Raw genomic sequence first — 56,284 nt, 5'->3', positions numbered from 1 at the left:
GAATAGTTTTTAGGCCCATTTGCAAAAATCAGTCTGTATAATGTTGCCTTTGGGCATGATATGGCTATTCTATAGCCATGAGCGAAGAACTTTCGATATTTGATATCAAGATCCTTGAGCAACTCCAGAAGGATTGCTCGGTCTCCACCGTGGAACTGGCCGATATTGTCGGCCTCTCCCAGTCCCCCTGCTGGCGCCGCCTGCAGCGGCTGAAGGATGAGGGCTATATCCGCCAGCAGGTGGCCATTCTCGACCGGGAGAAGCTCGGCTATGGCCTCCACATCTTCGCTTATGTGAAGGTCGCGCGCCTTTCGGAGAAGGACCGCGAAGTCTTCCTGCGCAAGGTGCAGAACACGCCGGAGATTCTCGAATGCTATTCCATCTTCGGCGAGATGGACCTGATGATGAAGATCCTCGCCAAGTCGATGAAATGGTATCAGGAATTCCTGATGGATTTCCTGCTGAACCTGCCGGGCGTGGAAAATGTCAATTCCACCGCCACGCTGGGCGAGCTCAAATCCACCACCGCCATCCCCGTGCGCGGCAACATCGCGCTTTAGGAGCGGGCCTCTCTCCGGTTACGGATTAACCGCGTAGGCCATGCACTCCACCTCAACAGACGCGCCCAGCGCCAGCCCGTCTGCGCCGAACGCGCTGCGCGCCGGCATCCGGCCCTTGGTGAAATAGGTCGCATAGACTTCGTTGAAAGCCGGCCAGTTGCTCATATCGCCGAGCATCACGGTGCATTTGAAAATCTGGTCCATGCCCGCGCCCGCAGACGCCGCCACCCGGCGCACCGCTTCCATTACCTCAACGGCGTGATCGCGGAAATCATCGGAAGGCCCGCCGGCCTGCCCGCCGATCTGGCCGGAAAGGTAGATGATATTCCCTACCCGGACGGCGCCGGAAAAGGGAAGGTCTTCTGCCCGGACAGACAGCCCATCGGTAATCATCGGATAGTGCTGCACGAAGCTTGCCTCCGGGGGCGCCGCTTCTGCCGCCACAGGCTGGGGCTGCGGGGAAGCCACCGCAGCCGCCTTTGCCTCCCCGCGCAGCAGCGCCGGGGGCGGGGCAAACGGTTTCACGCTCAGCGCTTCATAGATCTCTGCGGGGTAATAGACATCGCCATTGCGCACCACCATCCGCGCAGACCGGATCGCGTTGATATCCTCCAGCGGGTTGCCCGGCAGCAGCATGAAATCCGCCAGCCGCCCCGGCGCGATCACGCCCAGCCTGTCACCATAGCCCATATACTCCATCGGCGTCCACGCTGCGAGCCGCAGGGCATCGGGCACCGGAATACCCGCCAGCACATAAAGCTCGATTTCGCGGTGAACCGTGAAGCCTGTGCCATCATCCGTTCCCGGTAGAAGCGGGATGCCGGCATCATGCAGCATCTTCAGCGTCTCCAGAACGCGGCGGAAACCTTCCTGATACGCCTCATCCTCCGCCGCATTCGCCAGCGACACAAAGCTGCGCCGGCGATAGCGCTGATAGCTGATCGGCATGTGATCGAGATACGCTTTGTCGCCGTCTGCCACTGTGCCGGCGCGGCTCAGCATCAGCCGCTCCAGGATAACCGCCGTCGGATCAAGCGCGGTGTTATTCTCCTGCATCCGGCGCACCGTGGCCTGCACTTTTTCAGAGTCCAGATCGAGGGTTGCCCCGCGCGCCATCCCCGTCAGGCGCAGCGGCGTGCGTGTGTCCTCGGAGATGTCCAGCAGCCAGCCCAGCATCAGTTGGTTAACATGGGTCACCTCGTCAAACCCGGCATCGATCATGGCGTCCGCATTGGTGAAGGCCGGAATATGGCCGATCAGGCGCATGCCATGCGCGTGCGCGCGCTCACCCACCGCCGCCATCCAGGCCGGGTTCATGGAGTTATAGGACTTGATATAGCCAAACCCACGCTCCGCATACCAATCAACGGCCGCCAGCGCCTCTTCCTGAGAGGCCGCAATGATGCCATTGCGCGCCGAATAGGGGCTGCGCCCTTCGACAAACCCTGCCGGCGTGATGCGCGGTCCGGCCAGCCGGCCAGCCTTCATCCGCGCCATCAGATTCTCCAGCGCGCTGTTTTCATTGCCCATATCCCGGGTCGAGGTCACCCCCGCCGCCAGATAATAGAGGCCCGATGCCGCTGAGGAATGGGAGTGCATGTCAACCAGCCCCGGCATCACCGTGCCGCCTTCGCCATCAAACACCGTGGTCACGCCCTCAGGCAGCGCGCCCTCCGCATACGGCGAGATACCGGTAATCGTATCGCCGCTGACCGTGACAACAGATGGCCCGCTCAGCGTCCCGGCCCGCACATCCAGCACACGGACATTCACAATCGCATAGGGCCCCTCAAACCGGTGCAGCAGGCTGTGGGCAAGTTCTTCGGATCGGGCGGAGTTGATGTCGCGCGCCAGTTCCAGCAGCGGCTGAACACTGCTCTCAAACCCCTTCCGGATCACCGCAGATGTCTCGCCAAAGCTGGCGAAGAAGCTGCCATCGCCGTCCAGCGCCAGAAGGCTGGGGCTCATATCGATGCCCGACAGCCGGTAAACGCTCACCGCCACGGCGCTTTCGCCCGCAGGAAGCTGCACGTCCCGAACTTTCTCCAGCAGGATCTCGCCGCCCGGCAGAACCGGCATGCGCCGGTCATCATCCGCCAGCAGCGCGCGGGCATACACATATTCCGCCCACGGGCTTCCGTCATTGACAGCATACAGTGCCGGCGCGGGAAGGTTCACCCGGCCCGTATCCGCCTGGCTCAGCCAGCGGGCAACGCCGTCATTGATCGCGAAGGACTCCTCCACCTGCCCGCCCATAAGCGACGTGCCCTCGATCAGCCAACTGACGGGCACACCCGCCTTATCCACGGTCAACTGTTCCTTATGTTTCGGCCCGCGCCCATTGCTGTCGACATAATAGTCGATCTTCGCATTCCGGCCGGTTTCCTCAACCTTCAGATGACCAACGGATTCGCCGTTCTGGATGATCGCGTATTCAAAGCGTGCCGTCTGCGCAAAAGCGGCCGGCAGCACCGGCAGGAGAAAGGCCGCGGCCAATGCCGGGAAAAGTCGGAGGATCATTCTGCGGTCTCCTGCAGGGGAAGGGGCGCCGCCCGAACGGCCGCCTCAATAAAGGAATATAGCTGATCGGCTATGCCCGCCCTCAGCGCGTCTTCATCATAGGGGGAATGCCCGCCGGGCAACGCCACAAGATCCACCCGGTCCTGCGGCAAGCCGTTATGGGTCAGCGCATAGCGCGTCCCGAGCAGGGTTGTGGCAAGGTCCCGGTAACCGGCAAAAACCAGAAGGCGCACAGCCTCCTTCTGCTGCATGTATCTGCCCAGGGCCGGCGCAGTACTCACATAGAAACGCGGGGATTTTTCCGAAGCCCGCCAGTCCCACAGGAAATTGGCGTCCAGGTTGAGCGAGCGGTATTCGTCTCCCCGCTGAACACCTGCGGCCTGAGCAAGATATCCTGCAATCTCCGCCGAAAGGATCACATTTGACCGGCCAAGGCCGAGGGAGGGATCATTGGCGGCGGCGGGCCGGTGGGAGTTTGCCTCCGGCGGGGGCAGCGGCGAGGTTACCCCGGTATTCAGCCGGCTGACGAGTAATCCCTCATCGGCCAGCAGCGTTTCGAGGAAATACTGGATATCAATGCGCAGGTCTGCCGCCTCAACGGCCTGCGCGGAAAGCCCTGTCATCACGGCGATCTCCGCGGCCACAGCCGCCTTCTCGTCCGCGCCGATATCATCTCCCTTCTGCAGGGCGATCAGATAGTCGCGCTCGGCATAGGCCCGCGCCTTTTCCCAGCTCTCTGCTTCACTCTCTGCTTCAACCGCAGAGCGGCCATAGCGCCAGGCCGTCGCCGCCATGGTGGGCAGCGTGAACACATGGCCAAGATCAGTCTGCCCGGCTGCGCTGTCGAGCGCAGGCGACACCATCACCAGGCCGCGCACATCCAGATCGGTGACCTTTGCCACAAGATTGGCAAGCCGCGTGCCGCCATAGCTCTGGCCCGCCAGGATCAGCGGCGCGTTCTGCCGGCCATTTTCGGCCAGCCAGTTGCGGATGAAGCGGTTCACCGCCTCCACATCGCCCTCAACGCCCAGATAGCGCGCCTGCCCCTCTTGGGAATTGGCGCGGCTGAACCCGGTATCGACCGGATCGATGAAAACCAGATCGGCTGCCCGGAGGATGGTATACGGATTATCCGGAAAAGTGCCGCCCGCGCCCCTCGCCTTCGGCCCCATCGAGAAATGCAGCGGCGAGGAGGAGGCCCCCGGCCCGCCATTGAACAGGAACATTACCGGCCGCGCGCCGGGGTCGCAGGCGCACTCGGCAAGATAGGCCGTGCCGGAAATCGTCGCGCTGCCTGCGCCCTCTTCCGGGTCAAGCTGCAATTCACTCCAGGAAACCGAATAGCGGAGCGGCGCGCCGCCAAACCGGTCTGCCACGCTCTGGGAAGGCCCGCCGGCAAACACCGCCCAGGCCGGGGGCGGGGCCACCGCCTGCCCCTCCGCCGCCAGCGGCGTTGCGCACGCCGCAAGGATCAGAGCGGCCGCGGCCGCAGAAAAAACAAGGCGAAGCTGAGGAACCATGCGCATCTTGCCGACTCTCCACGGGTGCCCGGAAAATTCCTATGCCTATCAGCCATATCTGAACAGAGCGTCCGGCACATTCATGCGCAATCCCTCAAAGGAATGCATGATCCATTCGCCGCGCCGCGTTATAATGGATGAGAGCATCCGGCTGCCCTTCATCGTGGAGATGCATATGTCAGAAATCACCCGCCGCAACTGGCTGGCGCTCAGCGCCGCAACCCTTGCGGGCGCCGCCGCCTGCCGCAGTGTGGCCGCCGCCAGCCCGGCCACCGCCCCCCTGCCGGCGGCGCTGCCAGACAGGACGAATTTTGACCTTGAGGGCGTGTACCTGAACGCAGGCTCGCAGCACCCGATCAGCCGCCCCGCGCGCGCCTCGCTGGAAGCTTACCTGCAGAACCGCGCCCACCATGCGCCGGGCGCGGGCTATGAACTCGGCAGCAGCGCCGCCGTGGAAAAGTTCGCGCGCCTCGTAAACGCCGATCCCGACGAGATCACCTTCGTGCAGAGCACCACCACCGGCGAACAGATGATCGTCCGTTCCCTGATGCTTCCGGCGACGGGCGCGCGCGTCGTCACGGATACGCTCCACTTCTTCGGTTCCATCCCGCTCTATATGGAGCTTGGCAAGGCGGGCTGCGATGTTGCCTGGGTAAACCACAAGGATGGCCGCATCCTGCTGGAAGATATGGACCGCGCGATCACGCCCGGCACGCGCCTCGTCGCGCTCTCGCTCGTCTCTACCGTGAACGGCTTCCAGCATGACCTGAAGGCCATCTGTGATCTTGCCCATGCGCGCGGCGCGCTGGTCTATGCGGACATTATCCACGCCGCCGGCTGCGTGCCGGTGGACCTGCATGCGAGCGGCGTCGATTTTGCCGCCTGCGCCAGCTATAAATGGCTGATGGGGGATTTCGGCCTTGGCTTCCTCTATGTGCGCCGGGGCGCCCGGGAAGCGCTCACGCGCACGCAATATGGCTATTATGGCGTCAGCAGTTTCACCAGCCACGTTTACCCATTTGATCCGCCGGGGGACGAGGTGGCAAGCTACGCCTTCCCCGACACGGCAACCGGCCTCTTCGCGCTCGGCACCTACTCCCACACGGCCGTCGCCCTGCTCAACGCCTCGCTCGATTACATCGCGTCAATCGGTGTAGAGACGATCCAGCGCCATGCCGCAGCGCTCACCACACGCCTCAAACAGGGCCTGCTGTCGCAGGGTTATACCCTGATGACGCCGGAGGAAGCGGCAACGCCGCTGGTGGCCTGCGCCTATGAAAACGCCCGCGCCCGGATCAGCCCGAAACTGAAGGAAGCGGGCATCACCACCACCGTGTCCGCAAACCGGTTCCGCCCGTCCGTCTCGGTCTTCAACACCGCCGAGGATATCGACCTCTTCCTGGCCGCCATCGGCCCGGCCTGAGAGATCACTTCTCCAGAAACGCCCTGAGATCAGCCGAAAAGGCTTCAGACGTTCCGCCCAGATACAGCATATGTCCGGAGGCATAATCAGTAAACGTCACCCGGTCCTGCGGCAGGCCCGCCGCCGCGATTGAGGCGCGCGCATCCGCCGGTGTCGTCACCAGGTCATAATAGCCAGACGCCACCAGAACGCGCAGATCCCGATTGCGCCGCATGGCCCAGGCCAGGTCGGTGGCATAGCTTTGCCCTTCCGCCACGCCGGCGCGCGTCCAGTTCCAGCCAAACAGCAACTCCCGCCAGCGGATCGACGCATAGGGCCGCCCCAGGCTGACTTTCAGATCATCGCGGAGCATCTGATGAAACGCCGCCACAAAGCCGGGCACATAGCGCGTCATCGCCGGATCATCCGCCACCGGATCACCCCCGCTATTAGCCAGCGGCAGCGTATACCGGCTGTCATACATCCCGATTTCCAGCCCGCGCGCCTTCAGGGCGGCTTTGGCATAGCTGCGCTCGTCGATATAGAGATCGTCGCCAATCGCGCTCTCCGGTAGGCCGGTCAGGCGGGCGAGATCGCTCAGGATCTGGGTCCGCGCCTCCGCTGCCAGCGTTCCGGCAAGATGCGCCCGCAGGGCCGGCTCATAAACGTCCCGCGCATACGCCGCCGCCGCATCATAAATTTCCACCACACCGCCAGCGGGCATCTCCACCAGCCCGTGAAAGGCAGAGGTCGCCGCAATCCCCGGCAAAGACCGCGCCTGCTTCCCGGCCAACTGTTCAGCCGCCATCTCGCCGCTCGGCTGCCGCGCCTCCAGCGTCGTTCCCAGAAGGATGATCCCGTCCAGCGTGATCCCCCGCATAAGCCCGGTATAAATCGGCCCGCCCATCAGCGCGCGGGGCAACACCGCCGCCCGCATGGAGCCATAACTTTCTCCGAGTACGTACTTTGGCGCGTTCCAGCGGCCATATTCGCTGAGCCAGAGTTCAATGAACTGCGCCACTGCCTCGGCGTCTTCATCGACGCCCCAGAACATTTTCGGATCAGTGCCGTTCAGCGGCACACTGAAACCTGTTCCCACCGGATCAATAAAGACGAGATCGGCCACATCCAGGATACTGTTCGGATTATCCTCCAGCCCGAAAGGCGGCACATTTGAAGGGTTCACATCCGCGTCCAGAACAACGCGGCGCGGCCCGATGGCGCCCATATGGATCCAGACAGACGCCGATCCGGGCCCGCCATTGAAGACGAAAACCACCGGCCGGCGCGCGTCCTGAACATCCGTCCTCAGATAGGTGAAGGAAAAGATGCTCGCCGTCGGCGCGCCATTCATGTCGCGCAGCCAGGTGTCGCCCGCAATCGCCTGATAGGAAATCGTCTGGCCATTCGCCACCAGCGTATGCTCGGTCACGCTGCGATAGGGCGCGGCCTCGGCGGGCGCTGCTAGCGGGCCTTCCGCCGCCTCTGCAACCGGGGCAGGCACCGGCGCCGCCACCTTCTCGCCCGTCTGCGCGCAGGCATTCAGTGCCAGGATGGCCGCCGCGCAAACGCCTGCCTGAAAGCCAACCCGTGTCATTGCCCACCTTCTTTCCGGATCATCTCGTAAACATGATAGCCTGCCGCGATATCCTGCACGATATGCCCGAGAGATTTATAGATCGTGATCTCCTCCGCCCCCTGCCGGCCCGGCACATTCCCCAGGACGACGTCGCCGATCTCGCCCAGGAGATGCGCTTCGGGTACCGCGCCGCTGGCCATGGCATGGCGCAGCTCCGCGCCCTGCGCCAGCACGGACGCCCGCGAGTCGGCAAAGAAACGCCCGGCCGCCACCAGCGTATCGTCAATCTCGCGCGGCCCATCAAAGCTTGATCCGACCACATTCACATGCGCGCCGGGGCTGACCATGCCCGCAGTCAGGATCGGCTCAGCCGCGCCCGTCACCGTGCAGATCACATCGGCACCGGCCACCGCGCCGGCAACATCGCCGCAGCCGGCGCAGGAAATTCCTGTTCGTTCACTGATCTTCTCTGCCAGCGCGCGGGCGCGGGCCGGGCTGCGCCCCCAGATACGGATCTCGTCAAACCGGCGCACCACGGGCAAGGCGCAGGCATGGTGCCAGGCCTGCTCGCCCGTGCCCAGAATGGCAAGGATGCGCGCATCCTTCCGTGCCAGAGCGTCTGTCGCCATCGCGCTTGCGCTCGCCGTGCGGATCGCCGTGACCATGCCCGCCTCCAGCTGGCAGAGCGGCGCCCCGCTGACCGGATCAAAGATCACCACGGCGCCCTGATGCGAGGGTGCCCCCCCCTCGGCGCGATGGGGCATCACGGAAACCAGTTTCGAGCCGAAGGGCCCGCCGGGGCCCAGCGTGCCACCCATGATGCCGAACATCCGGCCCTGATCCAGCGGCAGAATCTGCCGCAACATCTGCTTCGTCTCGCCCGAAGACAGCCGCGCCATCGCTGCCCGCATCACCGCGATACAGTCTGCATAGCCCAGCGTCTGCGTAATCTGTTCCGCACTGATAAAAATCACGCCCGGCCTCCGGTGTCAGTTGCCCTCATCATTCCAGCCGCGGATCCAGAGCCGGATATCATTGCCGAACGCCTCTGTGGAGCTTTCAACCGAATAGGCCATATGCCCGCCGATATACTTTCTACTCCGTACACGGTCTATCGGCCAGTCGGACTGGTCAATCAGATAGTCGGCCGCGCCCACGGTGGTCATCGTGTCATGATAGCCGGTGCCGACGAACACTCTGAACGCGGGATATTTGTCAAACGCCGCCTGAAGCCTTTCGGCATAGGCAAAATGTGCGAAAGGCGAAGCCCCGCCCCAGCGCCAGGCATCAAAGTTTCCAGCGCTGAAAGAAGTCACATAGTCTTCCTGCGGCAGATCGCCGAAGGTTTCCTTTGCATAGGCCGCAAAGCCCTCGCTATAGGCCTGCTGCAGAATGCCGGAAGGGTCTCCCCCCTCGCTCAGCGGCCCCGTATAGCGCCCGTCAGTCCGGCCAAGGATCAACCCCTTATCCTTCAGCAGCTCCACCCGGAACTGCTCCTTTGAAATGCGCAGCCGGTTCTCGATATAATAGGCAGACGGAATACCGGTATATGCCTCAAGTTTCCCGGCCAAATCCGCCAGCTCCTCCGGGGTAATTCGCTGCCCCTTGAACAGCGCGCCCAGATATTCTGCCTCGCCAAAGGCGGTCACTTCCCCGAGGAAGGCTTCAAAGCTGCGCCCCTCCCGGTCCACCTTGCCAAGATCCCAGGCAATGGCTGCCAGCGTTGGCAGCGAGGCGATATAGCTGAGGATATTCTGCTTGCGCTGGGAATATTCGATGATGTTGACGGCCTGCCCCATCAGGAACACGCCCTGAAGGTTCATTGATCCGTCCCCGGCAATCTGCCCGGCCGCTTCGGCCGCGCGGTGGGTGCCATAGCTTTCCCCCAGAATGAACACCGGGGCGCCTGCGCGGCCGTGCTTCTCCAGCCAGGCATTCGCAAAGGCCACAAACTGGGCGGCATCGGCCTCAACGGAGAAATATTTCGAAGCATCTTCCCCGTCCGCCACGCGGCTGAAGCCGGTGGAGGCCGGATCAAAGAAGACAAGATCTGCCGCGTCCAGCGGCGAATAGGGATTTGCCACCAGGCGGTAGTCTTCCAGCGGCGCGGAAAGATCCTCCGGCACGAAAACCCGCTGCGGCCCCAGCGCGCCCATTTGCAGCCACAGAGACGCTGAAATCGGCCCGCCATTGAAGATGAACAGCACCGGCCGCTCATCCGCCGCGGCGCCGGTATCGGCAATGTAGGAAATTGTCACAAGATCAGCTGGCGGAAGATCTTTCCCCGGCGCGATGCTGACGTGCTCAAGCGCGGCTGTATAGGCCACCTCCACCCCGCCAAACATGCCGCTTCCCGGCACAGCAATATCCCCGGCAATGAGCGGCGAGGCATCTGCCACCGGCGCCACAAGCGCGGCTTCGGGAACAGGCATCGCAGGCTGCGCGCTGACGCAGCCTGCGAGAATAGACAACGCTGAAATACCGGAAAGAAGGCGCCAGGCAATCATGGTCATGGTGTCTGGCACCTCCTTTTGGTCAGATCAGAAGCGGTAGTTTACACCGGCAAAATAACGCCGGCCGAGGATATCCCCGTGGTACAGCGTCGGATAGGACGGGCCTTCATCAAAGATGTTGGTCACACCGGCGCGCAGCGTCAACCCCTCGCGAACCTCATAGAGGCCGGACAGCGAGTGAACATAGTTGGCGTCAATGTACGGGTTCGGATTGTTCTCGATGGTTGCATCCGAGGTGGCCAGAACATTGTCGAGATAGTCCATCTGATAGCTGACGCGCAGCGGGCCGTTCGCATAGGCGGCGTTGAGACGCGCCGTCCAGTCCGGACGCTGCACCGTGTCGTCAGTGCGCACAAAGGTCGTTCCCGTCACGGAAGTTGTCAGCTCCGCCATATGCGTCGCTTCAAGACCAAGCGTGACATTGCCCGTCGCGCCGCTGAAGAGGTCGTTCACGTCAAAGCCGTAGTTCACATAGTAGACTTCGCCGCGGAACTTGATCTGGCCAGCGTTGAAGGTCGTGGTGCGGCCCGTAGCGGTGGTGCCCGCCGGGTTGGAACCATCCGCCGTCTGAAGGCGCGTGAATGCCGAGCAGATAGCCGGGGGCTGCGGCGAGCTGTCATAACAGGTCGCCATGAAATCGGCCGTGGTGAAGGCCGAAAGGCCATCTGTCAGGTCAATCTCGATCCGGTCAGCCGACACCGTGAGGCCCGGCACGATGAAGTTGTCAAACACCACGCCGAAGGTCGTCGTCTCGGAAACTTCGTTGGCCAGATCCGGATTGCCGCCAGTCAGAACACTGGTCACCGTGAAGTTCTCTGCCGGGTTCTGGAAGGTGGCCAGGTCGCCATATTGCGGATTGGCGGCCCATTCAGCTTCACAATTGGCCCGGCGCACAGCGGGGTTGGGGCCCGCATCAATGCGGTCAGCATCGCAAGGGTCAATCCCGCCATTTGTGAGAACGGTGTTCTGCGGCGCAAACAGTTGCTCCAGTGTCGGCGCACGGAAGTTCCGGCTGCGGGTTACACGGAAGGTCAGTCCATCGGTCACCTGCCAGCGCGAACCGGCGCTCCACACAGACTCTTCGCCCGCGATGGAGTTGTCGACAAAGCGATAGGTGCCGCTGAAGTCGAGCGCTTTCACGCCCGGCAGGGTCAGGTCGCCGCCGAAGACCGGCACGAGCACTTCGGCCGAATATTCGTTGGTATTGTATTTGCCCGAGCTTTCGGTCTGCATGGTGCCGGTGCCCACGAGGCCCTGCTGGTTTGCCAGGAAGGGGGTGTAGGTGGCTTCTTCGCGGCGATGCTCATAGGCAAGCACCAGATCCACCGCGCCGGCCGGCAGGGTGAACAGCTGGGTGCCGATGGTTGCCAGCAGGTCCACCTGCTCGTTGACAAATTCGTAGCCGCTCCGTGCAGAGACATATTCCGAGGCGGCCTTGCTGATATTGCCTGCCCCGAACGGGTTCAGCGGCGCGCAAGCCGGATCATCATTGGTCAGATCAGCATCGGCATTGACAGCGCAGACAATGTCGCCCGCGCCGTTGCGCACAGCGTTCACCGCCTTGTTGAACTTGGCATAGTCCGCCTCCCAGCGGCCCTCCTCGCCGCGCACATCGGCAAAGCTTGCCGATGCGGCCCAGTAGAAGTTGCGGCCGGCCGCGTCGAAGTCGCCCTCAAAGCCGCCCAGAACGCGCCAGGTTGTGGTCTCGTCTTCTTGGATATTACTCGGGAAGAGATCGTCATAGAAGTGGCGGGAGAGCCACAGCCCGCCGCCCGATGCAAAGGACGAACTCGCAGCGCTCAGCGCATCAATGGCCGACTGGCTGAGGAAGGGGTTGGCCTTGGTGAAGCGGATGGCGCCGGAGGTCACGCTGGTCTGGTTCAGCACCGTGCGGGCATAGCCCTGCGGCACGCTTTCGCCATTCGTCTGCGCATACAGCACTTCGGTGTTGAAGCGCAGATTGTCGGAGATGTCGTAATGGCCGATCAGGTTTCCGGTGAAACGCTCAACGCCCGTCCGCAGGCCGGCAAGGTCGGAATAGCGCGTGCCGTCACCACCTTCCGCAAACGGAATACCCAGAATGTTGCCCGGATCATAAGAAATGATCGACCCATCAGATGCGAACTGTGCGGGCGAGCCGCCTACGCTGGTCAGGAAACTCTCCAGCGGCGCGGGCGCGCTGTAGATCACGCCATTGCCGTTGAAGTTCCAGAAATAGGCAGGGATAACTTCGCTCAACGACGGAATACCATCATTCGGGCCGGTGTCTGCCGAGTTGCCCTGCGTGATGCGCGAGCGGTTGGAGGCCTCGAAATCACTGAAGCGCGCGATCGGCGTGGATGACATTTCGAGGTTCACGGCAATGTTGCCGCGGTCATTGTCGAAATTCTGGCCAGCCGTGATGCGGCCGCTCCACTGTTCGTAATTGCGCTGCTCGGTGTCGCCATATTGCAGGTCGAGTTCAAGGCCTTCGAAATTGTCCTTGAGGATATAGTTCACCACCCCGGCAATGGCGTCAGAGCCGTAGACGGCCGCGCCGCCTGCCTGCACCACTTCAATCCGGTCGATCAGGCCGGTCGGGATGATGTTGGCGTCCACCTGCGCGTCGCCCAGGCCGCTGGAGGTCGTCGCAAACCGGCGGCCGTTCACCAGGGTCAGCGTGCGGCCGGTGCCGAGACCAAAGAGTTCCGGATACTGCTGACCCGAGCCGGAGCTGGAGCCGTCGCCAGCTGCCTGGTTGAGCTGCGGGCGCAGCGAGGTGATCTCGTTCAGCGCGTCGCCGGCGCTGATCAGGCCGCGCTCCTCAAAGGCGGCGCTGCCGAACGTCACCACCGGCGCGGGCGTGGAGGCAACATCACGGCGGATACGCGAGCCGGTGATGACCACCGTTTCCAGCGTCGCGGTGGCGTCCTCTGTCGCCGGCACGGTTGCCACCGGCTCATCTTCCTGCGCGACCGCAAGCGGCGCCACTAGGGCAGACGCTAGGGCTGCCAGAGCACACGTATTCAACAGGCTCTTCACGATCACATTTCTCTCCATCGCTGATCTCCGACCCGACCCGCGCTCCCCTTCCAGCCCCTTTATGGCGCTGGCTGCTGCACGGCTTTTCATTGGATGTCACGCTAGGAAGTGGATGACGGTTTTTTTATACTATTTGCGACACGGCCGCCCCGGCTTGTGCAACAACTATTCTCCAGCGCCCGGCTGGGGAATATTTCTGCCAGCGCGGTTAATTGCCCTTCCGGGTATTCCGTACCCGAAGGTTGAGGAAATAATAAACGATACCGAGCAGGGCCCAGCCGCCCAGCAGCAGATAGGGCCGCCAGTCGGCCGAAATGCCGAGCAGGATGATCGCCGCGCCCAGAAAGATGCCAGCCCCCGCCAGCGCATAAACCATGCCGGCCGGCAGGCTGAACGAGGCCGCTTCCCGCAATTCCGGCTCCCGGCGGCAAAGGCCGATGGCCGAAAGACAGGTCGCCGCATATTTGAGAATGGTCGGGATATTCACCGCCAGGAACAGGAAAACGAGGTTCTGCGGCATGAACAGCCCCAGGCAGCAGAGGCCAAAGGCGAGGTAAACGGCATTCTGCGGCACGCCGCGCGCCGCATTGGTCTTCGCCAGAAACCCCGGCAGCATCCCGGCCCGCGACATCGCATAGAGAAACCGCGTCATGATCACGAAGGTGGCATTGATCGAGCTGCCGATAGCTACAAAGGCGCAGATCAGGATCAGCCACTGCCCGTTATTGCCAAGCGAGATACGCGCGGCGTCCAGCAGCGGCGCAGAGGATGCCGCCAGCGCATCGCCCCCCAGAACGCCCAGCGCAATCACCGCCACCGACAGGTAAACCGCCGCCGTCAGCGCCACGGAAATGGCGATGCCCAGCGGAATGTTCCGCCGCGGATTGCGCACTTCCCCGCCCACTTCCGTCGCGCTCTCGATGCCGAGGAAAAGGGAAATCAGCAGCGGTATCGCCGCAAAGATGCCGATCAGGCCCTTGTCCGCAAACGGAACGAAATTCTCAGGCTCCACATGCCCCGCCCCGCCGAACACGAACACCGCGCAGGTGGCCAGCAGGATCACCAGCATGATCGCCTGGCTGCGCGCCACAAAGGAAACGCCCGCCAGATTGATCAGGAACACCGCCGCAAAGATGCCGAACATGACCAGCTTTGACGGCAGCGCAATGACCGCCGACATGTAGGAAACCAGCACCATGGTCAGCACGATCAGCGCCGCCGTGCTGCCGGCAATCCGCATCCAGCTGATGATGAAACCGGCAAAAGGGTGCACAAAGCGGCGCGGCCATTCAAATGAGGCGCCCGTCGCCGGGGCCGCCGCGCCCATGAAGGAATAGATCAGTGCAAAGACGATCATCGGAATGATCGCGATCAGCATCGACACCAGCATCGCCGGCCCGGCCACTGCGGCCGCCGGCGCCAGGATCGAGAAGATCGACACGCCCACTGCCGTGCCCAGCCCCAGTGATACAACGCCGAACAGGCCGACATTGCGCTTCAGGCCATCGGCGGCGGGCGGGGTATCAGACATTGGTTTTCCTTCAGGCAATATGGCGCTTCTGGCCGTTTGCGCGATACTCGGCAAGCCCGCGCGACAGGCGGCGCAGCCCCTCGGTCAGCCGCTCGGGCGGCAGGCCATAGCCGATGCGCAGATAGCCCGGCGCGCCGAAACATTCGCCCGGCACCACCACCACGCCATGCTTGGCTGAGAGCCATTGCGACAGGCTGCGCGTGTCTTCCACGCCGCTCAGCTTTGGAAAGCAGGTACATCCCAGCAGCGGCACGCCGGTCTGGATCAGCCCGTGCTCTGCCATCTCGCTCAGCGCGGTTGCCGCAATCGGCCGGGCCGTGGCCATCATCTCGTTGCGCCAGGCGTCGAACTTGTCTGCCCGCGCCAGCACTTCGGCGGCCACACAATGCGACAGGCGCGAAACGTTGAAATCGGCCCGCTCGGAATAATCCCGCAACCGGCGCAGCAGGGCGCGCCCGGCAATGATCCATCCGCAGCGCAGCGTGCTCAGTCCAAATATCTTCGTCAGGCTGCTGATACGCAGCACATTCTCATGCTGGCGGGGGTCCAGTCCCGGCCCGGCAGTGCCCAGATAGTCCCTGTACACCTCATCCAGCAGCAGCAGGACGCCCCGCGCCTCCAGCGCGCGGGCCAGCCCGGCCAGCGTCTCATCGCTGACATAGGCCCCGCTCGGATTATGCAGATTGGTCAGCACCACCATGCGCGTATCCGGGTACAGGGCTTCCAGCACGCCATCAACAGAAATGCCGAATCCGGGCGCCTCGCGCCGGAAGAAATCGGCCTCCACGCCCACATCCCGCGCCATGTTGGCAAAGATGTCAAAGCCCGGTGTCTCCACCAGAATGCGATCTCCAGGCGAGAGCAGCCCGGTATAGATCATCGAAACGGCCGTGGTCGCCCCGGTCGTGCAGAGGATGGACTCTTCGGGCACGCCATAGCGCGCCGCCAGACGCTCGCTGATATCCGGATTGTTCCGCATGAAGACGCTTTTGTAGGAGTCCGGAAACCCATCGCGGAACGCATTGCGGATCACTTCGGCCAGCATGTCCACCGGCTCGGGAACAGAGCTTTCAAACAGAGGTACGGTTCCCGGCGTACCGGACCGCATCAAGGTGATCATATCCCTCACCCAGTGGGCAAAGCTCAGGACGTTTTCGTTGGAACTATCAGATGCGTCCACTGCGTTCTAATCCTTACCCTTTGAATCTGTTATGGTCTCAGGCGCGTGCAGCCATGGGCGCGCGCCGCCAGAGCGTTGCCTGAAATCTGACAGGCAGCCGGAAAATTGTTTATGCAAAGGCCAGCGCGGCCAGCGCCTCCAGCGCATAGATGTTCTTGCCCGCGCCCGCGCCAGCCGCCCCATCCTGTGCTGCAGAAAGCCCCCGCGCCCACGGCGATCAGCCCGGCGCGCCGCTGTCAAAGCAGGCCTCGGGCGCCACGCCCTCCACGCGCGTCCAGCGCATGCCGTCAAAGCTTTCCCCGTCCACCTCAATCGGCGCCGGCGCTCCGCGCACGCACGCCCCGAAGGCATCGGCGGCCGGATAGATCACCTGCCCGTCGATGTGCAGCGCCCGGACGAATGCTTCCTCCTCGGCGCCGATTTCTGCTGAAACAAAATCGCTCCAGGCCTCAAGGGTGAGCTGGATCTCGCCGCGCTCACGCAGCGCAAACACTTCGCGCACCAGCATATCCAGCGTCCGCGTCCCGCCGCTTGCCGCCCGGATGCGCGCATCCAGATCGGCGAAATAAAGCGCGCCCCGCTGATAGGGCGCATGGCGCACGCGCCCGTCACTGAAGCCCACCCGGCCAATCTCGAGCGCAGACATTGCCCGCGCCGGATTGGAATAATACCGGTCGCTGAGGCCATTCAGCCCGCTGATATAGTCCTCAAGAGAGACGCGCCCTGCCCGGAAGGGCACGGTGTATTCATAATAGGTGGTCAGCCCTTCGGAAAACCAGTTGGTCAGCGCGTGATCGCCGCTCAGCCCGCCCACCCACATATGGATCATCTCATGCGCCAGGGTGGAACGGGGCGATTGCCCGCCCATTTCTTCAGGCCGCGCCGGCCCGCGCGACAGCATGAAGGAATTGGCCAGCGCCGTGGCCCCGCCATAGGGTTCAGCGTCCAGCTGGCGCAGGAACACGCGGTAATCCGGCGCCGGATCAAGATAGGCAAAGAACTCGCCGAAATAGTCGTAGAGATCCTTGGCATAGGCCATCTCTTCGGCCACATCGAATGGGAAATTGCCCAGCCAGTAGGCGCGGAAATGGGTCTCTTCTTCCGCAGGCGGATATTGCCCGGCAGGCCCCGCCATCAGCCAGCCCTGCATCAGAGCGGCGGGGGGGCCATTGACCGTGACACGCCCCTCTCCGAACGTGGTAACCCCCACAGCTCCCGGTCCGAACTCTGCCAGATCCCAATCGAGATAGGACAGGTTGGACTCTGAATTGACGGGCACGATCATATAGCCCGCGCCCGCGCCGCTCACGCCGCCTGCTGACGGGCGGATTCCAAAGGCCGGCCCAGCTGGTCCTCCCTCAGGCTGGACAAGCGCTCTATAGGAAATGTCGAGAGGGTATTCGACATCCCGCGTCGCCGTCCAATGCCGGAAATATGGGAAGCCTCCGGGCACTGGATCGTCCTGCTCAAGGGTAAACTCGACCGGGCCGGCCCCGTCTGTCACGCGCAGATCGCGGATACGGTCCGCAACGCCCATGACATTCACATACACAACCGGCGCCGACAGCTTCAGCCGGGTTTCCCCGTCCTTCAGCCCGCCATGCAGCCGCGAGGTGACCGCGATGGCTTCCACCGCGCCGCCCTCGTCCAGCTCAGGCCGGAGTGTGATTTCATAGTAAGCTTCCGGCTTCGCCTCAGGCGTGGGCGCAGCCGCTTCAGGCGCGCCCTTGCAGGCCGCCAGCGCGATCAGGCCGCAGAGCGCCATGCCCGCAACCCGCCGCGCCGTCAGATTTCCGAACAGAGCAGCGTATGCCATCGAAAGCCTCAACTCATTCTTCAGGGTCAACTTTCGGCGGCAATGGAGGAATAGTCCTTTCGATATTCCCGCCGAATATGGCCCCTCCGCATGAATGCGCCGCAATGGGCGCGCTGCCGGGATAGATTTTTCCGTTCCGCCCCCTGCATTCTTCCATTCGATTAAATCTCCCCGGCAAAGCCTGTAGGATCACGCCACCCCTGCCGACCGAGGACCCTGCCGCATGATCTTCGCCCGCCCAGACCGCTCGATCCTCGCCGCCGCCGCGCTGCTGCTGGCCTGCCTCCTGCTGCCTGCCGCCTGCGCTGCGCCGCCCGCGCCCGCTGCCGAGGCGCAAGGGGCCGCGCCTGCCGATATGGAGATCGCCCTCACCCCCCGCCGCCCCACCGGCGAGAAGGTCGAGGCCATCGACATCACCTTGCTCATCCGCGAGCCTGCGCTGCAGCCAGGCGACACCTTCCTCTCCATGGCCATCGTCCGCGTCATGGCGCCCAGCGCGCTCACCCGCCCGGAAACGCTCGTCGCCGAAGACGCCGCCGGCCCCCTGCCGCTCACCATCGAGGAAGACCCCGTCGACCCGTCAGACTTCCGCCAGGACCGCCGCTGGATCGCCGCCCGCGCCAGCCAGGGCGATGTCACCGTGCGCTACACGATCGAGCCGCGCGTGATCACCGCCGCCACCCGCCCCGGCCCGCTGATCGACACCCGCACCGAGCTCACCGGCTTCTATGGCGCGGGCAACACCATGCTTGCCCTGCCCGTCTCCGGCTGGCCGCGCGGCGTTGCCCTCACCTGGGATCTCTCGGAGCTTGCGCCCGGCGCCCGCGCCGCCTCCAGCCTCGGCGAAGGCAATGCCACCGCCACGGTCACCGCGCAGAACCTCAACAACACCTTCTTCATGGCCGGGCCCCTGCGCAGCCAGCCCGAGGATGGCTCCGGCCCCTTCGTCACCTACTGGATGACGCCCGCCGCCTTCGACCTTGATGGCGCTGCCGGCTGGACGCGCCAGGCCTACGACTATTTCAACAGCTTCTTCGGCGCCAGCGACACGCCCTTCCGCATCTTCATGCGCACCACCGAACGCTTCCAGGGCGGCGGGGGCGGCGGCTTCAACTCCTTCATCTTCGGCACCGTCGATGGCGAAGACCGCGACCCCGATGAAGTCCGCTCCCTCCTCGCTCATGAAGCGCTCCACCATTTCGTGCGCGGCTATGGCGATGGTGGCGGCGCGGGCGGCCAGCAATGGTATTCCGAAGGCGTGACGAACTACTACACCGTCCTCCTGCCCTACCGCGCCGGCCTCACCAGCCTCGATCACTACATCGACGGCTTCAATGGCTACGCCAAATCCTACTACACCAATCCGCAGTCAAACCTTTCCAACGCCGAAGTCACCCGCCTCTTCTTCTCCGATGGCAATGCCCAGATCGTGCCCTACAATCGCGGGCCCCTCTATATCGCCCTCCTCGACGCCCAGATCCGCGCCGCGTCCGGCGGAGAGCTCCGCGCCGACAATCTGATCTTCGACTTTCTGGAAGGCGGCAAGGACGCCGAAGACGGCGTTGCCCTCTGGCATGATCTTGTGGGCATCTATCTCGGCGAGGCTGGCCAGGCCGGTTTCCGCGATATGATGGAAGGCGGCCCTCTTGATCTGCCGTCAGACCTTTTCGGCCCCTGCTTCACCGCTGAAGACCGGATGCTGCAGAACTTCGTCATCGGCTTCCGTCCCTATAAGGATGAAGACGGCCACACCCGCGCCGGCCCCATCGTGCCGGGCACCCCTGCCGAGGCCGCCGGCATTCAGCGCTACGATCTGATCAAAAACCCCGAGGCCCTTGAGGCTGCCGGCAACGCGGCCCCCGGCACGCCGGTCACCCTCACCCTCCAGCGGGATGCAGAGCCCTTCAGCCTCACCTACACCCCCTGGACACCCCCGCGCCCCGGCAAGCAATGGGTGCGCACCCCCGTTCCGGAAGCCGGCTGCAATCTCTGAAGGCCACCCCCGGCCCCCGAAACGCAAAACCCCTCCCGGGCCAGGCCAGGGAGGGGTTTTTTTGCGTCTCCGCAGATCAGAGAATGGTGCGGTCGAGAAGACTCGAACTTCCACGGGTTGCCCCACAGCGACCTCAACGCTGCGCGTCTACCAATTCCGCCACGACCGCACACTGGTATTCTCGAGGCAGACGGGCCGTATAAGGCGGTCATTCGGCTTTGTGAAGCCCTGAAAAACGCCTATATCGCACCGGCCATGAAGAATTTTCCTCCCGTCGAATGGGCCGTCTCTGACGCCCCTGTGCCTTACGAGGCTGCCCTTGCCGCGATGGAGGCCCGCGCCCGCGCCATCAGGGATGAAAATGCCCCGGAACTGCTGTGGTTTCTGGAACATCCCCCCCTTTACACCGCCGGCACATCCGCCCGCATCGAAGACCTGAAAGACCCCGCCCGCTTCCCCGTTTACGATGCCGGGCGCGGCGGCCAGTACACCTATCACGGCCCCGGCCAGCGGGTGGCTTATGTGATGCTCGATGTCGGCGCGCGCGGCCGCGATGTCCGCGCCTTCGTCGCCAGCCTGGAAGCCTGGATCATAGAGGCGCTCGCCGCCTTCAATGTCGAGGGTGGCATGCGCGAAGGCCGCGTCGGCGTCTGGGTAGACCGCACAGAGCCCGGCGGCCCGCCGCGGGAAGACAAGATCGCCGCCATCGGCGTGCGCCTCAAACGCTGGGTCAGCTTCCACGGCATCTCCCTGAATGTGGAGCCCGAGCTTGACCATTTCACCGGCATCACCCCCTGCGGCATCGAAGACCCCCGCTACGGCGTCACCAGCCTCGCCGGCCTCGGCCGCATCGTCTCGATGGCAGAAGTGGACATCGCCCTGAAAGCCGCCTTCGAGAATGTCTTCAGCAGCGAGCTGATCCGGGTGGAATCGCCTGTGGCAGAGCCCTCACCTCCCATTGCTGCGCAATGGGCCCCTCCTCTCCCAGAGGGAGAGGGGTAGAGCACCCCTGGCTTGGCCAATCTCTGAGATGGCGCGGTGAAACCCCTCTCCCACTGGGAGAGGAGGGGCCCGCGCCCGAAGGGCGTGGGAGGTGAGGGCCTTCTCGCCTCAAACCCCGCGCGCAATCTCCTCAGGCGTCATATGGCTGCCCGTGCGGAATTTGCCTTCCCCGCCATTGGGCAGGCGCGCCACATACATCAGCGACCAGAGCATCGCCCCGAAAGAGGCAAGCCACCAGATCGGGAAGGCCATCCCCAGGCCGGCCTGCATGGCCAGCTCGCGCTCGCTCATCTGCATCATCGCGGCCCGGCGCGGGTCGCGCGCCCCGCCGCCGCCCGCCGCAGCCGTCTGCGTGTCCTTGGAGGCGGCGTCCTCGCCCTCTTCCTCTTCGCCCTTCTTCTCCGTGCGCGTTTCCACCGCTTCGGTATTGGCGGGCGAATGCATCTGCCGGTATTGCGCCGCGCCCGCCTGCGTGCCCAGCGCATAGGCCACCAGCCCCAGCAGCAGCGGCACCAGCACGATCACCGCCATGAAGGCAGACCGCCCCGCTTCCGTCAGCCTGCGGACATGTACCACGAACGAAGTATATTCCGTCAGCAGCGTAAACAGCGCGAACGGCAACAGCACCGCCGGCACGGTAAACAGCATGAGGTTCACAGGCTTGTTCAGGCCGTCCGTGCTCACCCCCGCAATCCCGGCCACGAAGGCGATGAAACTCGGGATCACATACAGCGCCACCCGGCCCAGGAACATGAACGTCCAGGCCCGCGTAAAGTGCAGCTTGTAGGTCTTCCCGAAGGGATTGAAGAGGGTACCCCGCCAATTCATGTTTTCCGGCGCATCACGCGCGTCACGAATCCAGGGGCGGTGCGGGTCTACGGCGCCGGCGGTGTATTCCATGGCAGGTCCTCGTCTTTTAAGGGGCGGGCGTCAGGAAGAACGGCTGCCGGTCGTTGGCGGGCCGAAGCGATTGGGTTTGGGGTCGGAACGCAACACGAAGGCGGTAAAACCGGTAATCGCGCAGCTCACGAGCAGGGAAACGACATTCACCAGTGCCGAGCTGCGCACGATCTCCTGCGCATGATCCAGCAGGTGCTCCAAACCGGCATTCATGCCGTCGGTGGTTATCAACGTCTGCGCTTCCATCTGGATGGCATAGGCTTCAGGTGCCAGCACAGGCATCAGTATAGCCGAGCTGATGACATTGATGATCAGCGCTCCCAGCAGGAACAGCAGCATCAACCAGGCGCTCAGCGCAGCATCATGCAGGCGCTTGCTGAAAACGCAGACGAACGGAAACACCAGCACATATTGCAGGATACCGAAGCCGGGAGAGACAACGATCGAGACGACCGTGATCATCAGGAGCGCGCCTGTCAGCAGGACATAGGCCTGACCAAAGGTTCGCGGACTGATCCGGCCTTGGGGGTCAAAGAATATCTGGCGGAAATCCATATGGCCTAGCGGTGTCCCTTCAGGGGCTCGTTACAGGAAAGTCTATGTCGCCCTTATCAATAAACGATAAAGGCACGCAACAAAAAAAGCCGGGCGCCCCCGCCCGGCCTTCTCTGAGAAACCCGATTGCCTGAAGGATCAGGCAAAAATGTCGGCATTCCCCGCCCCCCCCGGGCCGGGGCCATACTGATTGTCATTCGGGTCAGAGGCTCCGGTTCCGGCCCAAATCGTAAACCCGAGCCAAACCAGCATTCCCACCCCGACACAGGCCAGGAACGGTCCCATCGCGCCGTAAACCGCAACAGGGTCTTCCATGGCCCGAGGGTCGCTCTCTGCGAGGGTCATGATCGCGGGCATAGAAAGCACGATCCCAATGATGCCCAGGACAAAGCCGATCCCCCATGGGATAGCAATCAGCCACGCCGAGCGGCCCATATCGTGCAGCCGTTTCCCATAAACGCAGACACCCACATATATCAGGCCGAAATAGAGCAGGAAGTTCAGGATCGGGATAAAGTTCGAAACGATGTTGGCTACGACAAGGATGGCCCAGCCGATCCAGAACTGTCCTGACTGAATGCGTCCGTTGGGCTTAAACAGCACGTCCGAGATGCTCATCAATTTCTCCTAACGCCGGGCCGTTGCGCCCCATACGAAACTTGCCGGCCATGGTCATTTGGCACACGGAAGGGTCCCCTGCCGTCACGTTAGCAGGATTACCAGACGAAACCGGTTTAGGAAACTTTAAGTTCGAGACAGGTTCGGCGCGCCCGCCTACGCGAACTCCACCATGATCTCGTCAGCCGCCACGCTGTCGCCGGCCTTCACATTGATGGCCTTCACCGTGCCGGTGGCGCCTGCGCGGATGATGTTCTGCATCTTCATGGCTTCCACGATGCAGACGGCTTCGCCTTCCTGCACTTCCTGGCCAATCGACACATCCATTGACACAACCAGCCCCGGCATCGGCGAAATCACCAGCTTGGAGGTATCCGCCTTCGGCTTCTCCGGCAGGCGGCCATGCAGATCGGCCACGAACGGCGTGCACACCAGCGCGCGCAGCGCCACGCCGCGATGCCGGAAGAGATAGCCCTCGGTCCGGTCGGCAAACTTCACGGCAAACGGTTTGCCATCCAGCACGCCCTCAACGAGGTGCTGCCCCGGCTGCCAGGACGTGACGAGGCTATGCGCCTTGCCGCCATTGACGGTGATCTGAGCTTCCCCATCCTTGCCGATATCGATCGTCACCGGATGATGTTTGGCGCCCAGGATCACCACCCAATCCTTGCGGATAGAGGCGGCCGGCGACGACATCTGATCGGAAATCTGCGCCGCGCGGCGCGAGAAGAAGGCATGCACATAGGCCGCCGAGCAGATCAGCATCGCTTCCTGCGCCTTCGTCGGCTCGGTGCCTTCAAAGCCCTGCGGGAACTCGTCCTTGATATAGGCGGTCGTGATGTTGCCGGAGCGGAACCGCTTCTCGTCCACCACTGCGGCGATGAACGGGATATTGTCCTGAATGCCCTCGATATGGAACCGGTCCAGCGCCTCGCCATGGGCGTCCAGCGCGGCGTCGCGGTCCTTCCCGTGGGTGATCAGCTTGGCGATCATCGGGTCATAGAACATCGAGATCTCGTCGCCCTCGCGCACGCCGGAATCCAGGCGCACAGTCCCGCGCGCCATTTTCCCTTCCGCGGGCGGATGGAAGCGCTTCAGGCGGCCAATCGATGGCAGAAAGTTCCGGTACGGATCTTCCGCATACACCCGGCTCTCGACGGCCCAGCCATTGATCTTGATGTCGGATTGCTTGATCTTCAGCGTCTCGCCATAGGCCACGCGCAGCATCTGCTCCACAAGGTCGACGCCCGTGATCATCTCGGTCACCGGGTGCTCCACCTGCAGGCGGGTATTCATCTCAAGGAAGTAGAAGCCCTTGTCCTTGCCCGAGGCCACAAACTCCACCGTGCCCGCGCTGTCATAGTTCACAGCCTTGGCCAGCGCCACGGCCTGCTCGCCCATCTTCTTGCGCGTCTCGGGGTCGAGCAGCGGCGAAGGCGCTTCCTCGATCACCTTCTGGTTCCGGCGCTGGATCGAGCATTCCCGCTCGTTCAGGAAGATGCAGTTGCCATGCTTGTCGCCCAGCACCTGGATTTCGATGTGGCGCGGCTCCAGAATGAACTTCTCGATGAAGATGCGATCATCGCCAAAAGAGGCGGTCGCCTCGGCCTTCACCGCCGGGAAGCCTTCTTCCACTTCCTTGTCATTGGCCGCCACGCGGATGCCTTTACCGCCGCCGCCCGCAGACGCCTTGATCATCACCGGATAGCCAATCTGACGGCTGATCTCGACGGCGTGCTTGGTGTCCTTGATCAGGTCCATATGCCCCGGCACGGTCGAAACGCCTGCTTCTGCCGCGAGCTTCTTCGAGGAAATCTTGTCGCCCATCGCGTCGATGGCATGGGCGTTCGGGCCGATCCAGCCGATCCCCTCTTTCTCGAGGCGCTTGGCAAACCCGGCATTCTCCGAAAGGAAGCCAAAGCCGGGATGGATCGCCTCAGCGCCCGTCTGGCGCACGGCGTCGATGATCTTGTCAGCCACGAGGTAGGACTGGGCCGCCGGCGAAGCGCCGATATACACCGTCTCATCGGCCATCTCGACCGCCATCGAGCCAGCATCGGCATCCGAATAGACAACGACCGTTTTGACGCCCAGGCGGCGGCAGGTCTTGATGACACGGACGGCGATTTCACCGCGGTTGGCGATCAGGATCTTCTTGAACATACGGTCCTTGGCCCCTCGAAACTGTAACAAACCTGTTTCCGTTAAGCCGCCCCTGCCGCCTTGTCCATGCTTGCCCCACCGGCAATTTGCTGCACTGCGCCTTGCGGCCAAACCGCGCCGGACTAAAGCTGCCAGCCGGGAAAAAATGACGGGAGGGTCAGGTTTATGGGCGGCGCACAAAAATGGCTGCGGGGCATCGGCATTGTTGGCGTTGTCATCGCCCTTATCCTGGGCGCCGGCTGGGTTCTGGTGGGGCCGGACTGGCGCGCCCTCCTCGCCCATCCGCCCTCCGGCCGGGATGTTCTCTTCTGGTCCGGGCCTCAGCGCGACGCGGCCTTCCGGATGATGGACCGCCTGCCCCTGATCATCGAATCGCGCCCCATCCCGCGCGGGGAAACCGTGCGTCCCCTGCCCGAAGGCCCCCCGCTGGACCTTTCAGCGGAAATCGACCTCGACGCCTACCTCGCCGCCCAGAACGCCGCCGCCCTCGTCATCCTGCAGGATGGCAAGATCCGCCTTGAGCGCTACGCCAACCGCTTCACGCCGGAGGGCCGCTGGACCAGCTTCTCGGTCGCCAAATCCCTCACCTCCACCCTCGTGGGCGCCGCCATCGCGGATGGCTATATCGACAGCCTGGACGATCCGGTGGCGAAATACATCCCGGATCTGGCCGGCTCCCCCTATGATGATGTCACCATCGCCCAGCTCCTGACGATGACCTCCGGTGTGGCCTGGAACGAGGATTATGAAGACCCGGCCTCCGATGTCGCCCTGTTCGACAAGGCCGAGCCACAGCCCGGCGCGCATGGCATCGTCACCTATATGCGCGGTCTTGCCCGCGCCCATCCCCCCGGCGAGGTCTGGAACTATTCCACCGGCGAAACCAACCTGATCGGCATCCTCGTCAGCGCCGCCACCGGCAAGACCGTCTCCGCCTATCTCTCCGAGAAAATCTGGGCGCCCTATGGCATGGAGCAGGACGCCACCTGGCTGCTCGGCCAGGATGGCCACGAGATTTCCGGCTGCTGCATCCAGGCCGCCACGCGCGACTATGCCCGCTTCGGCCAGTTCATCCTCGATGGCGGCGTCACCTCCGATGGCCCCATCCTCCCGTCAGACTGGCTGCCCAGCGCCACCCTGAAACAGGCCGACATCGGCGAGGCGGGCTATGGCTACGGCTTCCAGTGGTGGACGCGCGACGATGGCGCCTTCATGGCCGATGGCATCTTCGGCCAGGGCATCTTCATCGACCCCGCCCGCAACCTCGTCATCGCCTCCAACGCCAACTGGACCGGCGCCACCGGCAGCCAAGACGGCGAATGGCCCGCCCGCGACGCCTTCTACACCGCCGTCCAACACGCCCTCGACACCGAAGCGGCGGAGTAGGCCCAGGCGGCACCCCACTCCTCCCCCGTTTACGGGGGAGGTGCCCGAAGGGCGGAGGGGGGAAGCCCCAGGCGCAACGCTAAACCCCTCTCCCTCCGGGAGAGGAGGGGCCCATTGCGCAGCAATGGGAGGTGAGGGCAGCAACGCCCGTCATCCTTCGACTTCGCTCAGGATGAGCTACTCTGGTGTTGCGCTTTAGAAGCTCATCCGGAGCGAAGCCGAAGGATGGGCGGGCTCCCGAAACGCCCGCCTTATCCCACACCCCCGCCCCCAAAAACCCCAATCCCTTCAACCCCTTCCCCCAAATCCACCCTCCCCTTATCCACCCCCCTCCGGCGCCGTGTTATTCTCCCCGCATGGAAGACACCGCCCCTCAGCCAACGGATGATCCCGTCTACGTCCTGCTCGAACAGGCGCGCCAGTTCATCCTGCGCTTCGTCCATTATATCGACAGTATCTTCGAACGCCTCGGCACCGCCCGGCCCAGCAACGCGCTCCTCCGCAAGCTGACGAGCTATGCCCTCGTCCCGGCTGAAACCGCCCTGCGCCGCGTCGTGCTGATCCTCGCCGCCCACCAGCCCATCCCTGAGCGCTCCAAGCCCCGCGCCCTCCCAGGCGCGGCAAAGCCGGGATCCGGGACCTTCTCTCCCCAAAACCCCCGCGCCCCCGTCTTCAACATGCGCGAGCCCCAGCCCCGTCCGGAGACGGATCATCTCCCCGCCTCAAGGCTGCCCCGCATCCGCGCCCTGACAGAGGATGTTCTCAGCGCCCCGCCCGCGCCCGCCGCGCCGCCGCGCGATCTTTCCGCCGCCTTCGCCCGCCGCCTCACCGCGCTGCACGGCGCCCTGAACAATCCCCATGCCGTCGCCGCCCGCTGGCTGCGCCGCCATTTCGCCGGCGCCGCGCCAAAGCCCTGCCCCCTCTCGCCCCACCGCATCCCCGGCCTGCGCAGCGCCCTCCCCGGCCCCGAAAAAGAAACCCTCCGCAACCTGACAGACATGGCCTTCAGCTACTTCGCCGCCAACACTTCCTGACGCGCCGCGCCCGCCGGAAAACGCCCGAAAAATATCAAAAACTCTTAAGCTGCCGCACTTGGCCGCGCGCTCACGCGCGCGTGCCATGCTTTCACATGGGCTGCGCCCTCCGGCACAGGCAGGCCGATCCACGCCGCAAAGTCCACCGTCGAAAGCGCGCAGATATCGGCCACCGTAAACCGCTCTCCGGCCACATGATCGCGCCCCGCCAGCTCCCCATCCAACCACATCAGCGCCCGCTCATAATGCCCCCGGTTGGAGGCACCAAACTCCTGATACTGATGAACCACCACCTTGGCCGTGAACGGATGGGCGTGGCGCCAGAACATCCCCGCCGGGCTCATCAGCTGAAACTCCACCCGGCGCACCCACATATCGATCAGGGCCTGTTCCAGCGCGCCTTCCCCAAACAGGTTCGGCTCCGGATAAAGGCTTTCCAGATAGCGGCAGATCGAGACCGTCTCGCTGATACAGGTGCCATCCTCCAGTTCCAGCACCGGCGTCTGGCCCAGAGAGTTGCGGGCGATATGATCGGCGGCCTTGTGCTCGCCCCTGGCCAGCGCCACATCCACCAGCGGGATCGACACCCCCTTCTCGGCCAGGAACATGCGCACGCGGCGCGGATTGGGCGCCGGCATCGGCGTATTGTAGAGCTTCAAGGCATTTCCCCGTTTCTGACTGTTTCTGTTTGCCGCCAGCTTGCGGGCAGCAGGCCCGGCGGTCAACACGCGCGAGACATTCCCCTTACGGAGCATTCCCCGGATGGAACTATCCGTTCCACCAGGCGTTCTAATGGCGGGACCAGGCGTCCCCCGCATGGCCTCCGGCCTGCGCCGATGCGCCTTCCCGAACCATAAGGAGCAAGACCTATGCAGCATGAAACCCGCAACACAGAGCCGCATGAGGAGGTCACCCCCGTCGAGGCCCGCCAGGGCAGCCGTGTCGGCGTCTGGAAGATCCTCGCCGCGTCGCTGGTGCTCGTGGTGGTTGGCTTCCTGATCATGGGCGGCCTCTTCGATTCCGGCCAGACTCCCCCGCCGCAATAACCCCGCCAGACCCGGCACATCTCTCCGCGCCTGGCGGCCCTAAGGCCCCCGGAGCCGGAGATTTTGCCGCTATGGGCGCCAGGTCGCGCAGCCCCCCTCGCCTTTGCCGTCCGGAACGTGTATCGCACCCGCGATCCCCTTCATGATGCCGGTGCCGTTGATGTTCAGCTCCCTTGCCGCCCATCCGCGCCGTCTGGGCCTCGCCTCCGGCGCGGTGGCAACCGGTCTCGGCATTGCGTATCTTATCGCTGCCGGCGCGCCGCTTCTTTACCCTTCCGTCAACGCCGGCGCCTTCGGGCTTGGCGCCGCCCTTGTCCTGATCGCGGGCAGGGCCCGTCTTCCCGCCGGCCCCGTCCTGCTTGCCCTGGCTGCGGCCCTCATGGCCACCAGCCTGTTCGGCATAACGGCCGATGGCGCCACCCGCTGGATCGCGCTCGGCCCGTTGACCCTCCAGCCCAGCCTCATCCTGCTGCCGGTGATGGTAACGGCCTTCGCCCGCCAGCCAACGCGCCTGGCTGCAGCGGCCATCGCCATCGCGGCTGTTGCAATGGCGCTGCAACCTGATCGCGCCATGGCCGGCGCCCTTGCCGCAGGTCTCGCCGCCGTTGCCGCCCTCCGCCCCCGGCGCGAAACGGTCCTTGTGCTGATTATTTCGCTGATGGCCTTCGCCGCTGCTTTTGTTCAGCCCGATGCGCTGCCGGCCATGCCCTTTGTCGAGCGTGTGTTCTACACGTCCTTCGCGGTCCACCCCCTCGCTGGCCTCGCCGTGCTGGCCAGCGCCGGCGTGCTGCTCCTGCCTGCGCTCCTTGCCCGTTCGACCACCGGCGCCGCCTTCGGGGCGGTCTGGCTGGCCATCCTGCTTGCCGCCGCCCTTGGCAATTACCCCACGCCCTTCGCGGGCTACGGCGCCAGCGCCATCCTCGGCTACCTTATAAGTCTCACCGCCCTTTCCGCCGGCCCGCCCTCATCCCCGGCCTGACCCCTCTCGCCGGGTCTCCGGCGGGCAGTCACCAGCCCCACTCGCCTTTACGCGAAACGGCGTGTATCTCCCTCAGCCATGACTTCAGACACCCTCGCCCGCGCCCGCCGCATCGTCGTGAAAACCGGCTCCGCCCTCATCGCGGAGGCGGGCATGCCGCGCCATGCCTGGCTCGCCGCGCTGGCCGCTGACATCGCCAGCCTGCGCCAGCGGGGCAAGGAGGTGATCCTCGTTTCCTCCGGCGCGGTCGCCCTTGGCCGCTCGGCCCTCGGCGCGCCCTATCAGGGCCGGCTGGAACAGAAACAGGCCGCCGCCGCCATCGGCCAGCCCCGCCTGATGGCCGCCCTCGGTGACGCCCTCGCCCCGCACGGCATCGCCGCCGGCCAGGCCCTGCTCACCCCCGGCGACACCGAAAACCGCCGCCGATGGCTGAACGCCCGCGCCACGCTGGAAACCCTGCTGGAAGCCGGCGTGATCCCCGTCATCAACGAGAACGACACCGTCGCCACTGAAGAAATCCGCTATGGCGACAATGACCGCCTCGCCGCCCGCGTCGCCCAGATGATGGGGGCGGACGTGCTGATCCTCCTCTCCGATATCGACGGCCTCTACACCGCCGATCCGCGCTCAAACCCCGCCGCCACGCACATCCCCTTCCTCGAAGCGCTCACCCCGGAGCATGACGCGATGGCGACCGGCGCCAATGCCGCTGCCGGGGTCGGCTCGGGCGGCATGGCCACCAAGCTTGCCGCCGCCCGCATCGCCCATGCCGCCGGCTGCTCCACCCTGATCACGCTGGGTAACCGTCCCCATCCCCTCGGCGCCATCGAGGCGGGCGAGCGCGCCACGCTCATCGCCTCCCGCATCAGCCCGGCCAAAGCCCGCGCCGCCTGGCTGGAAGGCCACCTGAAGCCCGAAGGCGAGATCACCGTCGATGACGGCGCCGCCGCCGCGCTGGAGAAAGGCGCGAGCCTGCTGGCCGTCGGCGTGCGCGGGGTCAGCGGCCAGTTCGAGCGCGGCGCCGCCGTGGCCGTGCGCGCCCCCGATGGCCGCCTGCTGGCCAAGGGCGTCACCGCTTACGGCGCCGAAGACATCCGCCGCATCGCCGGCCGCCGCACAGAGGAGGCCGAAGCCCTCCTCGGCTACAAAGGCCGCCCGGCGATCATCCACCGCGACGACATGGTGCGCCTTTGATCATCCGCCCTGCCACCACCGCCGACATGGACGCGCTGGTGGCCCTGGAAGCGAGCTTCCCCGAAGAAGACCGGTTTGACCGGCGCACCTGGCGGCGCCTCCTCTCCGGCCATGCCCGCGTCCTCGTCTGCGAGACGGCCCCCGGCGGCCTCCTGGCCGCCGCCGTGATGCTCTACCGCAAGGGCGCCCGCATCGGCCGGCTCTACTCCATCACCGTTGCCCCCTCCGCCCGCGGCCAGGGCCTCGCCCGCGCGCTGATGGCCGCCTGTGAAGCTGATGCAACAGATCGCGGCGCCCGCGCCGTCCGACTGGAGGTGCGTGTCACAAATAGTTCAGCCATCCGCCTTTACGAGGCGGGCGGTTATCGCGTAATTGCGACCCTTGAGTCCTACTATCCGGACGGAGAAGCGGCGCTGCGGATGGAGAAGTCTCTAGAAGCGCCCTCTAATGGAGCCCCATGACCGATTGGGTCGTGCTTGTTGAATCGGCAAGCGACATATCTCAGGCAGAGACACCGCATAAAGTCCTGCGTATCTCGGACTATATCTCAAAGCCTGCGCTGTTCACCGGCCGCCGGCCCTATATCCTCAATCTCGCCCGCTCCTATTCCTACCAGTCGGAAGGCTATTACGCCTCCCTTCTGGCCGAGGCGCGTGGCCACCGGATCAGCCCCAGCGTCCAGACCATGGTGGAGCTGTCGAAGAAAAGCCTCTACAATCACGCCCTGCCAGACCTTGGCGAAACCCTGCAGGAAGCCCTCGCCAAGGGCGCCCCAAAGGTGGACACTCTGTTCGTCGCCTTCTCCCGCACCGAGATCCCCGCCTATGAACCCCTCGCCCGCGAAGCGATGGACTGGTTCCGCACGCCCGCCCTGGAAATCGAATTCGACGAGGAAGCCCCCCACGGCATCGGCCGCATCCGCGCCGTGCCGCCCCACAAGCTGAAAGACCAGCGCCGGAAATTCTTCCTCGATGCGATGGAGGCCTACACCCGGGGCCGCGTCAAGAATGAGAAGACCCGCACGCCCGCCAAATGGGCCCTCGCCGTGCTGGTCGATCCGCATGAGAAAACCGCGCCGTCCAAGCCCTCCTCGCTGAAACGCCTGGCCGATGTGGCCGAGAAGATGGGCGTTGAGGTGGAGCTGATCGACCCGACCGACCTGCCATCGCTGGCCGAATTCGACGCCCTCTTCATCCGCGCCACCACCTCGATCGACAATTTCACCTACCGCTTCGCCCGCCGCGCCGAGCAGGAAGGCATGCCCGTCATCGATGACACCCATTCGATGATCCGCTGCACCAACAAGGTCTATCTCAAAGAGATCCTGGAGAAGGCCGGCCTGCCCATTCCGCGCACGGAAATTGTTGACGAGAAGACAGATCTCGCCGGCGTGTTCGACCGGCTCGGCAGCCCGGTGATCCTCAAGACGCCCGATGGAAGTTTCGGCATCAACATGGTCAAGGCCCAGTCCCTGGATGAGCTCAAAACCGGCGCCAAGAAGATGTTCGAGGATACCGCCCTGATCATCGCCCAGGAATTCCGCCCGACGAAATTCGACTGGCGCATCGGCGTCCTGAATGGCGAGCCGCTCTATGCCTGCCAATACCGCATGGCGCGGGGCCACTGGCAGACTGTGAAGTATGGCGACAATGGCAAGTCCACCGAAGGCGGCTTCACCACGATGCCCGTGGAAGACGCGCCCCCCGAAGTCGTCAACGTCGCCGTCCGCGCCGCCAGCCTGATCGGCGACGGCCTCTATGGCGTGGACCTGAAAGAAACCGAACAGGGCGTCATCATCATCGAAATCAACGACAACCCGTCAATCGATCACGATGTCGAAGGCGCCGTCCTGAAAGATGAAATCTGGAGACGGATCATCTCCTGGTTCTCCACCCGCCTCGAACGCCGCATGGGCCGCGCGGGCTAATCCAAGCGCAACGCCAAGCCCCTCTCCCTCCGGGAGAGGAGGGGCCCATCGCGCAGCGATGGGAGGTGAGGGCCTACGACCTCTGATCTTGAATGAACCGCGCCGCCTCTTCAATCTGCTGCAACACGCCGTCCAGACTATCCATCACATCCACATTCCAGAACCGGTTCACCCGCCAGCCCTCATGCTCCAGATAGGCCGTACGCGAAGCATCCCGCCGGATCTGCCCATCCGCACCATGCGTATCCCCATCCAGCTCAATCAGCAGCTTCAGATCGAAACAGGCAAAATCGGCAATATACGAACCAACCGGATGCTGCCGCCGGAATTTCAGGCCAGCCAGCTGGCCATTGCGCAGCTTGTTCCAGAGCAGACGCTCTGGGAACGTTGCTTCACGCCTCAACCGGCGGGCACGTTTGATTGGAAGCCCTGTCATGGGGAAATTTTGGTAGGAGATGGAAAGAATTACAAGCCGCGTCACAGCCCTCACCTCCCATTGCTGCGCAATGGGCCCCTCCTCTCCCGGAGGGAGAGGGGTTTTCACCGCGCCATCTCACAGAACAGCCAGGCTGGACGCAACCAGCCCCTCTCCCTCCGGGAGAGGAGGGGCCCGCCGCCAAAGGCGGTGGGAGGTGAGGGCCGCCCGAAGGGCGGTTCCCCCGTCACAAACCTAAAACTTGAACCCGCCCGCCAGCAGCTTCTCATACCGCGCCGCCGTCACCGGGGCGTAGCCGCCTTCGGCCGGGTCATACATCCACAGCGCGTCGCCTTCGACCTTTGCCGGGTCAAACCCTTCAGCCACCAGATCCACCTTGCGGTATTTGAACGTGCCGGTGGTTTCCGCTTCAGGCTGTACCCGGATGAAAACCGGCACGGCATAGGAGGGCAGCATACCGGTAAGCTGTTTGTGCAGCCCCGCGAAATCCACCTCGCCGTCCAGCGTCACCGCCGCCATACCGGCCTTGCCGTCCGTTCCCGGAACAGGCACGCCATAAACGTTGGCGGTGGCAATCCCCTCGATCTTCGACAGCGCCTCGCCCACTTCATTGGTCGAGACATTCTCGCCCTTCCAGCGGAAGGTGTCGCCGATCCGGTCAATGAAGTAGATATAGCCTTCCTTGTCCTTCTTCAGCAGATCGCCGGTGCGGAACCAGAGATCGCCCTTCTCGAACACGTCGCGCAGCAGCTTCTTCTCGGTCGCCTTCTGGTCATTATAGCCTTCGAAGCGCTGGCGCACATCCTCGCCGATCCGGCCGATGGCCTCGCCCGGCTCTCCAGCTGCGGCGGGAATACAGAAGCCGTCCGGCCCGCGCACCGGCTCCTCGGTCTCGATGTCGAACTTGACGAAGCCGACATGCGCAAACTGGCTTTTCAGCCAGCCGGGAATGCGCCCGATGGCGCCTGGCTTGCCGTCGAAATTGATGAAGCTGACATTGCCCTCGGTCGAGCCATAGAACTCGGCCAGATGCGGAATATTGAACCGCTCCAGAAACTCTTCCCACACTTCCGGGCGCAGACCATTGCCAAAACCGGTACGGATAGTGTGCGCCCGCTCCTTGGGATGGGGCGGCGAATTCACCAGATACCGGCACAGCTCGCCGATATAGACGATGGCGGTGGCGCGCTCATCGGTGGCGTCGTCCCAGAAAGCGCTTGCGGAGAATTTCTTCCGTAGAATGATTGTCGCGCCGGTCATCAGGCCCTGCCCGATGCCGCAAAGCCCGCCCGTGCCATGATAGAGCGGCAGGGTGATATAGATCCGGTCCTTCGGCGTGATGCGGCAGGGCGCGATGAAACTCTTCATCATCCCCTGCGTGCGGGCATGGGTCAGGCGCGCGGCCTTGGGCAGGCCCGTGGTGCCGGAGGTATAGACATAGAGACAGAGATCCTTGCCCAGAAGGCCGGCGCGGTGGGCCCGGTCTGGCCGTTGCGGCGAGGCCGCCGCCAGCGCCGCGCCGAGGTCTTCCCCCACCTCTCCGCCCAGCGTCCACACGGTCGGGGCATCCTTGAACAGCACCGCCGCGCCGATGATGGCGCCATCCTGCTCGGCCCCGGTCACGATCAGCTTCGCGCCCGAGATATTGACGCAATGGGCCAGCGCCTCGCCTTCCAGATTGTGGTTGATCAGTGCCGTGACGACCCCGATCTTGGCAAAGCCCGCCCAGGCGGCCACATAATCGGGCCGGTTTTCCATGAAGAGGGCGATACAGTCGCCCGCCTTCAGCCCCTGGCCCAGCGCCCAGTTGGCAAACCGGCTCGCCTGAGCATCAAACTCGGCATAGGTCGTCGATTGGCCCTCGAAGCGGAAAGCGATGTTGCCGGCAAACTGGTCGGCCGCGCGTTCATAATCGTCGGCCACCAGGTTGTCGGAGTCGGGAGAAATGTCCCCGGTCCATTTCTTGACCAGCAGAATATCCTGGAACAGCCGGTATTCGCGGCCAATTTTGGCAAAAAGGTTCATTTACGGCGCCTCCCAACGCAGAGGGTCGGATGGGATGTTTTGGGTTTTTATTGAAATTAACAGATGGGACTATTGCAGGGATTGTCAAAGAATTCGCTAACCATAACAGGGAATTTGCGGCAGGTTTGCGTTCCGTGTCAGGTCTGATAGATGCTGCGGCGCACAAGAAACTCATAAGGAACATGGCCCATGGCGAAGGACCCGGTTGGAGACCTGCTCACCCTGCTCGACATTGAGCGGCTCGAACATGACCTCTTCCGTGGCCAGAGCCCGGATGAGGAAGAAAGCCAGCGCGTCTTCGGCGGCCAAGTCATCGCCCAATCCCTCGTCGCCGCCTACCGCACCGTGCCCGGCGACCGGCCCTGCCACTCCCTGCACGCCTATTTCATCCGCCCCGGCGACCCGTCCGTGCCAATCATCTATCAGGTCGATCATTCCCGCGATGGCGGCTCCTTCACCACCCGCCGCGTCGTCGCCATCCAGCATGGCAAGCAGATTTTCAACCTCGCCGCCTCCTTCCAGGTGCAGGAAGAAAGCTGGCACCACCAGCATGACATGCCGCAAGTCCAGCCGCCCGAAAGCCTCAGCGACCGGATCGAATGGCGCCGCAAGTTTGCCGAAAACGTGCCCGAGCGGCATCGCGGCCATTTCCTGCGCGAACGCCCCATCGAGATGCGCGAGATCGACCCGCTGGACCCGCTCAACCCGGCCAAGGCGTCGGATGTCCACGCCCTCTGGTTCCGCGTGGCCCGCCCCATCGACGAGGCGCCCTGGATCCACCACTGCCTGATGGCCTATGCCTCCGACATGGCCCTCCTCGGCACCGGTTCGCGCCCCCATGGCGTCTCCTGGATGAACCGGGAACTCATGTCCGCCAGCCTCGACCATGCCATGTGGTTCCACGCCCCCACCAAGTTCGATGAATGGCACCTCTATTCGATGGACAGCCCCTATGCCGGCGGCGCGCGCAGCTTCAACCGGGGGTCCATCTATGACGCCTCCGGCCGGCTGGTCGCTTCCGTCGCCCAGGAAGGCCTGATGCGCCGCGTCACGCCGAAACCGCGCCAGGGCTGACCGTCAACGGGCCTGAAATGTCCGGAATTGTCCGGATTTGTCCCGAACCTGTCCGGAAATGCCGCGCTCTGGCGTGATCCTCACAGCTGCGGCGCCCCGGCACAGCGAAAAGCGCTTGCACCCCGGCCCCATCTGATTACACCGGGACTCCGGAGCGTAGCGCAGTCTGGTAGCGCATCTGGTTTGGGACCAGAGGGTCGTAGGTTCGAATCCTATCGCTCCGACCATCTCTCCCTTGGCGAGATTCCCTGCAAACACTGCAGAATGGCCCATAGATACAGCCCCTTCACACCTAGCCCTCCCTGCTTTTCGTTTTGCGTCATCCCAGACAAAGCCGGACAATTTCCGACTTTCCGAGGTGGCTCAGAGGTGGCTTGGGTGGCACGCGGCTTGAAAGCCACCGTCTCCAGACTCTAAGGAGCGAGACGGACCCATGGCCAACAGCCGACTGAAACTCACCCAAACCGCCGTCACCCGGCTGATCCGTGAGCATGATGGAAAGAAGAAGGAGCGGCATTGGGACACTGATGGTGGACCGGCCGGGCATCTCTCCTGCAACCGCCAACTCTAACTTTACGGTCGCACTAGCTGCATTGGGCAGGCCAATCTCCCGGCGACCTCTTGATTAGGCCGGGTAACTCAACAGCTTGGGCACATAACCAGCACCAAAATGGCGCCGGAATCTCCCCACGGCGCCATTAGATCTCCTAAATAATGATGTGCAGACAATGGCTTACCCCGCAGGGGGAGGCACTGCTTTTATCTTGCTGTGGACCCGATCACGGCGCGATCATCCAGCCACCGCAACCGGATAACGCCCCACATACTTTTCGATCAGCTTGAACCCGTGTGTCAGCATCTTCGGGAGCGCGGCTAGATCGGCCTCGGTAGCAGTGCCCAGATGGGTATCTTCCACCCAGACCTCGCCGCCCGATGTCCTACGGGTTAGCGCCTTTTCATCACCGGATACCAGTTCGTTCGCAACGATCGTCCAGCGCTTCTTTTTGAAGCCATCTAGGCTGGTGTAGTACAAGTCGAACGGCCCAGAGAAGTCGTTCGCTCCGATCGATGCGCCCTCCAGAAATCGCTTCTTGTAGAGTTTCAGACATATCGTATTTGCATATTGCTCCGACTGAAAGATGATCTTTGCAACGCCCCATCCACCCTCTGTTGGGATCGTTACGAGGCTTCCCTCAACGTTGCTATTCATCTTCCGACCTTCTTCAAAGTATACTGCCTGAGAGCATCTGTGACCGCATCGCGGTAGAGCGGGGCATTGGGATTGGTTGAGCTATACGAGTTGATCGTATTCAACCACGGGGAGTCGCGGAAGTGCGCTCTTACCCCACCAAACTCGTTGATGAGACGCTGCTCAAGCCCCTTGGCTTGAGCCTTGGTGAGGTTGTTGTCGAACAAGACATCACCAATCAACTCGCTTTTGTTGATCGAATCCGCGCGGGTCTGAATACGGGCAGGCGCATCACCGCGACCGACGTATCGAATATTTCCTGCCTCATCGCGAAGAACATAGAGTCCCTGACCAGTCGCCTTGTTGTATGCAGCGCCAGCGCCTCCGACACCACTGGGGAGGAGTCTACTTTCTGCGGCAATCTTTCTGACTACCACGCCCCCGATCTTCTCGGCTACGTCACCAATGACCTTGCCACCGACCTTGGCCAGTGCAGCTTCGGCGATCAATCGGGGGTGAGCGGTGGAGAATCCGGCCTTCACGGCCTCGACGTCCATAAGCTGATCATTGCCTCGCCCAGCCTGGTATCAGATGATGGGATGCCTGCCCTGCTGGGAGCTAAACCCTCCACGCCGACTTCAGACAAATGGACGGCCAGCACCTTGAATGCATCCAAGCCAGCAGCGCGCAGGAAATCATCTCCGTCGTTCATACTCCCTCAGGTGAGGCATGCCACATCCGCCCGCACGGCTGCCACAAGCATCATAACAGTTGCAGGCAAACCCAAGCCTCGCTATCCCACCCTTATTACAACTCAGACGGTGGCTTATTGGTGGCTCGGCGTGTGAGGGGTTGGCAAGCGGTGGCAGAAAATCCACTTAATGCTTTGTATTTATAGGGGTCTTGCGTAGGGCCGCACCGAAGGCAGTTCTGGTTTGGGACCAGAGGGTCGTAGGTTCGAATCCTATCGCTCCGACCAATCATTTGAAGGTGCCTCAGGAGGCCTCTGGAATGGAAGCGCGGATCTACAAGCCGGCGAAAAGCGCCATGCAGTCCGGTCGTGGCAACACGAAGGAATGGGTGCTCGAATTCGTGAACCCCAGCGCCCATCGCAGACCTGACCCGCTGATGGGCTGGACCAGCATTGACGACACATCCAGCCAGGTCCGCCTGCACTTCGACACGCGCGAACAGGCCATCGCCTATGCCGAGCGCGAAGGCCTGAATTTCACCGTGACCGAGCCGCGCGAGCGCAAGCGCCTGGTCAAATCCTATGCCGACAACTTCTCGGCAGACCGCAAACAGCCGTGGACTCACTGAGACCGGCTGCGTAAACCCTGCGGATCCCTTCCCAAGGGTTTGGCCCCGTAGCTCAGCTGGATAGAGCACTCGCCTTCTAAGCGAATGGTCGCAGGTTCAAGTCCTGCCGGGGTCACCAGTCCTTTCGCATACCATCAGACCCTTCACCTCCCACGCCCTGCGAGCGCGGACTGCTACGGGCGTTTGCAGAACAAACGCTAATCCTCCGCAGCCTCTCCCGGAGGGAGAGGGGTTTAGCGTTGCGCTTGAGGTGAAGTCCCACCCCCTCTCCCCTTGGGAGAGGAGGGGCCCATTGCGCAGCAATGGGAGGTGAGGGTCTTCTCAAGAGTGAGGATACGCGCGCCGCTATCCAACACGCGCCGCCCCCTCCCCCCGTCATCCCGGAATTTGCGCAGCAAATGTCCGCGCCCCTCACACCCCCCATGTCATCCCGGCCAAGGCCGCGCAGCGGCCGCAGAGCCGGGACCTTCTCTCCGCCCCTGCGCCATCCTCCCCAAGGTCCCGGACCGGCCCCGCGGGCCGTCCGGAATGACACGCGCGGAGAAAACTTATCCGCCCGGGTCCCCCACCCGCACAAACTCCACGCATCCTCCCCACAGGAGCCGCGCCGGTACCGTTCGGTTTGGGGGGAGGTCGCCCCGGAGGATGGGGTGTGGTGGGAGTAACGGCCCATCGCATCTCTAGGGACGTTGATCCAGGCAAGCCGGACCAAAAAGCCGGTAGAGAATCCCGACTGGCCCGCCTCTCTTCGCGGAGAGGTCACGAGAGTGAGGGTAAGTGGTCAAGGCCTGGCAGCGCCGAAGTCATCCCGAAAACTGCCCGAAACTCCGGTTGGCAGTGCGCGGCGGGCGAGGTGCCCACACCGCAAACATCTTTTCTATCCGGGCGCCGCGGCGCCCGCCGCGCAGGCTCCACTTCAGGAGTCACAAGAACTGCCCCAAACCCGGATGGCCCTGCCAGTCCGGACACAAGCGTTGCTGAAAGGTCCGTTGATCCCCCGTAATCTTTCGAGACTGGCCCTCCCCCGCCCAATGGCTGTAAAGTCGCCCTCAGCGGCAGGCGCCGCCCGGAGGAGATGCGCGATGAAATGGCAAGGCGGACGCAGGGGCGGCAATATCGAAGACCGGCGCGGCATGAGCCCCGGCGCCGCCGTGGGCGGCGGTGGCATCGGCATCATCATCCTCGCGCTGATCGGCTATTTCGTCTTCGGCATGGAGCCCCAGCAGATCGCCGAAATGGCCAGCCAGCAGCAGGGCACCGCCACGCAGCAGGCCGGCGTCGAAGGCACGCCCGCCGATGAAGCGGGCATGTTCGTCGATGTCATCGGCGCCAATATCAATGATGTCTGGCAGGGCTCCCTGCCAGGCTACACCCCGCCCCGCGTCGTCCTCTATGAGCAGGGCACCAGCACCGGCTGCGGCTATGGCCAGTCCGCCATGGGCCCCTTCTACTGCCCCGCCGATCAGACCGTCTATCTCGACCTCTCCTTCTGGCAGGATATGGAAACCCAACTCGGCGCGTCCGGCGCAGAGTTTGCCCGCGCCTATGTCATCGCCCATGAATTCGGCCACCATGTTCAGACGCTCACCGGCACCTCGCAGCAGGTGCGCCAGGCCCAGCAGCAGGCACGCAACCAGGAAGAAGCCAACCAGTATTCCATCGCTCTGGAGCTTCAGGCCGATTGCTATGCCGGCTTCTGGGCCGCCAATGCCGCCCGCGCCTCCGGCGGCGCCGTCGCGCTAGAACCCGGCGATCTGGAAGAAGGCCTCAAAACCGCCAACGCCATCGGCGACGACATGATCCAGAAACGCATGCAAGGCCGCGTCACGCCGGAAAACTTCACCCATGGCACCGCCGAACAACGCATGACCTGGCTGCGCCGGGGCTATGACAGCGGTGATCCGAACACCTGCAACACTTTCAACTGATCCCCCTGCGGATCAGATAAATCCAAGAGAAACCATCAAGGGAGTACGCCGATGACTGACGGCACCTATAAAGATTTTGCCACCGCCCAGATCCATGCCGGCACAGCGCCAGACCCCGCCACCGGCGCGCGCCAGGTGCCGATCTATCAGACCACGGCCTATGTCTTCCGCGACGCAGACCATGCCGCCGCCCTCTTCGGGCTGCAGGAAGTCGGCTACATCTATTCCCGCCTCACCAACCCCACCATCGGCGCGCTGCAGAGCCGCCTTGCCGCGCTGGAAGGCGGCGCGGGCGCGGTCTGCTGCTCGTCAGGCCATGCCGCCCAGATCATGGCCCTCTTCCCGCTGATGGGGCCCGGCAAGAACATCGTCGCCTCCTCCCGCCTCTATGGCGGCACGATCACCCAGTTCACCCAGACCTTCAAACGCTTCGGCTGGTCGGCCAAACTCATCGACACGGAAAATCTCGACGCCGTCAAAGCCGCGATTGACGAGAACACCCGTGCCATCTTCTGTGAAACCATCGCCAATCCCGGCGGCTATATCAGCGATCTCGACGCGCTGGCGAAAATCGCAGACGACGCCGGCATCCCGCTGATCGTCGACAATACCACCGCCACACCCTACCTCTGCCGCCCCATCGAACATGGCGCCACACTCGTCGTCCACTCGCTGACAAAATACATGACCGGCAATGGCACGGTCACCGGCGGCGCGATCATCGACTCGGGCAAGTTCAACTGGTCAGCCTCGGATAAATTCCCATCCCTCTCCGCGCCGGAGCCAGCCTATCATGGCCTGAAATTCCACGAGACCTTCGGTCCTGCCGCCTTCACCTTCCATGGCATTGCCATCGGCCTGCGCGATCTTGGCATGACCATGAACCCCCAGGGCGCCCACTACACGCTGATGGGCATCGAAACCCTCTCCCTGCGGATGGAAAAGCATGTCGCCAACGCCCAGAAAGTGGCCGAATGGCTGGAAAAGCATCCCGCCGTTGCCAGCGTCACCTATCCGGGCCTTGCCTCCTCGCCTTACCGCGAGCGCGCCAAACGCATCACCCCCAAAGGCCCCGGCGCCCTTTTCACGGTGCAGCTGAAAGGCGGCTACGAGGCCTGCATGAAGTTCGTTGCCGCGCTGAAACTCTTCAGCCATGTGGCAAACCTTGGCGATGCGCGCAGCCTTGTCATCCATTCGGCCTCCACCACACACCGTCAGCTGACGGATGAACAAAAGGTCGCCGCCGGCGCCGCCCCGGATGTCGTCCGCCTCTCCATCGGCATCGAAGGCACGCAAGACCTGATCGCCGATCTTGACCAGGCCCTGAACGCGGCGGGCTGACCTTCACCCAAACGTGATCTCCGGCGGGCGGCCCTTTGCGGGGCCGCTCTTCTTTTTTGCAATCTTATCCCTTGAAATTCTATAATTGAGAATTATTCTCAATTATAGAATTGATCCCTCTGCCCTCATCGCCTCGCCGGCCATCCGGAAGGCTGGAGAAACAGTCATGCAGGCTGAACCCGTTGCCCTTCCCTCCGCGCCCATTCTGAAACTGGTCCGGCATGAATTGAAACGCCGTACCCTGACAATTTCAGGCACTCGCTATCTCACGCCCCACATGCTCCGCATCACGCTCACCGGCGAAGATCTGGCAGATTTCCCTTCGCTGGCCGCCGATGACCATATCAAGGTGTTCGTGCCCGATGGCGCAGATGGCATTGCCATGCGCGACTATACGCCCCGCAGCTTCTCGCGCGAGCGGGGCGAACTCGTCCTCGACTTCGCCATACACGAAGCAGGTCCGGCAACGCGCTGGGCGTTGACCGCCCGGCCGGGTGACACGCTGGAGATCGGCGGCCCCCGGGGGTCGCGTATTATCACCGGCGATATCGCCCACTGGCTCCTGATCGGCGATGAAACCGCCCTGCCCGCCATCGGCCGGCGGCTTGAGGAAGCCGGCGAAACTGATCGCTTCACCATCCTCGCCGCCGTACCGGGCCGGGAAGACGAGCAGGAATTCAACACCGCCGCAGAAGTCGACATCACCTGGATTCATGGCCGCATCGGAGACGCCGAGCGCGACGCCCTGCTGATGGACAGCTTGCGGCAGACGGGCATCGCACCGGGCACCTTCATCTGGATCGCCGCCGAAGGCAGCTTCACCCGCGAAATCCGCCAATATCTCCTTGAGGAGCGCCGGCACCCGAAAGCCTGGCTGAAAGCTTCCGGCTACTGGGTCCGCGGCGAGGCCGATGCCACCGTAAAGTTTGACTAGGGCCGCCCCACCCGCTCAATCAGGGCCTTGGCCGCTGCCGGGTTGCGCTCCTTGGCTCCGGCAATGAAGAAAGCGAATACCTCGCGCTTCTTCGCCCAGCCCTTCAGCGTCTTCGCCCAGGCATCCAGATCGACCGGCGCATAGCCGGTCTCGATGTCGCTCTCTGAATTCTGCAGCCGCGCATAGGCAAAGTCAGCCGTCTGAAGGTCGGGCATCGGCCAGCCGGGCTCATCGGCATACACAACGGCGCAATTGTGCGCGCGCATCAGGTCCGTGAACGCCTCGGTCCGGAACGTGTCATTACGCACCTCAACGGCATGGCGCAGGCGCACGCCCTTGTGCTCGGGCCGCAGGAAGGAACAGAAAGCGCCGAAATAGTCCGCATCGAATTTCCGCGTCTCGGGAAACTGCCAGTTGATCGCGCCCAGCTTCCCGCCCAGCGCCGTCACCCCGCCCTCGATGAACATGCTGACAGAGCTGCGCATATCCTCCACCGTTTTGCGGATCGTCGTTGCCCGGTGCGCCTTCACCGTGAATCGGAAATCTTCGGGCACTTCTTCCGCCCATTTCGCAAAGGTCGCCTCGCTCTGGCCGCGATAGAAGGTCGAATTGATCTCGATGGCCGTCACCTGCCCGCTGGCATAGGCGAGTTCTCCCGCCTTCTTCACCTCCGGCGGATAGAATGTCTCCCGCCAGGGCTCATAATTCCACCCGCCAATACCGGCACGAATGGGATGGGGCATGGGGCTCTCCTGACAAGCTGGCGCTGCGCTGGCGCGATCCTATCCGCGCCGCTCTGATCCGGCCAAGCCCACTCCGAACATCAACCTGGGGGATTATGGCGTTTCGCACCCTCCCGAACTCCACACGCTTCGAAGAGAGGGATTTCCTGCAAATTCATCTCAAATAAAACAATGATTTGAGAGGCCATCAGCGATTTTAACCCTGCCGGCACCAAAGCCCGGATTTTGTTTGGTTAATCTGTGGAAACCGGGATTTTTTCGCTCGCTTTGATTGGAAGCAGCGCTTAGGGAAATTTCTGCCAGCCATGGGGATTGGCGCGTAAACTATACTTTCAGGGGCTACACTTTGTTCAAGCACACCAAGCTGCTCGCCGCTGCTGCAGCAGCACTCGTCCTTTCGCCGATCGCCTGCGCGGACGATTTCCAGTTCTCCGCAGGCGGAGAATATCTGTTCGATTCCAACGACACGGAATTTGCCTTCACCGGCATCACCGGCCGCGGCACCTATTACTTCAACAAGAGCATCGGCATCGAGGCTGAAGCCACGATCGGCACCAGCGGCGCCGACAATTATGACAGCAGCGGCATCGACTTTGACCTCGACCGCCAGTTCGGCGGCTATGTCGTCGGCCGCATGCCGGCTGGCAAGTCCGGCGAACTGTTCGGCCGCGTCGGTTTCCGCGCCGGCACACTTTCGGTGAAGAGCGACGCCTTCTGGTTCCCGATCGACGAGGAAGTGGACTATAACGGCTTCTCCATCGGCGCCGGTTACAGCCACTTCTTCAGCAACAATGTCGGCATTCGCGGCGAAGTCACCACCAGCGGCGCCTCGCTCGACAACAACTTCTCGCCCGACGGCAACCTGACCAGCCTCTCCCTCTCGCTGGTCTACAAGTTCGGCGGCAAGGAATAATCCTCTCCGTATACGGCAAACGAAAAGGGCGGCCCTCGAGCCGCCCTTTTTGCAGCGGCTCCAGGTTACTCTGAGGTCCAGTCCTCATGGCCGTGGCGAATGCGGACAACGATCACCACATCGCCAACGATATCGAAGATGATGACGTGGGCGCCTGCCCGGTGTACGCGCACAGGCCTATAGAACTCCTCCCGGAGCCTCACAGCCTCCGGAAAGTCCCCGACAAAGCGCAGCGCCTTTTCAATCTGTTCCAGATATCGGCGGGCCTGCGCCTCACCGAACAGCCGAACGCCCTCATTGAAAATCCTGCGCAAGTCGTATTCGGCGGCAGGTGTAAGACGAAGGATCATCCCTGCGTCTTGCCCAGGATCTCCGACATGATCTGATCAAGAGACTTGTCGCTGACACCGCTCGCAAAACCCTCCTCGATCTTCTCGTTCAGCGCGGCGATCTTCTCCTGCTTGATCTGTTCCCGGCGGATCAGGTCGCGGATCAGGTCGGAGGAATTGGCGTATTTGCCATCAGCCGTCTGCGCCTCGACCCAGGCTTTCATCTGATCGGGAAGCGAAATGTTCATCGTGGCCATGGCGGGGCTCCTTTGGAGGGAAAGGTGGGGGCTATGGCAAAGTTTGTCAAGAATGACGCTCGCGTGAATGACGCACCTGCACGACGATGATGTCGCCCTCAATGATCCGATAGCGCAAGATGAATGCTCCGGCGCCGAACGGTGTAACCAGTTCGCGGGACTCCGGATCAACGCGGCTAACGCGGCCTCTTTCAGGAAGCTGGTCGAGGCTCTCTGTTAGCACCAGAATGCTCTCGGCGGCGCGTCTCGCCAGTTCCGGGTCGATGTCGCGCCAGAAGCGGTCAATCCGGTCAAGGTCACCGGCAGCCTCCGGCAACCAGCGAATCTTCATGTGCTGCCGGGTTTTCCGATGGCGCGCTGGCGCAAGGTCTCCCGCACGTCTTCATGATCGAAAGCCGCCCCCGATTCCGCGAAGTGCGCCATGCGCGAGGTTATCTCGGTCCGGTCCGCCTCGTCTTCCAGCATCCGCTCGACCGCTTCCTCCACGAGTGCCTCCGGCGCCTTGCCGGACGCTGCCGCCAGTTCGCGAATCCGCGCCTCAAGCGCGCCGGGCAGGGAGATGTTCATCGTGGCCATGGCGGGGTTCGCTTCAAACTCACTTTATTGTGCCAGTGGAACTTAGTGTTACCAGAGTATCACCAAATAGCACATGCACTTGGCGAAACCGATTGTTAAAATCCGTTTGCCATGCCCGCTGTACTAGATTGCAATAATCTGGCTTGTGGTAGCCTTCGCACTCTGGATACCAAACAAGCAGCTCACAATCGCCGTTGTGTTTCATGGCCTTTTTGCTTATCGCGCGCCTTACTCCCGATACAATTGAGGCACAAAGTTCTTCAGCTGACAGAGCAATCTCCGTCTCTTCGATTATCCGCGCAGCGCTATCAGTATCCTTGTAGTAGAGCGCCTGATCGGAAGCTGAACCTTCGCGACGAGTCACCTCAGCCGCGAGCGCCCTTTGATAACCTGCCTCAAACTTGCGTGGAGTAATATTCGCTACAGATGGAAAAAGAACAGAGGCATCAAAGTACGCAAGCGTGACCTGTAGCATTCGCTCGTGATGTTCCACAACGAATGAAATGTCGTGAGGGCACCCTTGCTCCTTTAGTTTAACTCGCGTCTCGTTGGGCAAGGCCAACGCATCTGCAAGGTAACAAAAGGGGCGCAACTCGTCCCAGTAAGGCTTGAGTACTCGGAGTCGATCATCGCGAAGGCGCCGAAAGCTTTCCGCCCAAGGCGTTCCTGCCCGGCATTGCTGGTTCTGAAAACGAACGACAGATCGAAGCCAGCCCAGTGTCACCGGCGCTTCACGGCTGGGCACTAGGCTGGCAGGGTCGATCATCAAGTATCCAGAAAGCTTCGCAACTTCCTCGACCGGCTCGGATGCTTCAGCTTCCGGAGTGCCTTCGCTTCGATCTGGCGGATACGTTCGCGGGTGACCGAGAATTGCTGGCCGACTTCTTCCAGCGTGTGATCCGTATTCATACCGATGCCGAAGCGCATCCGCAGGACGCGCTCCTCACGCGGAGTGAGCGAAGCCAGAACGCGGGTCGTCGTCTCGCGCAGGTTCGACTGGATGGCCGCGTCCACCGGAAGCAGCGCCATCTTGTCCTCGATGAAGTCGCCGAGGTTTGAATCCTCGTCGTCGCCAATCGGGGTTTCGAGCGAAATCGGCTCTTTCGCGATCTTCAGAACCTTGCGGATCTTCTCCAGCGGCAGGCCCAGCTTTTCGGCCAGTTCCTCCGGGGTCGGCTCACGGCCGATCTCGTGCAGCATCTGGCGCTGTGTACGGATGATCTTGTTGATCGTCTCGATCATGTGCACCGGGATGCGGATTGTCCGGGCCTGGTCCGCAATGGAGCGGGTGATAGCCTGACGGATCCACCAGGTGGCATAGGTCGAGAATTTATAACCGCGCCGGTATTCGAACTTATCGACCGCTTTCATCAGGCCGATATTGCCCTCCTGGATCAGATCCAGGAACTGAAGGCCGCGATTGGTATACTTCTTGGCAATCGAGATCACGAGGCGGAGGTTGGCTTCCACCATCTCCTTCTTCGCAATCCGCGCTTCGCGCTCGCCCTTCTGCACGGTCTGGACGATGCGGCGGAAGTCGTCGATCGGAATACCGATCTCCTGAGCGATTTCCGAAATCTCGTCGCGCACTTCCTGGACTTCTTCGCCCTTGCCATCGACGAGGCGTTTCCACTTCGCCGAAATCTCGCGCACACGCTCGGCCCAGTCCGGCTCCAGCTCGCTGCCGATATAGTTCTGCAGGAACTCTTTACGCGGAACACCATGCGCGTCGGCCAGACGCATCAGCTTGCCTTCCAGGCCCATCAGTTTCTTGTTGATGGCGTAGAGCTGCTCGACGAGGGCTTCGATACGGGCATTGTTGATGTGGATCGTCTTGAGATTTTCCACGATCGCCAGCGACAGCTCGTCATACTCGTGCTGCGCCTTGGGCGTCAGGTCCTTGCCTTCGATCCGGCGGGTCAACAGGCGGTCCTGAAGCTTGCGGAAACGGCTGAAGGCTTCGGCGATCTCGTCGAGCTTGGCGAGCACGCCTTCGCGCAGCTCCCCTTCCATCGCCGACATCGACATCGCAACCGCGTCGTCTTCCTCTTCCTCTTCCTGCTGCTGCTGGCGCAGACGCTCGGCCTCAACCTCGTCCACCTCTTCGGCAGAGCGGCGCTTGCCCTTCGCGGGAACCGGCTCGGGCGCCTTCTCCTCGATCACCTTGGGCTCGGGCGGCGGATTTTCCGCGCCATAGGTCGCTTCCAGGTCGATCAGGTCCCGCAGCAGGATGCGCTCATTCATGAGCTCATCGCGCCACACCATCATGGCCTCGAAGGTCAGCGGGCTTTCGCAGAGGCCGCGGATCATGGCGTCGCGGCCGGCCTCAATGCGCTTGGCAATGGCGATCTCGCCCTCACGGGAGAGAAGCTCTACCGCGCCCATCTCGCGCAGATACATCCGCACGGGATCGTCGGTCCGGTCGCTGCCACGGGCATTGCCCTTCTTGGCAACGACCTTCTTGTCCTCGATCTTGGTGAGCGCCTTGCCCTGCTCCTCGGCCTCTTCCTCGGTCTCGACGACCGCGATGCCCATTTCCGAGATCTGGGACATCACGTCCTCGATCTGGTCAGAGCTCATGTCAGAGTCCGGCAGCAGCTGGTTGATCTCGTCATGGGTGATGAAGCCGCGCTTCTGGGCGCGCTTCAGAACCTTTTTGACGTCTGTGGCGTTAAAATCGACCAGACCACTTTCGTTGTCCTTGTCGTCTTCGCCCTCGCCGTCACCGGCTGTGTTCTTTTTCTTCTTGGTGGCTGTCGCCATATCTCAGCTATCTCCCGTCCGGTCCGGCAGCCTCTGCAGGGCCGCCATGCCAGTGCCTCTCGCCTTACCGCTCAGCTATCGCTGCGTTTACTGGATGCCTCGTTCATACGGACCTTTAGAGCCTGTCGTTCAGCAACCTTTTGCAGCTGCCTCCGCCATTCTTGCGGGGACAGCGTAGGGTCCGCGCTCGCACTATCCGTGCCAAAGCCCGTCTCCTGGTCGCTGGAACGCCGCTTCGCCACAAATTGCTCCAGAGCGATTAGCCATTCCCGAGCCTCGGACCCATTGGTCTCTATCTGAGGCGTTACGGGATAATCTTTGAGCAAGCCGGCAGCACGTATGTTCCCAGAGTTCGCTAAATGGGCGGTGATTGTCCCGCGGTCAATGGGGATTCCGTCATTTGCCAGATCAAGAACTGCATCTCGAAGAAATGCAGCATCTGCTTCCGTAGGTGAACACTGCGCAAGCAACTCGGCACCAATGGCAAGAAGCCCTGGGTTGTCGATAACCTGCATTATGAGTCTCAGACCGGCAATTTTTTCAGGCACACCTTGCTTTAGTAGCTGCTGAGTCTCCTCCCCCCCCGAGAGAATCTGTGCCGAACCGGGCCGTCCCGGCTTTCCCGGGCGTTTCTGGTAATTCGCCGCGCGCTTGGCCTCGCGCAGCTGCCAGAGATAATCCCGCAGGCGCGATTTCAGATCCCGCTCATAGGCCGCTTTCACGCCCGCATGGCGAATATGCCCGCACGCCGCCATCAGCCGCGCCTCCAGCCCCGCCTGGCGCTCGGGCGTATCCAGCGGCTCGGCGTCCCGCTCGCGCCGCCACAGCAGCTCCGACATCGGCAGGCGCGCGGCCAGCTGCTCGGCCATCGCAGCCGCCCCCTTCGCGCGGATCAGGTCGTCAGGGTCCATCCCGTCCGGCAGCAGCACGAAGAAAACGGATCGCCCCGGCTCGGCAAAAGGCAGCGCCCGGTCGAGCGCGCGATAGGCGGCGCCAAGGCCTGCCCGGTCGCCATCGAAACACATCACCGGCTCGGGCCCTGCCCGCCAGATCAGCTGCAGCTGATCTTCGGTCAGCGCCGTGCCCAGCGGGGCAACGGCATTGCCAAACCCCGCCTCGCAGAGGGCGATGACGTCCATATAGCCCTCAGCCACGATCAGCCCGCCGCCTTCGCCATGGCCGAGTGCCTCGCGCGCCGCCTTGTAGCGATAGAGCACGGTCGATTTGTGAAAGAGGGGGGTGTCGCCGGAGTTGAGGTATTTCGGCTTGGCATCGGGCTGCAACGCCCGGCCGCCAAAGGCGATGATCCCGCCGCGCGCATCGGGAATGGGAAACATCAGGCGCCCGCGGAACATGTCATAGGGCTCGCCGCCCCGGTCGCTTTCCTTGATGATGCCCGCTTCCATCAGCTCGGCATCGGTAAAGCCCTCAGCATGCAGGTGCGCCCGTGTGCGCCGCCAGTCATCGGGCGCATAGCCGAGCCGGTATTTGCTCCAGCTTGAAGCGCTGAGCCCCCTGCCCTCCAGATAGGCGCGCGCGCCGCTCCCCTCAGGCGCGCGCAGCCGTTCCTCGAAGAACTCCGCCGCCGCCTCGCACGCCGCCTGCAACCGCTTGCGGTGGTCATATTCCTCTGCCGCTGCCGGGCTCGCCTTCGGCAGCGCCATGCCTGCCTCCTCGGCCAGCTTCTCCACCGCTTCCATGAAGGAGAGCCGCTCGGTCTCCATCACGAAATTGATCACATCCCCGCCCATGCCGGAGGAGAAGCATTTGAAGATGCGCTTCTGGTCGTTGACATAGAAGCTCGGTGTCTTCTCGGCGGTGAACGGGGACAGCCCCACCCACTCCTTGCCCTTCTTGGTCAGCTTCACCTTGCGCCCGATCACATCCGAAGGCCGGATGCGGGCCTTCAGCTCCTCAACGAAGCCATCAGGAATGCGAATGGGGGAAGCAGATGACATAAGGGTCAGAATACCATCTTTGATCGTCGCCGGGCACCGGAGATTGGCATCCGCCCACAAAATACAACACCCCAAAGAAAAGGGCCCCGCCTTGCGGCAGGGCCCTCCTGGTTCAACGGCGCTGAACGTATCTTACTCCCAGCGATACATCGGCGCTTCGTCGAACTCGCTCTGATCGATGTCCAGGATCACATCGCCTTCGCCGTCACCTTCAGCAACGCGGATGGCGTTGGCCGGCACCACGAACTGGTCGGTGGAGGCCAGGCTCGGCGAAATCACGGCATAGCGCAGCTCACCGGAGTTGGTCAGGATCAGGTCGGTGATGCGGACATCATCCTCGCGGAAGGAAACCGGGGTCGTGGCGCCCATGATTTCCGAAGCCAGGCGGTAGTCATTCATGCCGTCCTGCTCGAAGGCGGGAAGCGTTTCGACGGTTTCCTCGGCAATCTGAACCAGCACTTCCGGCTCCTCATCGGCCGGAGCCGTCACGGTCGCGGTGCTGAATGCGATCTGGCGCAGGTCGCCGCCGACGCCGGCAACACCGCCGTCACGGATCAGGATCACGGGCGAAGCGCCATCTTCACCGAGATAAACATCGGCAACCGTCGCGATTTCCTCGTCAGCGCCATTGCGCACCGACGCGCCGATCAGGTCAGAAGCTTCCATCTCGCCCTGGGCGAGGCGGTATTCTGCGCGAACCGAATCAAGATCGGTGGTCTCGTTCACGCTGGCGGTGTCCAGGGTCTGGTCGTCATATTCGACAACCTGCGGGCCGCGGGTTTCATAGCCATTGGTGGCGGCCGGGCCTTCCGCCGGCGAACAGGCGGCTGCGCCCAGCAGCAGGACAGAGGCACTGGCAGTAGCAAGAAGGGTCTTCATGGGAATATCCTTTCGATGGGGGTAGATGCCCCACCAACGGACCCTGCGAAGAGTTGTTCCGCCACATTGCCGACTTTTCAGACTCGGGGCGGAAATGGGGCGCGCTGCCCGCCGCTCAGCCCTTGCTGAGCGCGGTGCGCACGGCCTTGCCGGCGCTGGCGGCCTCGATCTGGCCCGGATAGCGTGATTTCAGCTCGGTCACGCAGCGGCCCAGATCCTTCAGCTTGGCCGCGCCCAGATCCTCGACCACCTGCCGCACGGCAATATCCAGAGCCTTGCCGGAAAGCGGCTGGGGCAGGAAAGCCTTTATGATGTCGACTTCCTCGCGTTCGCGGATGGCATCGGCGATGCGGCCTTCCTCTTCATGCTCGCTGGCGGCTTCCTCGCGCTGGGCCACCATCGTCAGCAGCACGCGCTGCACATCGGCGTCCGGGCAGCCTTCGCCCTCGCCCCGCCCGCGCGCGCAGACATCCCTGTCCCGGATGGCGCATTCCACCAGGCGCAGCGTACTCAGCCGCGTCTCGCTCTGCGTCCGGGCAGATTCGTCCTTGAGTGCTTGAAGGATGCGGGACTTGAGTCCCATACAGGCAGTCATATCTTCACGGCCCATGCCGGTCCTATGCCTTTCTACACCCCGCGACAAACGCCTTGCTTGACGGTGCGGAGAGTCAGCCCCAATAAGCGGCCGAGTTTTAGCCAGACCGGTTAAAACGGCGTCAACCAGCATGGCCAGCGGCGAGAGGTATATCTTCCATGAGCAGGAATCAAGATATGGACTCAGCCACCGGTGCCTTGGCCCTTGAAGATGGTACGATTTTCGCGGGTTTCGGCGCTGGGGCGACGGGTATCAAGGTGGGGGAGCTGTGCTTCAACACGGCCATCACCGGCTATCAGGAGATCCTGACGGACCCCTCCTACGCCTCGCAGATCATCCTTTTCACCTTCCCGCACATCGGAAATGTTGGCGCAAATGCTGACGATCAGGAAGAATCCACCCCTGCTGCGGCCGACGCGGCCCGCGGTGCCATCTTCCGCGAGCCGATCACCGCGCCGTCCAATTGGCGCGCCACCGATGATTTCGGCGGCTGGCTCGCAAAGCGCGGCATCATTGGCCTTTCCGGCGTCGATACGCGCGCGCTGACCAAGCGCATCCGCGAAAAAGGCATGCCCAAGGCTGCCATCTGTCACAAGCCGGACGGGAACATCGACTTTGCCGCCCTGGTGGAGCTGGCGAAAAGCTGGGAAGGCCTCGACGGGGCAGACCTTGCCGATGTCGTTGACCAAGACGCGCCTTACGAAAACTCCGACGGCCTCTGGAAACCGCAGACCGGCCACGACAAGCTCAGCAATGCCGAGTTCCATGTCGTCGTCGTCGATTTCGGCGTGAAGAAAAACATCCTGCGCAACCTCGCCAATGCCGGCGCCCGCGCAACGGTCGTCAATGGCAATGTCAGCGCCGAAGAAGTCCTCGCCCTGAAACCCGACGGCATCGTCTTCGCCAACGGCCCCGGCGACCCCGCCGCCACCTTCGTGCGCTCGGGCGAAATGATCAAAACCCTCGTCGCCTCGGGCCTGCCAATCCTCGGCATCTGCCTCGGCCACCAGCTCCTCGGTCTCGCGCTCGGCGCCAAGACCAAGAAAATGGCGCAGGGCCATCACGGCGCAAATCATCCCGTGAAGGATCTCACCACCGGCAAGGTCGAGATCGTCTCGATGAACCATGGCTTCACGGTCGATCCCGAAACCCTGCCCGCAGGCGTGGAAGAGAGCCACCGCTCCCTCTTCGATGGCACGAACTCCGGCCTCTCGGTCACCGGCAAGCCGATCATCTCGGTCCAGCACCACCCCGAAGCCTCCCCCGGCCCGCAAGACAGCTTCTACCTCTTTGAGCGCTTCGCCGGCCTGATGCGGGACCATCGCGCGAAGTAATCCGTAAGGGGATTTCCCCCTCCGCCCTTCGGGCACCTCCCCCGCTACGCAGGGGAGGATACCACTACGACATCTCCGGGTTTGCGCCCTTATCCTCCCCTGCGTAGCGGGGGAGGTGGATTGCGCTGTAAGCGCAAGACGGAGGGGGGAGCCCCAAACACAAACCTCTCGTCACACTCGACGGGCAAAGCCCGTCTGAGTGCCCAGCTCCTGAAGTCTCAGATTGCGCAGCGGGGAGATGGTGGGAGATGGGCGCTCAGATGGCCTGACGGCCATCGAGCGTGACGAAGAAGGGATAGGTTGGGGACGTGCCCGCAAACCCTAAACCAGCGTCGCCTCGGTCTTCGCCCGCACTTCGTCTTCCGTAACGCCCGGCGCCAGCTCAACGAGCTTCAGCCCGCCCGGCACCACATCCATCACGCAGAGATCGGTGATGATCCGGTCCACCACGCCCTTGCCCGTCAGCGGCAGGGTGCATGCCTTCAGCACCTTGCTCTCGCCGGCCTTGTTGGCGTGGTCCATCACGACCACCACGCGGCCAACGCCGGCCACCAGGTCCATCGCCCCGCCCATGCCCTTCACCAGCTTTCCGGGGATCATCCAGTTGGCAAGGTCGCCATTCTCCGCCACCTCCATCGCGCCGAGGATTGCCATGGCAATCTTCCCGCCACGGATCATCGCGAATGAGGTCGCGCTGTCGAAATAGGCGGTCTGGGGCAGTTCGGTAATCGTCTGCTTGCCGGCATTGATCAGGTCGGGGTCTTCCTCGCCCTCGAAGGGAAACGGCCCCATGCCCAGCATGCCGTTCTCGGACTGAAGCGTCACATTCACGCCCGCCGGAATATGGTTCGCCACCAGCGTCGGAATCCCGATGCCGAGGTTCACATACATCCCGTCTTTGAGCTCCTGCGCGGCCCGCGCCGCCATATCATCGCGTGTCCAGGGCATCAGCTTGCACTTCTTTCTTCAATCGAAACCGAAATTACTGTCTCTATTATTTCGTTATTTTTAAGTGGCTCCAGAGCATAAAGAATCTCTATGAAGCTACCAATGACGTAGAGCCGACGCGCCTCTGGGTTATTGAAGTACATACTTTCCTCTACTTCGCCCGACGCGGACTCAATCATAATGGAGTTCGGACGTCGATCACTGTCCATACCTGCATAGAAGAGTCTGGAAATTCTTCCTGATACTGTCTTTGTTGGCATCCGTCCTTTTTCTATGGATTTCCACCACTTCTCTGAGCCGAATAAGCCAAATTTGCCCTTCAAACCCATACGCGGCTTACTCCGATCTAAGGTAAGAGCCTGCGCCAGATGCATTTGCTTAGGGTCATGAAGCAAATCAGTCTTAAGGTCGTAGACCTGCATCAAGCACGCTCCCGCTTGCGAACAGTGCGCTGCTCAATCCGCTTCTCATGCGTCCCCTGCACCAGCCGGTGCACATAGATGCCCGGCAGATGGATCGCATCGGCATCAAGCTGCCCCGGCTCCACGATCTCCTCCACTTCCATCACGCACACCTTCCCGCAGGTCGCCGCGGGCTGGTTGAAGTTGCGTGCCGTCTTGCAGAAGATGGCGTTGCCCGTGGTGTCCGCCTTCCAGGCTTTGACGATGGCGAGGTCAGCAAAGATCCCCTCTTCGAGGATATAGGTCTGCCCGCCAAACTCTTTGTGCTCCTTGCCCTCGGCAATCACCGTGCCAACGCCGGTCTTGGTATAGAAGCCCGGAATGCCCGCGCCGCCCGCCCGCATCCGCTCGGCCAGCGTGCCCTGCGGATTGAATTCCAGCTCCAACTCGCCGGAGAGATATTGCCGCATGAACTCGGCATTCTCGCCCACGTAAGAGCTCATCATCTTCTTCACCTGCCGGCTCTCCAGCAGCACACCAAGGCCAAAGCCATCCACGCCCGCATTGTTGGAGGCCACGGTCAAATTCTTCACGCCCGCCTTGCGGATCGCCGCGATGCTCAGCTCGGGGATGCCGCAGAGGCCAAACCCACCCGCCGCGATCAGCATGCCATCAAACAGCAGCCCGTCGAGCGCTGCTTCGGCTGTTTCATAGACCTTGCTTGCCATCCGGCCCGTTTCTCCCTGGTTCTGGCCCTCATTTGCGCGCCCTGAATGCCTCAGGTCGCGCCAAATTTCAACACCTGTTGAAACTCAGACCGCCTCAACCGTCTGCTCGATCGCACCGAAAATGGAATGCCCGGCCTTGTCCAGCATCTCGATGCGCACGGTGTCGCCCGGCTTCATGAACGGCGTCTTCGCCGCCCCGTCCGCAATCGTCTCGATCATGCGGATTTCAGCGATGCAGGAATAGCCAAGCCCGCCTTCGGCCACGGGCTTGCCCGCCCCGCCATCAGCGCCCTTGTTGGACACCGTGCCCGACCCGATGATCGAGCCTGCCACCAGCGCCCGCGTCTTCGCGGCATGCGCCACCAGCCGCGGCAGGCTGAACGTCGCGTCCACACCGGCATCCGCCCGGCCGAAGGGCTGGCCATTGAGGTCCACCCGCAGCGGCAGATGGACGAGCCCATCCTTCCAGGCGTCCCCCAGCTCATCGGGCGTCACCGCCACCGGCGAAAATGCGCTCGCAGGCTTTGCCTGAAAGAAGCCAAACCCCTTGGCCAGCTCCCCGGGGATCAACCCGCGCAGGGACACATCATTACAGATCATCACCAGGCGGATCAGCTTTGCCGCCTCCGCCTCAGACACGCCCATCGGCACATCATCGGTGATCACTGCCACCTCCCCTTCCATGTCGCAGCCCCAGGCCACGTCCTTCAGAGGGATCGCGTCGCGCGGGCCCAGAAACCCGTCACTGCCACCCTGATACATCAGCGGATCGGAATAGAAACTCTCCGGCACCTTGTCGCCCCGCGCCGCGCGCACCAGCTCCACATGGTTGATATAGGCAGACCCGTCCGCCCACTGATAGGCACGTGGCAGCGGGCTCATCGCGTCATGCTCATGAAAGCGGAAAGTCGGCACGGAGCCCAGTTCCACCTGCTCGGCCAGCATGGCGAGCTGCGGCGCATAAATCTCCCACTTGTCGAGCGCCGCCTGCAAGGTCGGCGCAATCCGCGCGGCGTCCGTCGCCCGCGTCAAATCCCTGGAAACAACAACAAGGCGCCCATCCCGGGTGCCGTTCTTTAGGGTAGCGAGTTTCATGTCTGATGTTTCCTCTCAAATCTTTTAAGCCCCCTCTCCCCTGGGAGAGGGGGTTGGGGGTGAGGGAGCACGCCCTCTC

51 protein-coding genes and 3 tRNA genes are annotated in these 56,284 nt (G+C 62.9%); 21 read left to right on the top strand and 33 right to left on the bottom strand.

Annotated elements, in window-relative coordinates:
• Window positions 1–77: 77 nt before the first annotated feature.
• Entirely contained in the window at window positions 78–560 is a 483-nt protein-coding gene (locus ACQKI2_RS17035) for an Lrp/AsnC family transcriptional regulator (protein ID WP_035601937.1), read from the top strand.
• Between the two features lie 18 nt (window positions 561–578).
• Here ACQKI2_RS17035 and ACQKI2_RS17030 read toward each other — a convergent pair whose 3' ends face one another.
• Both ACQKI2_RS17030 and ACQKI2_RS17025 read right to left on the bottom strand, forming a co-directional pair.
• Window positions 579–3,080 (bottom strand): Rid family hydrolase, encoded by a 2,502-nt coding sequence (locus ACQKI2_RS17030; RefSeq protein ID WP_427380824.1) that lies wholly within the window; start codon window positions 3,078–3,080, stop codon window positions 579–581.
• Window positions 3,077–4,606: a S10 family serine carboxypeptidase-like protein gene (locus tag ACQKI2_RS17025; RefSeq protein ID WP_427380823.1), complete on the bottom strand. Its 1,530-nt coding sequence runs from the start codon at window positions 4,604–4,606 to the stop codon at window positions 3,077–3,079. The genes ACQKI2_RS17030 and ACQKI2_RS17025 overlap by 4 nt, the downstream gene beginning before the upstream one ends.
• A gap of 100 nt (window positions 4,607–4,706) precedes the next feature.
• On the opposite strand from ACQKI2_RS17025, the gene ACQKI2_RS17020 reads away from it, so the two are divergent.
• Window positions 4,707–6,023: an aminotransferase class V-fold PLP-dependent enzyme gene (locus ACQKI2_RS17020; protein ID WP_427380822.1), complete on the top strand. Its 1,317-nt coding sequence runs from the start codon at window positions 4,707–4,709 to the stop codon at window positions 6,021–6,023.
• 4 nt (window positions 6,024–6,027) lie between these two features.
• On the opposite strand, the gene ACQKI2_RS17015 is transcribed toward ACQKI2_RS17020, so the two are convergent.
• The 7 genes from ACQKI2_RS17015 to ACQKI2_RS16985 all read right to left on the bottom strand — a co-directional run bounded on the left by ACQKI2_RS17015 (window position 6,028) and on the right by ACQKI2_RS16985 (window position 17,642).
• On the bottom strand, window positions 6,028–7,599 hold the full coding sequence (locus ACQKI2_RS17015) for a S10 family peptidase (protein ID WP_427380821.1): 1,572 nt from the start codon (window positions 7,597–7,599) through the stop codon (window positions 6,028–6,030).
• Window positions 7,596–8,555, bottom strand: a complete 960-nt coding sequence (locus ACQKI2_RS17010) for an ornithine cyclodeaminase family protein (RefSeq protein WP_427380820.1) — start codon at window positions 8,553–8,555, stop codon at window positions 7,596–7,598. The genes ACQKI2_RS17015 and ACQKI2_RS17010 overlap by 4 nt, the downstream gene beginning before the upstream one ends.
• 15 nt (window positions 8,556–8,570) lie before the next feature.
• A complete protein-coding gene (locus tag ACQKI2_RS17005; protein ID WP_427380819.1) occupies window positions 8,571–10,094 on the bottom strand; it encodes a S10 family peptidase in 1,524 nt (507 codons plus the stop codon).
• 27 nt (window positions 10,095–10,121) lie between these two features.
• Complete coding sequence (locus ACQKI2_RS17000) at window positions 10,122–13,133, bottom strand: TonB-dependent receptor domain-containing protein (protein ID WP_427380818.1); 3,012 nt, start codon at window positions 13,131–13,133, stop codon at window positions 10,122–10,124.
• 190 nt (window positions 13,134–13,323) lie between these two features.
• Window positions 13,324–14,646: an APC family permease gene (locus ACQKI2_RS16995; protein ID WP_427380816.1), complete on the bottom strand. Its 1,323-nt coding sequence runs from the start codon at window positions 14,644–14,646 to the stop codon at window positions 13,324–13,326.
• A gap of 10 nt (window positions 14,647–14,656) precedes the next feature.
• Entirely contained in the window at window positions 14,657–15,766 is a 1,110-nt protein-coding gene (locus tag ACQKI2_RS16990) for a pyridoxal phosphate-dependent aminotransferase (RefSeq protein WP_427380814.1), read from the bottom strand.
• A 277-nt stretch (window positions 15,767–16,043) separates the two neighbouring features.
• Complete coding sequence (locus ACQKI2_RS16985; RefSeq protein WP_427380812.1) at window positions 16,044–17,642, bottom strand: hypothetical protein; 1,599 nt, start codon at window positions 17,640–17,642, stop codon at window positions 16,044–16,046.
• A gap of 223 nt (window positions 17,643–17,865) precedes the next feature.
• Between ACQKI2_RS16985 and ACQKI2_RS16980 the strand changes: the two genes are divergently transcribed.
• Complete coding sequence (locus ACQKI2_RS16980) at window positions 17,866–19,635, top strand: hypothetical protein (RefSeq protein WP_427380811.1); 1,770 nt, start codon at window positions 17,866–17,868, stop codon at window positions 19,633–19,635.
• Window positions 19,636–19,719: 84 nt separating this feature from the next.
• Here the strand turns inward: ACQKI2_RS16980 and ACQKI2_RS16975 are convergent.
• A tRNA-Leu gene (locus tag ACQKI2_RS16975) sits at window positions 19,720–19,804 on the bottom strand.
• An 86-nt stretch (window positions 19,805–19,890) separates the two neighbouring features.
• Here ACQKI2_RS16975 and lipB point away from each other — a divergent pair.
• A complete protein-coding gene (gene lipB / locus ACQKI2_RS16970; RefSeq protein ID WP_427380810.1) occupies window positions 19,891–20,637 on the top strand; it encodes a lipoyl(octanoyl) transferase LipB in 747 nt (248 codons plus the stop codon).
• 108 nt (window positions 20,638–20,745) lie between these two features.
• Here the strand turns inward: lipB and ACQKI2_RS16965 are convergent, their stop codons facing one another.
• The 4 genes from ACQKI2_RS16965 to ACQKI2_RS16950 form a co-directional block, all read right to left on the bottom strand.
• A complete protein-coding gene (locus ACQKI2_RS16965; RefSeq protein ID WP_427380809.1) occupies window positions 20,746–21,537 on the bottom strand; it encodes a hypothetical protein in 792 nt (263 codons plus the stop codon).
• A gap of 30 nt (window positions 21,538–21,567) precedes the next feature.
• Window positions 21,568–22,092: a DUF805 domain-containing protein gene (locus ACQKI2_RS16960; RefSeq protein WP_427380808.1), complete on the bottom strand. Its 525-nt coding sequence runs from the start codon at window positions 22,090–22,092 to the stop codon at window positions 21,568–21,570.
• A 138-nt stretch (window positions 22,093–22,230) separates the two neighbouring features.
• On the bottom strand, window positions 22,231–22,710 hold the full coding sequence (locus ACQKI2_RS16955) for a DUF805 domain-containing protein (protein WP_427380807.1): 480 nt from the start codon (window positions 22,708–22,710) through the stop codon (window positions 22,231–22,233).
• Window positions 22,711–22,866: 156 nt separating this feature from the next.
• Complete coding sequence (locus ACQKI2_RS16950) at window positions 22,867–24,873, bottom strand: acetyl-CoA carboxylase biotin carboxylase subunit (RefSeq protein WP_427380806.1); 2,007 nt, start codon at window positions 24,871–24,873, stop codon at window positions 22,867–22,869.
• A 165-nt stretch (window positions 24,874–25,038) separates the two neighbouring features.
• Between ACQKI2_RS16950 and ACQKI2_RS16945 the strand changes: the two genes are divergently transcribed.
• Window positions 25,039–26,259, top strand: a complete 1,221-nt coding sequence (locus tag ACQKI2_RS16945; RefSeq protein WP_427380805.1) for a serine hydrolase domain-containing protein — start codon at window positions 25,039–25,041, stop codon at window positions 26,257–26,259.
• A gap of 356 nt (window positions 26,260–26,615) precedes the next feature.
• A complete protein-coding gene (locus ACQKI2_RS16940; RefSeq protein ID WP_427380804.1) occupies window positions 26,616–27,293 on the top strand; it encodes a hypothetical protein in 678 nt (225 codons plus the stop codon).
• 44 nt (window positions 27,294–27,337) lie between these two features.
• On the opposite strand, the gene ACQKI2_RS16935 is transcribed toward ACQKI2_RS16940, so the two are convergent.
• A complete protein-coding gene (locus tag ACQKI2_RS16935; protein ID WP_427380803.1) occupies window positions 27,338–27,952 on the bottom strand; it encodes a glutathione S-transferase family protein in 615 nt (204 codons plus the stop codon).
• A 210-nt stretch (window positions 27,953–28,162) separates the two neighbouring features.
• Here ACQKI2_RS16935 and ACQKI2_RS16930 point away from each other — a divergent pair, with 210 nt between their 5' ends.
• From ACQKI2_RS16930 to ACQKI2_RS16910, 5 genes are all read left to right on the top strand, one after another.
• Window positions 28,163–28,339: a hypothetical protein gene (locus ACQKI2_RS16930; RefSeq protein WP_427380802.1), complete on the top strand. Its 177-nt coding sequence runs from the start codon at window positions 28,163–28,165 to the stop codon at window positions 28,337–28,339.
• 160 nt (window positions 28,340–28,499) lie between these two features.
• The gene (locus ACQKI2_RS16925; protein ID WP_427380801.1) at window positions 28,500–29,318 is read left to right on the top strand and encodes a hypothetical protein; all 819 of its coding nucleotides are present in this window, start codon (window positions 28,500–28,502) and stop codon (window positions 29,316–29,318) included.
• A 78-nt stretch (window positions 29,319–29,396) separates the two neighbouring features.
• Entirely contained in the window at window positions 29,397–30,512 is a 1,116-nt protein-coding gene (gene proB, locus ACQKI2_RS16920; protein WP_427380800.1) for a glutamate 5-kinase, read from the top strand.
• On the top strand, window positions 30,509–30,973 hold the full coding sequence (locus tag ACQKI2_RS16915; protein ID WP_427380799.1) for a GNAT family N-acetyltransferase: 465 nt from the start codon (window positions 30,509–30,511) through the stop codon (window positions 30,971–30,973). The genes proB and ACQKI2_RS16915 overlap by 4 nt, the downstream gene beginning before the upstream one ends.
• The gene (locus ACQKI2_RS16910) at window positions 30,970–32,439 is read left to right on the top strand and encodes a RimK family protein (protein WP_427380798.1); all 1,470 of its coding nucleotides are present in this window, start codon (window positions 30,970–30,972) and stop codon (window positions 32,437–32,439) included. The genes ACQKI2_RS16915 and ACQKI2_RS16910 overlap by 4 nt, the downstream gene beginning before the upstream one ends.
• Window positions 32,440–32,512: 73 nt before the next feature.
• On the opposite strand, the gene ACQKI2_RS16905 is transcribed toward ACQKI2_RS16910, so the two are convergent.
• On the bottom strand, window positions 32,513–32,875 hold the full coding sequence (locus ACQKI2_RS16905) for an endonuclease domain-containing protein (RefSeq protein ID WP_427380797.1): 363 nt from the start codon (window positions 32,873–32,875) through the stop codon (window positions 32,513–32,515).
• Window positions 32,876–33,109: 234 nt separating this feature from the next.
• Complete coding sequence (locus ACQKI2_RS16900) at window positions 33,110–34,900, bottom strand: long-chain-acyl-CoA synthetase (protein ID WP_427380796.1); 1,791 nt, start codon at window positions 34,898–34,900, stop codon at window positions 33,110–33,112.
• Window positions 34,901–35,089: 189 nt separating this feature from the next.
• On the opposite strand from ACQKI2_RS16900, the gene ACQKI2_RS16895 reads away from it, so the two are divergent.
• The 3 genes from ACQKI2_RS16895 (at window position 35,090) to ACQKI2_RS16885 (ending at window position 36,545) form a co-directional block, all read left to right on the top strand.
• On the top strand, window positions 35,090–35,974 hold the full coding sequence (locus tag ACQKI2_RS16895) for an acyl-CoA thioesterase (protein WP_427380795.1): 885 nt from the start codon (window positions 35,090–35,092) through the stop codon (window positions 35,972–35,974).
• 150 nt (window positions 35,975–36,124) lie between these two features.
• Window positions 36,125–36,201: transfer RNA gene (locus ACQKI2_RS16890), tRNA-Pro, on the top strand.
• Window positions 36,202–36,407: 206 nt separating this feature from the next.
• Complete coding sequence (locus ACQKI2_RS16885; RefSeq protein ID WP_427380794.1) at window positions 36,408–36,545, top strand: hypothetical protein; 138 nt, start codon at window positions 36,408–36,410, stop codon at window positions 36,543–36,545.
• Between the two features lie 219 nt (window positions 36,546–36,764).
• Here the strand turns inward: ACQKI2_RS16885 and ACQKI2_RS16880 are convergent, their stop codons facing one another.
• Complete coding sequence (locus ACQKI2_RS16880; protein ID WP_427380793.1) at window positions 36,765–37,184, bottom strand: hypothetical protein; 420 nt, start codon at window positions 37,182–37,184, stop codon at window positions 36,765–36,767.
• The gene (locus tag ACQKI2_RS16875) at window positions 37,181–37,720 is read right to left on the bottom strand and encodes a hypothetical protein (protein WP_427380792.1); all 540 of its coding nucleotides are present in this window, start codon (window positions 37,718–37,720) and stop codon (window positions 37,181–37,183) included. The genes ACQKI2_RS16880 and ACQKI2_RS16875 overlap by 4 nt, the downstream gene beginning before the upstream one ends.
• 454 nt (window positions 37,721–38,174) lie before the next feature.
• Here ACQKI2_RS16875 and ACQKI2_RS16870 point away from each other — a divergent pair, with 454 nt between their 5' ends.
• From ACQKI2_RS16870 to ACQKI2_RS16850, 5 genes are all read left to right on the top strand, one after another.
• On the top strand, window positions 38,175–38,483 hold the full coding sequence (locus tag ACQKI2_RS16870) for an ETC complex I subunit (RefSeq protein ID WP_427380791.1): 309 nt from the start codon (window positions 38,175–38,177) through the stop codon (window positions 38,481–38,483).
• Between the two features lie 41 nt (window positions 38,484–38,524).
• Window positions 38,525–38,601: transfer RNA gene (locus tag ACQKI2_RS16865), tRNA-Arg, on the top strand.
• A 964-nt stretch (window positions 38,602–39,565) separates the two neighbouring features.
• Window positions 39,566–40,411, top strand: coding sequence for a KPN_02809 family neutral zinc metallopeptidase (ypfJ, locus tag ACQKI2_RS16860; protein WP_427380790.1), 846 nt, complete (start codon window positions 39,566–39,568; stop codon window positions 40,409–40,411).
• A gap of 51 nt (window positions 40,412–40,462) precedes the next feature.
• On the top strand, window positions 40,463–41,752 hold the full coding sequence (locus ACQKI2_RS16855) for an O-acetylhomoserine aminocarboxypropyltransferase/cysteine synthase family protein (protein ID WP_427380788.1): 1,290 nt from the start codon (window positions 40,463–40,465) through the stop codon (window positions 41,750–41,752).
• Between the two features lie 166 nt (window positions 41,753–41,918).
• Window positions 41,919–42,686, top strand: coding sequence for a siderophore-interacting protein (locus ACQKI2_RS16850; protein WP_427380787.1), 768 nt, complete (start codon window positions 41,919–41,921; stop codon window positions 42,684–42,686).
• Here the strand turns inward: ACQKI2_RS16850 and ACQKI2_RS16845 are convergent.
• The gene (locus tag ACQKI2_RS16845; protein ID WP_427380786.1) at window positions 42,683–43,429 is read right to left on the bottom strand and encodes a DUF72 domain-containing protein; all 747 of its coding nucleotides are present in this window, start codon (window positions 43,427–43,429) and stop codon (window positions 42,683–42,685) included. The genes ACQKI2_RS16850 and ACQKI2_RS16845 overlap by 4 nt on opposite strands.
• Before the next feature lie 346 nt (window positions 43,430–43,775).
• On the opposite strand from ACQKI2_RS16845, the gene ACQKI2_RS16840 reads away from it, so the two are divergent.
• Complete coding sequence (locus ACQKI2_RS16840; protein WP_427380785.1) at window positions 43,776–44,342, top strand: outer membrane beta-barrel protein; 567 nt, start codon at window positions 43,776–43,778, stop codon at window positions 44,340–44,342.
• Between the two features lie 65 nt (window positions 44,343–44,407).
• On the opposite strand, the gene ACQKI2_RS16835 is transcribed toward ACQKI2_RS16840, so the two are convergent.
• The 9 genes from ACQKI2_RS16835 to ACQKI2_RS16795 all read right to left on the bottom strand — a co-directional run bounded on the left by ACQKI2_RS16835 (window position 44,408) and on the right by ACQKI2_RS16795 (window position 51,687).
• Window positions 44,408–44,692: a type II toxin-antitoxin system RelE/ParE family toxin gene (locus ACQKI2_RS16835; RefSeq protein WP_427380784.1), complete on the bottom strand. Its 285-nt coding sequence runs from the start codon at window positions 44,690–44,692 to the stop codon at window positions 44,408–44,410.
• Entirely contained in the window at window positions 44,689–44,928 is a 240-nt protein-coding gene (locus ACQKI2_RS16830; RefSeq protein WP_290920760.1) for a type II toxin-antitoxin system ParD family antitoxin, read from the bottom strand. The genes ACQKI2_RS16835 and ACQKI2_RS16830 overlap by 4 nt, the downstream gene beginning before the upstream one ends.
• 46 nt (window positions 44,929–44,974) lie before the next feature.
• Window positions 44,975–45,259, bottom strand: a complete 285-nt coding sequence (locus tag ACQKI2_RS16825; RefSeq protein ID WP_427380783.1) for a type II toxin-antitoxin system RelE/ParE family toxin — start codon at window positions 45,257–45,259, stop codon at window positions 44,975–44,977.
• A complete protein-coding gene (locus ACQKI2_RS16820; protein ID WP_427380782.1) occupies window positions 45,256–45,504 on the bottom strand; it encodes a hypothetical protein in 249 nt (82 codons plus the stop codon). Before ACQKI2_RS16820 ends, ACQKI2_RS16825 begins: the two co-directional genes overlap by 4 nt.
• A 19-nt stretch (window positions 45,505–45,523) precedes the next feature.
• Entirely contained in the window at window positions 45,524–46,270 is a 747-nt protein-coding gene (locus tag ACQKI2_RS16815; RefSeq protein WP_427380781.1) for a hypothetical protein, read from the bottom strand.
• A complete protein-coding gene (rpoD, locus tag ACQKI2_RS16810) occupies window positions 46,270–48,267 on the bottom strand; it encodes an RNA polymerase sigma factor RpoD (RefSeq protein WP_427380780.1) in 1,998 nt (665 codons plus the stop codon). The genes ACQKI2_RS16815 and rpoD overlap by 1 nt, the downstream gene beginning before the upstream one ends.
• A gap of 71 nt (window positions 48,268–48,338) precedes the next feature.
• Window positions 48,339–50,225: a DNA primase gene (dnaG, locus tag ACQKI2_RS16805; protein ID WP_427380779.1), complete on the bottom strand. Its 1,887-nt coding sequence runs from the start codon at window positions 50,223–50,225 to the stop codon at window positions 48,339–48,341.
• Between the two features lie 132 nt (window positions 50,226–50,357).
• Window positions 50,358–51,104, bottom strand: coding sequence for a PRC-barrel domain-containing protein (locus tag ACQKI2_RS16800; RefSeq protein ID WP_427380778.1), 747 nt, complete (start codon window positions 51,102–51,104; stop codon window positions 50,358–50,360).
• Window positions 51,105–51,219: 115 nt separating this feature from the next.
• Window positions 51,220–51,687, bottom strand: a complete 468-nt coding sequence (locus tag ACQKI2_RS16795) for a GatB/YqeY domain-containing protein (RefSeq protein WP_427380777.1) — start codon at window positions 51,685–51,687, stop codon at window positions 51,220–51,222.
• Between the two features lie 188 nt (window positions 51,688–51,875).
• Between ACQKI2_RS16795 and carA the strand changes: the two genes are divergently transcribed.
• Complete coding sequence (carA, locus tag ACQKI2_RS16790) at window positions 51,876–53,033, top strand: glutamine-hydrolyzing carbamoyl-phosphate synthase small subunit (RefSeq protein ID WP_427380776.1); 1,158 nt, start codon at window positions 51,876–51,878, stop codon at window positions 53,031–53,033.
• Between the two features lie 321 nt (window positions 53,034–53,354).
• On the opposite strand, the gene ACQKI2_RS16785 is transcribed toward carA, so the two are convergent.
• The 4 genes from ACQKI2_RS16785 to ACQKI2_RS16770 form a co-directional block, all read right to left on the bottom strand.
• Window positions 53,355–53,981, bottom strand: a complete 627-nt coding sequence (locus ACQKI2_RS16785) for a CoA transferase subunit B (RefSeq protein WP_427380775.1) — start codon at window positions 53,979–53,981, stop codon at window positions 53,355–53,357.
• Entirely contained in the window at window positions 53,981–54,403 is a 423-nt protein-coding gene (locus tag ACQKI2_RS16780) for a hypothetical protein (RefSeq protein WP_427380774.1), read from the bottom strand. Before ACQKI2_RS16780 ends, ACQKI2_RS16785 begins: the two co-directional genes overlap by 1 nt.
• Window positions 54,403–55,110: a CoA transferase subunit A gene (locus tag ACQKI2_RS16775; protein WP_427380773.1), complete on the bottom strand. Its 708-nt coding sequence runs from the start codon at window positions 55,108–55,110 to the stop codon at window positions 54,403–54,405. Before ACQKI2_RS16775 ends, ACQKI2_RS16780 begins: the two co-directional genes overlap by 1 nt.
• Window positions 55,111–55,194: 84 nt before the next feature.
• Window positions 55,195–56,205 (bottom strand): fumarylacetoacetate hydrolase family protein, encoded by a 1,011-nt coding sequence (locus ACQKI2_RS16770; RefSeq protein ID WP_427380772.1) that lies wholly within the window; start codon window positions 56,203–56,205, stop codon window positions 55,195–55,197.
• Window positions 56,206–56,284 lie beyond the last annotated feature (79 nt).

Origin of the sequence: Hyphomonas sp. NPDC076881, assembly GCF_050269995.1 — a bacterium.
GTDB lineage: Bacteria > Pseudomonadota > Alphaproteobacteria > Caulobacterales > Hyphomonadaceae > Hyphomonas.
The sequence above is the reverse complement of the archived record's forward strand: the minus strand, read 5'-3'. Positions and strand labels throughout refer to the sequence as shown.

Coding starts and splice junctions, on each gene's coding strand:
- ACQKI2_RS17035 (WP_035601937.1), top strand. CDS start 78: ATGAGCGAAGAACTTTCGATATTTGATATCAAGATCCTTGAGCAACTC.
- ACQKI2_RS16855 (WP_427380788.1), top strand. CDS start 40,463: ATGACTGACGGCACCTATAAAGATTTTGCCACCGCCCAGATCCATGCC.
- ACQKI2_RS17000 (WP_427380818.1), bottom strand. CDS start 13,133: ATGGAGAGAAATGTGATCGTGAAGAGCCTGTTGAATACGTGTGCTCTG.
- ACQKI2_RS16895 (WP_427380795.1), top strand. CDS start 35,090: ATGGCGAAGGACCCGGTTGGAGACCTGCTCACCCTGCTCGACATTGAG.
- ACQKI2_RS17025 (WP_427380823.1), bottom strand. CDS start 4,606: ATGCGCATGGTTCCTCAGCTTCGCCTTGTTTTTTCTGCGGCCGCGGCC.
- ACQKI2_RS16990 (WP_427380814.1), bottom strand. CDS start 15,766: ATGATCACCTTGATGCGGTCCGGTACGCCGGGAACCGTACCTCTGTTT.
- ACQKI2_RS16875 (WP_427380792.1), bottom strand. CDS start 37,720: ATGGACGTCGAGGCCGTGAAGGCCGGATTCTCCACCGCTCACCCCCGA.
- ACQKI2_RS16780 (WP_427380774.1), bottom strand. CDS start 54,403: ATGCAGGTCTACGACCTTAAGACTGATTTGCTTCATGACCCTAAGCAA.
- ACQKI2_RS16830 (WP_290920760.1), bottom strand. CDS start 44,928: ATGGCCACGATGAACATTTCGCTTCCCGATCAGATGAAAGCCTGGGTC.
- ACQKI2_RS16930 (WP_427380802.1), top strand. CDS start 28,163: ATGCAGCATGAAACCCGCAACACAGAGCCGCATGAGGAGGTCACCCCC.
- ACQKI2_RS16880 (WP_427380793.1), bottom strand. CDS start 37,184: ATGAATAGCAACGTTGAGGGAAGCCTCGTAACGATCCCAACAGAGGGT.
- ACQKI2_RS16960 (WP_427380808.1), bottom strand. CDS start 22,092: ATGGATTTCCGCCAGATATTCTTTGACCCCCAAGGCCGGATCAGTCCG.
- ACQKI2_RS16795 (WP_427380777.1), bottom strand. CDS start 51,687: ATGGGACTCAAGTCCCGCATCCTTCAAGCACTCAAGGACGAATCTGCC.
- proB (WP_427380800.1), top strand. CDS start 29,397: ATGACTTCAGACACCCTCGCCCGCGCCCGCCGCATCGTCGTGAAAACC.
- rpoD (WP_427380780.1), bottom strand. CDS start 48,267: ATGGCGACAGCCACCAAGAAGAAAAAGAACACAGCCGGTGACGGCGAG.
- ACQKI2_RS17015 (WP_427380821.1), bottom strand. CDS start 7,599: ATGACACGGGTTGGCTTTCAGGCAGGCGTTTGCGCGGCGGCCATCCTG.
- ACQKI2_RS16905 (WP_427380797.1), bottom strand. CDS start 32,875: ATGACAGGGCTTCCAATCAAACGTGCCCGCCGGTTGAGGCGTGAAGCA.
- ACQKI2_RS16900 (WP_427380796.1), bottom strand. CDS start 34,900: ATGAACCTTTTTGCCAAAATTGGCCGCGAATACCGGCTGTTCCAGGAT.
- ACQKI2_RS16800 (WP_427380778.1), bottom strand. CDS start 51,104: ATGAAGACCCTTCTTGCTACTGCCAGTGCCTCTGTCCTGCTGCTGGGC.
- ACQKI2_RS17030 (WP_427380824.1), bottom strand. CDS start 3,080: ATGATCCTCCGACTTTTCCCGGCATTGGCCGCGGCCTTTCTCCTGCCG.
- ACQKI2_RS16950 (WP_427380806.1), bottom strand. CDS start 24,873: ATGTTCAAGAAGATCCTGATCGCCAACCGCGGTGAAATCGCCGTCCGT.
- ACQKI2_RS16980 (WP_427380811.1), top strand. CDS start 17,866: ATGATCTTCGCCCGCCCAGACCGCTCGATCCTCGCCGCCGCCGCGCTG.
- dnaG (WP_427380779.1), bottom strand. CDS start 50,225: ATGTCATCTGCTTCCCCCATTCGCATTCCTGATGGCTTCGTTGAGGAG.
- ACQKI2_RS16850 (WP_427380787.1), top strand. CDS start 41,919: ATGCAGGCTGAACCCGTTGCCCTTCCCTCCGCGCCCATTCTGAAACTG.
- ACQKI2_RS16910 (WP_427380798.1), top strand. CDS start 30,970: ATGACCGATTGGGTCGTGCTTGTTGAATCGGCAAGCGACATATCTCAG.
- ACQKI2_RS16870 (WP_427380791.1), top strand. CDS start 38,175: ATGGAAGCGCGGATCTACAAGCCGGCGAAAAGCGCCATGCAGTCCGGT.
- lipB (WP_427380810.1), top strand. CDS start 19,891: ATGAAGAATTTTCCTCCCGTCGAATGGGCCGTCTCTGACGCCCCTGTG.
- ACQKI2_RS17020 (WP_427380822.1), top strand. CDS start 4,707: ATGATCCATTCGCCGCGCCGCGTTATAATGGATGAGAGCATCCGGCTG.
- ACQKI2_RS16785 (WP_427380775.1), bottom strand. CDS start 53,981: ATGCCCTGGACACGCGATGATATGGCGGCGCGGGCCGCGCAGGAGCTC.
- ACQKI2_RS16885 (WP_427380794.1), top strand. CDS start 36,408: ATGGCCAACAGCCGACTGAAACTCACCCAAACCGCCGTCACCCGGCTG.
- ACQKI2_RS16940 (WP_427380804.1), top strand. CDS start 26,616: ATGGAAGACACCGCCCCTCAGCCAACGGATGATCCCGTCTACGTCCTG.
- ACQKI2_RS17005 (WP_427380819.1), bottom strand. CDS start 10,094: ATGACCATGATTGCCTGGCGCCTTCTTTCCGGTATTTCAGCGTTGTCT.
- ACQKI2_RS16825 (WP_427380783.1), bottom strand. CDS start 45,259: ATGAAGATTCGCTGGTTGCCGGAGGCTGCCGGTGACCTTGACCGGATT.
- carA (WP_427380776.1), top strand. CDS start 51,876: ATGGACTCAGCCACCGGTGCCTTGGCCCTTGAAGATGGTACGATTTTC.
- ACQKI2_RS16965 (WP_427380809.1), bottom strand. CDS start 21,537: ATGGAATACACCGCCGGCGCCGTAGACCCGCACCGCCCCTGGATTCGT.
- ACQKI2_RS16925 (WP_427380801.1), top strand. CDS start 28,500: ATGTTCAGCTCCCTTGCCGCCCATCCGCGCCGTCTGGGCCTCGCCTCC.
- ypfJ (WP_427380790.1), top strand. CDS start 39,566: ATGAAATGGCAAGGCGGACGCAGGGGCGGCAATATCGAAGACCGGCGC.
- ACQKI2_RS16995 (WP_427380816.1), bottom strand. CDS start 14,646: ATGTCTGATACCCCGCCCGCCGCCGATGGCCTGAAGCGCAATGTCGGC.
- ACQKI2_RS16820 (WP_427380782.1), bottom strand. CDS start 45,504: ATGGCCACGATGAACATCTCCCTGCCCGGCGCGCTTGAGGCGCGGATT.
- ACQKI2_RS16945 (WP_427380805.1), top strand. CDS start 25,039: ATGGGCGGCGCACAAAAATGGCTGCGGGGCATCGGCATTGTTGGCGTT.
- ACQKI2_RS16815 (WP_427380781.1), bottom strand. CDS start 46,270: ATGATCGACCCTGCCAGCCTAGTGCCCAGCCGTGAAGCGCCGGTGACA.
- ACQKI2_RS16835 (WP_427380784.1), bottom strand. CDS start 44,692: ATGATCCTTCGTCTTACACCTGCCGCCGAATACGACTTGCGCAGGATT.
- ACQKI2_RS16845 (WP_427380786.1), bottom strand. CDS start 43,429: ATGCCCCATCCCATTCGTGCCGGTATTGGCGGGTGGAATTATGAGCCC.
- ACQKI2_RS16770 (WP_427380772.1), bottom strand. CDS start 56,205: ATGAAACTCGCTACCCTAAAGAACGGCACCCGGGATGGGCGCCTTGTT.
- ACQKI2_RS16775 (WP_427380773.1), bottom strand. CDS start 55,110: ATGGCAAGCAAGGTCTATGAAACAGCCGAAGCAGCGCTCGACGGGCTG.
- ACQKI2_RS16985 (WP_427380812.1), bottom strand. CDS start 17,642: ATGGCATACGCTGCTCTGTTCGGAAATCTGACGGCGCGGCGGGTTGCG.
- ACQKI2_RS16955 (WP_427380807.1), bottom strand. CDS start 22,710: ATGAGCATCTCGGACGTGCTGTTTAAGCCCAACGGACGCATTCAGTCA.